This window comes from Rheinheimera tangshanensis (genome assembly GCF_014645135.1).
Classification (GTDB): domain Bacteria; phylum Pseudomonadota; class Gammaproteobacteria; order Enterobacterales; family Alteromonadaceae; genus Pararheinheimera; species Pararheinheimera tangshanensis.
On the sequence record NZ_BMLH01000010.1, the window covers coordinates 113,839 to 157,477 of the forward strand.

Here is a 43,639-nt window from a genome sequence, read left to right on the forward strand (position 1 = left end):
CGGCCCGGGATCCAGATCGAAATACTGCAAAAGTCTTCGCATGCGCCTTTTATTTCGCATCAACAGGAGTTTATTTCCCTATTACAGCCCCACTTATCCGCTTAAATCTTCATTTAATTAGATAATTCTGCATTTTGACGGCAAATAATTGCCGTCAAGCTTTCGTTTTGCTGAGAAATGGCTAATAATTATCCAGTTCAACAAAGGTGTTCAATTAGTCAACGAGGTCATGATGGAAATCAGTTCAGCCTTTACGAGCGGTTTTCAGGGCTTTCAGCGTGCATCTGACGCTGTGACTGAAGCGACCGTAAATATAAATCAGCAAACTGCTCGAAGCAGTAATCAACGTGCACTGGAAACTCCGGTTGAGCCAAGTACTAGCCCATCCATAGAGCAAAGTCTGGTGACGTTATCCAATGAACAAATAAACGCAGAAGCTAATCTGAAGTCAGTAAAAACTGCAGATGAGATGTTAGGTTCTATTATTGATTTAAGGGTGTAAATACGCTTTATGTTATTAACTTCGAATTACCCAAATGTGCCTTTGCACACTGGTAATCCGGCCCTGGATATGGCCCGGCGCGATAACTTGCGCCGTGAAGTTATTGAGCCTGTTGCAGCCATGGAAAGAGCGGCTGCTGAAAAAGGCCTGATGGCTGACGAAAAGAGCCGTAACGGCAGTAGCTCCACACCCTCCACTTATGAAGACGTCAAAACCAAAGGTTTGGAATATCGTCAGGCTGTGGTTGAAAAAGATCCACAATCTGGCTCTGAGCAAGAAAAACAAAGCTCTTCCGGCGAAGAAAAAGATGATCCTCAGCAACAAAAAGAAGAGCAAGCTGAACAAAAACGTATCGCTGAATTAAAGGCCCGAGATCAGGAAGTCAAAGTCCACGAACAAGCTCACTCTGCTATTGGCGGTCAGTATGCTGGTGCTCCAAGCTATGAATACGAAACAGGCCCTGATGGTCAGCAATATGCTGTAGGAGGGGAAGTTCAGATTGATATATCTGAAGTGCCAAATGACCCACGCGCTACCATTCAGAAGATGCAACAGGTCAAAGCCGCTGCTTTGGCGCCTGCTGAACCTTCCAGTGCAGATCGTGCCGTAGCTGCTCAGGCTAGTCGCACTTTGATGGAGGCTCAGGCTGAATTAGCTGCAGAAATTGGACAAATGGCCAGAGCTGGCTCAGAACAGCTAGCTGGAGGCTCCGCAACTGAATGGGAGCCTTTTGAAGCGTCGGTGAATAATGAAGCCAATGATTTTATTCCAGCGGATTTTCAATCGTTGCAGCGCGACCCTTTAATGTCGATGCGCTCTGAGGTGATTTCTGGTTTTTACGCCAAAGCAACTCAACCGGCAGAGCGGCCTCTGCTGCAAATGGCCTGAAAACCAAATCGCGGACACAGATAAAAAAGGCCGGAATGATCCGGCCTTGTTTTTAGGTAAATCAGAGTTACTTTTTAAACTTGGCAAAAGCCTGAGCGAAGGCATTGCCCATAGCGGCATTAGGGACTTCAGCTGTTTTGACTGGTTTAGCAGCTTTCGCTGAACGCGAAGCCTCTTTTCCAGCACTACCAGCACCTTTGGCCGCAGGTTGTTCGTCCATCCGCATGGTCAGTGCTATACGTTTACGATCCAGCTCTACTTCCAGTACCTTCACTTTGACTATATCGCCAGCTTTGACCACCTGATGTGGATCAGACACAAATTTGTCGGTTAGCGACGAGATATGCACTAAACCGTCCTGATGCACACCTATATCGACAAAAGCGCCAAAGTTGGTGACGTTAGTGACGACGCCTTCCAACAACATGCCTGGCTTTAAGTCGGCCATGGTTTCGACGCCTTCTTTAAAGGCCGCTGTTTTAAACTCAGGACGTGGGTCACGGCCCGGTTTATCCAGTTCTTTAATTACGTCTTCTACTGTAGGCAAACCAAAATGCTCATCAACAAAGTCAGCTGGATTCAGGCTTTTTAAGAAGGCGCTATTGCCTAGTAATTGTTCTATCGGTTGGCCAAATTTCGCCAGAATTTTTTCCACTAAAGGATAGGCTTCAGGGTGAACTGAAGACGAATCCAGCGGATCCAGGCCTTTGTTAATCCGCAGGAAACCAGCTGCCTGTTCGTAAGCTTTAGGGCCTAAACGCGCGACTTTCAGTAAGTCTTTACGCTGTTGGAAACGACCATGAGTGTCGCGATACACCACGATATTCTGCGCCAGGGTTTTGTTCAGGCCTGCTACGCGCGCCAATAAAGGCACGGACGCCATATTTAAATCCACACCTACAGCGTTTACGCAGTCTTCGACTACAGCGTCGAGTGACTTGGCCAGCAAACTTTGGTTAACGTCATGTTGGTACTGGCCCACACCTATAGCTTTAGGCTCAACTTTCACCAGTTCAGCCAACGGATCTTGTAAACGACGGCCTATAGATACAGCGCCCCGTAAGGATACATCCAGATCCGGGAATTCCTGTGAGGCCAGCTCAGAGGCTGAATACACCGAAGCTCCAGCTTCAGACACCATAATTTTGCTGATGTTTTGCTCTGGCAGCAGTTTAATCACATCGGCGGCTAACTTGTCGGTTTCGCGTGATGCGGTACCGTTCCCAATAGCTATCAACTCAATTTTATGTTGTTTAGCTAAAGCGGCTAAAGTGCGGACTGATTTGTCCCAGTGATTTTGTGGCGCATGCGGGAATATAGTGGTTTGATCCACCAGCTTGCCGGTTTCATCAATAGCCGTGACTTTCACCCCAGTGCGCAGGCCAGGGTCCAGCGCCAATGTGGCACGCATACCAGCAGGCGCTGCCATTAATAAGTCTTTTAAGTTACGGGCAAATACCTTGATGGCTTCTTCTTCGGCCTGTTCGCGGAGTTCGCCTAATAAATCGTTTTCTAAATGCAGGTGTAATTTCACCTTCCAGGTCCACTGCACCACAGTACGGAGAAAATCGTCGGCAGCGCGGCCTTGTTGGCGAATGTCAAAGTGATTAGCGATCATCTGCTCACAGACGGCGTGAGCTGAAGCATCGTCGGCGTCAGGTTGTAATTGCAGGTTTAAAATACCTTCGTTACGGCCACGAAACATCGCCAAAGCCCGGTGTGATGGTACAGTTTTAAAGGCTTCTTTGTGTTCAAAGTAATCGCGGAACTTAGCGCCTTCCTGCTCTTTGCCTGTGACCATAGTGCTTTTCAGCACAGCGTTCTGGCTTAAATGACGACGTAATTTCGCCAGCAAAGCTGCATCTTCTGCAAAACGCTCCATCAGAATATATTTCACGCCATCCAGTACAGCTTTGCTGTCAGCAAAACCCGCTTCTGCATTGAAGTAGCTGGTAGCTTGTTGTTCAGGCACTAAAGTTGGGTCGTTAAATAACGCGTCTGCTAAGGGTTCTAAACCTGCTTCAATCGCAATCTGGCCTTTGGTACGGCGTTTGGCCTTGTAAGGTAAATATAAATCTTCTAAACGGGTTTTATTGTCAGCAGCTAATAATTCCTGCTTTAACTCTGGTGTCAGTTTGCCTTGCTCATCTATGGTTTTGATAATGACCTGACGTCTGTCTTCCAGTTCCCGCAAATAAGTTAAGCGCAAATCTAAATTACGCAACTGGGTATCGTCCAGGCCACCTGTTACTTCTTTCCGGTAACGGGCGATAAAAGGCACAGTAGCGCCTTCATCCATCAACTGTATAGCTGCTGCAACCTGCTCTGGGCGTGCTGAAATTTCCAGAGCAATTTGTTTAATGATCATAGACATAACTTAAAGCTTCCTTAGCATCCGGCGACTTTGAGACAAGTAAAAACCAGATGGGTTCTTATCAACTGTGGCAATTGTCCACTGTTAAGGCCAAAAAATCCAATAGCAAAACGCTGAAGCGTCCGTACTCTGCACCGAATGGCTAGCTCAACCAGCCCAGCACTTTGCGTTTCCATTCTGCGTATGGAGCAAAACGTACAGGCGGTTCAGGCCAGAGTGGACGTTTTAATACAGACTTTAAATGGCTAAATTGTTCAAAGCCTGCTTTGCCTGAATACTGACCCATGCCGCTGGGTCCTACACCACCAAAGGGAAGTTCAGATACCGCCATAAACATCAGCACATCGTTGATACACTGACTGCCACTGCTGATCCGCTCCACCCATTGTTGTTGCTGTGAGCTGTTATTACTAAATAAATAGGCCGACAGCGGCTTATCACGTTGTTGCACAAAACGCACCGCCGCATCAAAGCCGCTGACTGTCAGTACAGGCAAAACAGGGCCAAAAATTTCCTCTGTCATCAGACTGCTATTAAGCGGCGGATCCAACACTAAGGTCGGACTGAAATACAGCTGGTCTATATCCACCGCGCCACCACAATAAACTTCAATGCCATCCAGATAACTTTGTACACGCTGCAGGTGGCGTTGGTTAATGATTCGGCCATAGTCAGGGCTGAGTTTTGGATCGCTGCCATACATCTGCAGCAACTGAGCATGAATTTCCTGTAACAGAGGTTCTGTGATGTCTTTATGCGCCAGAATATAATCTGGTGCTATACAGGTTTGTCCGGCATTCAGCCACTTACCCCAGGCAATACGCTGGGCTGTTAGTTTTAAGTCTGCGCTACTGTCGACATAAACCGGGCTTTTGCCACCCAGCTCTAAAGTGACAGGGGTTAAATGCTCTGCGGCGGCACGTAATACAATTTTGCCAACCTGACCATTGCCCGTGTACATAATATGATCAAAAGGCAACTTCAAAAGTTCTGTGGTCTCTGTTACGCCGCCTTCCACAATCACTACAGCCTCTTTATCCAGATACATAGGCAGCAAGCGGGCTATGATGGCCGAAGTCGCGGGTGCAAGCTCTGAGGGCTTCACCACTGCACAATTGCCAGCGGATAACACAGCCACTAAAGGCGCTAATGCCAACTGCAGCGGGTAGTTCCAGGCGCTAATAATAAGGACTGAACCGTATGGTTCTGGTTGAATAAAGGCCATAGAAGGGAAAGTGCGAAGCCCGGTACTGACTCTTCGAGGTCTGGTCCAACTCTTTAGCTTTTTCAGGCAATGCTTTATATCTGTATGCAGATAATTGATTTCACTCAGTAAAGCCTCAAAAGCAGGTTTTGCCAGATCTTGTTGTAAAGCCTGTAACAGCTCAGCTTCGTGTGTGGTCAGCAGCAGTTGTAGTTGCTTCAATTGCTGTTTACGCCAGCTCAGATTTTTAGTGATGCCGCTGGAAAAATACTGCTGTTGTTGACTCAAGACTTGCTGATACATGACGCTCCTTAACCTTGTTGTTGGGGATACCAGATTTTGTTGATCCACCATTCTTTGATGCCAGTGGGAGTTGGCACTTGCACTTCCTCATCTGCCTGTTTTTTGATTAAAGCCCGGGCCATAGGAGAATCAATAGAGATATAATCGTTGCGACCATAAATTTCATCAGGCCCTACGATACGAAAGGTCAGTTGTTCACCCTCGTCATTTTCAATCTCAACCCAAGCACCAAAAAACACCCGACCATTTTGCTCCGGGGAGTAATCCACAACTTTTATGACTTCCAAACGCTTGCGTAAGTACCTGATCCTTCTATCTATTTCACGTAAAAGCTTCTTGTTGTATTGATAGTCAGCATTTTCGCTGCGATCGCCCAGACTGGCCGCCCATGCTACTTTAGCTGTAGTATCGGGGCGTTTTTCCCGCCATAAATGGTTTAATTCCTGTTGCAAGGCTTCATAACCCTCGCGGGTGACTAACTCTGTTTTACTCATGCTGTCCGGTGATTGATAAAAAAGACGCTACTTTGGGCTGACTTTATAACTATTTCACAGCCAAGTGGAAAGAGACGCGGATTAATTTCAACAGCTAATACAAAATATCAATCAAACACCTTTCCTTCAGATGTAGGAAAATAACGAAATAAACTTATATTAATCATTTAGTTATATCGGTTTTTGAAAATTTTTTAAATTATTTCATCACTGTCATTTAGATGTAACAAAAATATGCTAGGCGATTTTGTTCGGGCCAACTATAGTGAAAATGTGCTCAACAAAGGAGGCCAACAATGAAAGCAAAATTAACAGGTCTGATAGTCCTTGCGATGGCTTTAGTGATGACAGGCTGTAGCTCTACAGCAGATTACGCTTATGTGATTGACCAGAAGACCTTAGAAAAACAGGAAAACTCCACCCGACTGAGTGCTCATACCGGTCATGTGGTGTGGATGAACCCACCACTGCGTAAAGTAGAGAAGGTGCAACCTGAACAACCTGAATAAAAAACTGACAAACTTTGTAACAACTGAACCCGGCGCATGCCCTCCATGCTCCGGGTTTTTCGTTTATAGTGGGCATCATTTGTGGAGGGATTGGTATGCTCGGACAAGAAACAACAAAAATTTTAGTCGTTGATGACGATATGAGATTACGTTCTTTATTAGAACGTTATCTGGTAGAACAAGGTTATATTGTCCGTACCTCTGCGAACTTTGAGCAGATGCAGCGTTTAATGGAACGTGAAAACTTCCATTTGGTGGTGCTGGATCTGATGTTACCGGGCGAAGATGGTTTATCCATTTGCCGTAAGTTGCGCCAACAGGAAAATGAAATTCCTATCATTATGCTCACTGCCAAAGGCGACGAAGTGGACCGTATTATTGGTCTGGAAATGGGTGCTGACGATTACCTGCCTAAACCTTTTAATCCGCGTGAATTACTAGCCCGCATTCGTGCTGTATTACGCCGTAAATCAAAAGAATTACCTGGTGCACCTGCAGTGGAAGAGAGTCAGGTGAAATTTGGTCCTTTTGTGTTTAACCTCGCCACCCGTGAAATGCGCAAAGGCGAAGAGCTGATGCCTTTAACCAGCGGTGAATTTGCCGTACTGAAAGTGCTGGTGACTCATGCCCGTGAGCCTTTGTCACGGGATAAGTTAATGAATATGGCCCGTGGCCGTGATTATTCGGCGATGGAGCGCAGCATAGATGTGCAGGTGTCCCGCTTGCGCCGTATGTTGGAGGACGACCCAACTAACCCACGTTATATTCAAACCGTCTGGGGTTTGGGTTATGTGTTTGTACCTGACGGTGCAGTCAGCTAAATGCGTTTGTTTCCGCGCAGTGCTTTTGGTCAGACCGTCTTTCTGATTGGTATTTTGTTGCTGATTAATCAGCTGGTGTCGTATCTGTCCGTAGTGTATTACGTGATTAAACCCAGCTATCAGCAAATTAACCATCTGATTGCCAAACAAATTAAAGTCGTTTTTATCGACGTAGAGCATAACGACGTGCTGCTGTCGGAAGAGCTGACCACAAGATTCCAGCAGGCGACGGGCATTGAGGTCTACACCGATGCCACTGCGCCTCTAAATGGTTTAAATGACGCCAGCTATTACCCTTACTTCTCTGACGAAATGTCCATTGAGCTGGGAGGGCCGGCCGAAGTGCGCATAGCGCAAAACAGTAGTTATGCCTTTTGGGTGAAGCCACCTCAGGCGCCACAGTATTGGGTCAAAGTACCTTTAACGGGTCTGGATGAGACCGATTTTTCACCGCTAAAAATTTATGTCTTTGTGATTGGTTTTTTAAGTGTGGCTGGGGGCTGGTTGTTTGCCCGTCAACTGAACAGGCCATTACAGGGATTACAGCAAGCTGCACTTAAAGTAGGGCGGGGTGAAATGCCAGAGCCTTTACCTGAGCATGGTTCTACCGAGATAGTAGCGGTGACTCAGGCTTTTAACCGTATGGCTAAAGGCATCAGTCAATTAGAAAAAGACCGGGCCTTGTTAATGGCCGGTGTGTCGCATGATTTGCGTACCCCTTTAACCCGTATTCGCCTGGCCAGTGAAATGGTGAGTGAGCAGGACAGTTGGATTAAAGAAGGTATTGTCAGTGATATTGAAGATATGAATGCCATTATCGATCAGTTTATTGACTACATTCGCCACCACAAAGAGGAAGCACTGCACGAAGACGATTTAAACCTGCTGGTGCAGGAGCAAATCAGCGCAGACCGACTGCAAAAACGCGAAATTAATGCCAGCTTGTACGAACCTTTACCTCTGGTACCGCTGCGCCGTATTGCGATTAAGCGAGTGCTGAACAACCTGATTGAAAATGCGCTGAAGTACTCAGATGGTGCTATTGAAGTCAGCACTGGTGTAGAGCGGGCGAGCCGTAAAGTCTATGTACAGGTGCGTGATCACGGCCCTGGTATTCCTGAGCATGAAATGCAGCGTATGTTTGAACCTTTTGCGCAGGGCGATACAGCCCGTGGTAGTGGGGGGTCAGGTTTAGGTTTGGCTATTATCAAGAAGATTGTCGATATGCACCATGGTCAAATCAGTATGCATAACCATGCTTATGGCGGATTAGTGGTGACTGTGTATTTGCCTTTGACCAAAACGGCATAAAAAAAGGCTCCGCAATGCGGAGCCTTTTTTAATCAAATCAAGGTCAAAAAAACATTAAGCTACTTTTGGACCTGCGTTGCGGATTGCATCAGATACATCGTATTTCTTAAAGTTGTTGGCAAACTCAGCCGCTAGTTTGTGGGCGTATTGATCATAAGCTGCTTTGTCTGCCCAGGTATCTCTTGGGTTCAGCAGATTACTATCCACACCTGTCACTTTTAACGGTACATTCAGATTTAACTCTGGTAAGTGCACAGTTTCAGCTGCCGCCAATTCACCTGAGACGATAGCGTCGATAATGCCACGAGTCGTCGGGATATCAAAACGCTTACCTACACCATGTGGACCACCGGTCCAGCCCGTGTTGACTAAATACACTTTGCTGCCGAATTCACGCACACGTTTGATCAGCAATTCTGCGTACACACCAGCTGGGCGTGGGAAAAATGGCGCACCAAAACAGGTAGAAAAAGTCGATTCAATAGCAGAAGTTGAACCAATTTCGGTTGAACCTACTTTGGCCGTATAACCACTTAAGAAGTGATAAGCAGCTGCTTCTTCTGACAGGATAGAAACCGGTGGTAAAACACCACTAACGTCACAGGTCAGGAACACCACAGCTTTAGGTTCACCAGCACGGTTTTCCAGTACACGTTTTTCGACGTGAGCTAATGGATAAGCGGCGCGGCTGTTTTGAGTCAGGCTGGCATCTTTATAATCTGGCGTACGGTTAGCATCTAACACCACGTTTTCCAAAATAGTACCGAAGCGGATCGCATCCCAAATCACAGGCTCGTTTTTCTTCGACAGGTCGATACATTTAGCGTAGCAACCACCTTCAATGTTAAACACTGAGTTAGGCGCCCAACCGTGTTCGTCATCACCAATCAGGAAACGCTTAGGGTCCGCAGACAAAGTGGTTTTACCTGTGCCTGACAAACCAAAGAATAAGGTGGTGTCGCCTGCTTCACCGACGTTAGCTGAGCAGTGCATAGGGAGTACACCTTTGGCTGGCAACAGGAAGTTTTGTACTGAGAACATGGCTTTTTTCATTTCGCCGGCATAACGCATGCCCGCTAATAACACTTTGCGTTCTGCAAAGTTGATCATCACAGTACCGTCACTGTTGGTGCCGTCACGCTCTGGATCGCATTCAAACGAAGGCACGTTCAGAATTTGCCAGGTTTCTTTGCCTGACTTGTTCCACTGTGATGGAGTGATAAAAAGATTTTTGGCAAAAATATGTTGCCAGGCGGTTTCCGTAGTCACCGTCATCGGAATGTAGTGTTCCGGGTCCGCACCTACTTCAAGGTGAGAAACAAAATGTTCTTTAGTCGCTATAAAGTCGCTGACACGAGCCCAAAGTGCAGAAAATTTGACCGGATCAAAAGGACGGTTGACGTTGCCCCATTGAATATCCTGTTCTGTACTGGCTTCTTTGACGATAAAACGATCGGTAGGTGAGCGACCAGTTCTATGACCGGTTTTAACCACCAAAGCGCCGTTGTCCGCTAATACACCTTCATTACGACGAATAGCGTGTTCAACTAAATCAGCCACTGTTAAATCGACATGGCGAGTGATTGTAGAGGTCATTGTAGGGTGACTCCTTGAGGTACGTAGGTCGGTAAATTTATGGTTTTTAATAGGGTTCGGACGGATTGTACTTCATTTAGGTGGTGCAAAACACCCTGCAAGAGCGGGTTTTGTTGGAAATTTAGATAAAAAATGAAAACTTACAAGGTGGGTTACAGTTTTGATTTGTTGGCTTCGGAGCCAGGGCTAGCCCAGCTCCGAGTAGCTGTTCAGACTAGAACTTATTCAATAATAAGGACAATTCAGCACTGTCAAAGTGGTAAGTGCTGTTGCAGTAGTCACAACTGATGTCCAGTTTACCTTCTGCTATGTGTTCTTCGATCACTGCTTTGCCCAAACTGATAATAGCGGCTTCGCATTTTTCGCGTGAGCAGCCACAAACAAAGCGGATTTGCTGTGGTGCAAACAGCTCCACTTCTTCGTCGTGATACAAGCGGTGCAGCATCTGTTCAGTTGGTAAATTCAGCAGTTCGTGACTTGTGATGGTATCTGTCACTATCACTAAATCATTAAAATCCTGTTTGGCTTTGTCAGGGTCAACCGGCAATACCTGTAACAATAAACCCGCAGCGCGGCTATTATTTTCGGTCAGATCGGTAAATAGATATAAACGGGTCGGCAATTGTTCCGACTGAGCAAAATATGCTTCTAAGGTTTCCGTCAAGCTGTCGCCCGTCAGTGGGATAATGCCTTGATAACGTTCGCCTTGTTTTGGCGTAATAGTGACCAGCATATAACCTTCACCAATCAGATCACGAAAACCTGTGGCGCCAATTTCCGCCTGCAGACGGGCTACACCACGAAACTCTTGCTCCGCTGTGCCATTGACAGCAGCAAAACGCACAGGCCCATCGCCTTGTAACTGCACCGCAATATCACCATCCAGTTTTAAAGTGGCGGTTAGCAAGCTGGTGGCCACCACCAGCTCGGCCAGTAATTGCTTCACCGGGTAAGGGTAGTCATGATTTTGCAGCATTTGTTGCAAACTGTCGGAGGCATAAGCGATTTCGCCTCGTACATCGCGTTGACTAAATAAAAAACGAACTAACAAATCTTGATTCATAACAGTACCTTAAGACTTAAGATTGCTGAGCTTTAATCAGCAGCAACTGGCGACGCATTTTTTTATCCGGTTTGGTTTCAGGGTGTGGTGCAAATAGTAAATTCATTTTGCGTAATTCAGCTCTTTCCTGTTTTAATTTTACGCTCTCCTCTGTTTCTTGATACAGAGCCTGAGCTAAAGGGGCTGCAAGTCTTTTTTCAGACAAAGCCAGAACTACCACAGTTCGTTCGTCCGTGCCTTGTGTCAGTTTAATGGTGGCACCAAGCTCGACCGTTTTGCTGGCTTTACAGCGCTGGCCATTATAATGAACTTTTCCACCTTCGATCATGTCTTTTGCCAGCGCTCTGGTTTTGTAAAAGCGACATGCCCAAAGCCATTTATCTAAACGTAATATAACTGTGGTAGGCTGGTTCACTGATTTATCCACGCCTGTTCTCCGCTGCAAGTGAACATAAAGTATAGTCCTTGACTCTGTCTAAAGTCAGAGGTATTGGAATTGTGATATGTAGGCTTGTTGAGGACAAAACAACTGGGTAAGATGCAATGAGTTTTGTAAAAGAATTATTAAAGAATGAATTGGCTTGCTTCCACCCGACCTGCAGTTGAATGGCTTACCCGTCTGCCGCAACAGCGCCTGAATCTCTGGCTGACCGGAGTTCTTGTGCTGCTGTTTTGTTGGCTATTGGCTAAATTAAGTTGGCAACTTCTGCCTGCGCCAACAGCTGAACCTATCAGTGCGGTTGTGAGTACTTCAGCCGCGGCTGCGCCGGATTTGAACTTATTACTGGCAGCCAGTTTATTTGGTAAAGCTGCAGAAAAAGCCGATGCTCCTCCTGTTGCTGTGCCATCTTCAGCCCCTAAAACGACGTTGAATGTCAAACTGACCGGTGTGGTGTCTGTGTCAGGTAAACCAGAGCAAGGTTCTGCCGTTATAGAAAGTCAGGGCAGTGAACAAACTTATGGTGTGGACGATAAAATAGAAGGCACCAGTGCCATCTTAAGTCAGGTGTTTGAAGACAGAGTATTGCTCAGAGTGTCGTCCCGCTTTGAAACTTTGATGCTCGACGGCATAGAGTATCAGCAAATGGCAGCGCAAAATGGCGGCTTGCAGGAAGTAGATTATCAGCCTCTACCCGAACCTATGATGGAAGGGCCTCAGCCAGCACTTGAAGAACTGGCTGATGTGCGTAAAGAAATGATGTCGGAGCCAATGAAGTTTTTTGACTATATTCGTGCTTCGCCTCAATACCGCAATGGTCAACTCTATGGTTATCGGGTGATGCCTGGAAAAGATCCTGAATTATTTGAACGCATGGGCTTAAAAGCCAATGATGTGGCTGTTGAAATTAACGGCACTGCGCTGAATGATATGCAGCAAGCCATGATGGTGATGAATGAATTACGTGAAGCAACTCAGGCTTCAATTAAAGTTGAACGTGACGGCCAGACCAGAGACATTGTCTTTAGTCTGTCACAATAATAATTAATTAAGATGGTTAAACTCTAATGAAGTCAGTGACATCTTCTCGTCTGCACATTTCCCGTTGGTTAGGTTTGAGTGCTATTGCGCTACTGAGTTTTTTTGCGACTGCAACTGAATATCAGCCGAACTTTAAGGGCACAGATATCAATGAATTTATCAACATTGTTGGTAAAAATCTGAACAAAACTATTATTGTTGATCCGCAAGTGCGGGGGCGCATTAACGTGCGCAGTTATGAAATGCTGAACGAAAAACAGTATTACCAGTTTTTTTTAAACGTACTGGAAGTCTATGACTTTTCAGTGGTTGAAATGAAAAGTGGTGTGCTCAAAGTGGTGCGGCAAAAAGATGCAAAAACCTCTAACATTCCCGTAGTCAGTGATAATGCCGGCGCTTTGGGCGATGAAATGGTCACCCGCGTGGTTCAGGTGAAAAACGTATCAGTGCGTGAACTGGCTCCTTTATTGCGCCAGTTTGTCGATCAGAGTGGTGGCGGCAGCGTGGTGAACTACGACCCGTCAAATGTCATTATGATGACGGGTCAGGCCGAGACGGTAAATCGACTGGTTGATATTATTTCCCGGGTCGACAAAGCCGGTGATCAGGATTTAGAAATCATCAAACTCAGTTACGCCTCTTCGGCTGAAGTGGTGCGTATTCTGGAGAATATTTATAAAAATCAGGGCAAGTCTGAGCAACCTGAGTTTTTAATCCCGAAAATTGTGGCCGATGAGCGCACCAACAGTGTGATTGTCAGTGGTGAGCGTCAGGCCCGTGAGCGTGTGGTTGCCTTAGTGCAGCGTTTAGATGCTGAGCTTGAAAATCAGGGCAATACTCGTGTCTATTACCTGAAGTACGCCAAAGCGGAAGACCTGGTCAAAGTATTACAAGGCGTCAGTGCTACTATAGCAGCCGAAACTCAGGGCGCAGCAACGCAGGCGCAAAGTGCCAGAACATCCGGTAAGGGCCGTGATGTCAGTATCGAAGCTCATGCTGAAAGCAACTCTTTAGTGATTACCGCTCAGCCAGATGTTTTGCGTTCACTGGAAGATGTGATCCGGCAAGTAGATATTCGCCGGGCTCAGGTACTGGTTGAAGCCATCATTGTAGAAGTTGCGGATAACTCAGGTGCCAATTTAGGGGTGCAGTGGATCAGTGCTCAAGGCGGCTTAACTCAATTTAATAACGGTGTTGTGCCTATCAGCCAGGTTGCCGCAGGTGCTGCGGCAGCGCGTGAAGTCAAAGGCACTACAGTGGTTAACGAAGAGACCGGCGTCACTACGGTGAACCCGGATCAGAATGGTGACTACACCCAATTGGGAGAGGCCTTAGGTGGTGTAACCGGTATGATGCTGGGCGTCGTGAAAAACGACTGGGGCGCTATTTTGCAGGCCGTCACCACGGACAGTAATTCTAATATCCTGGCGACTCCGTCTTTGACCACATTAGATAATCAGGAGTCTTCTTTTATTGTTGGTGAAGAGGTACCTATTAAGACCACCACCAGCCCAGGTTCAGGCGGCACCAATCCTTTTACTACTTTAGATCGGATTGAAGTCGGTATTAAGCTCAAAGTGACACCGCAGATTAACGAAGGTAATGCGGTGAAACTGACCATAGAGCAGGAAGTATCGGGCCGTAATGGTGATATTGAAGGCAACCCTATTATCGCCAAAAGAGAAATAAAAACCACAGTCCTGGCCGATAACGGTGCCACTGTAGTGCTGGGTGGTTTGATTGATGAAGATGTGCAACAAAGTGAATCCAAAGTACCACTGTTAGGTGATATCCCAGTGCTGGGTGCTTTATTTCGCTCCACCTCATCCAGCAAACGTAAGCGTAACCTGATGATTTTTATCAAACCAACTATCATGCGGGATGACGGCTTGCTCAGTGAAGTCAGTCAGCGTAAGTACAACTATGTGCGGGCGCAGCAGCTGGCTCAGGGCGAAAAAGGTATTAACCTGATGCCTGGTGCTGAAACACCAGCTATGCCGGAATTTGATGAGACCTTAATTATTCCGCCGACTTTTGATGAGTATTTACAGAAAAAACAGGCTCAGGACAAAGCCGTAGTTGAACCTGTAGAGCAGGGGAATAACTAATGTCTGCTGTTGATCTGAATGAGATGCAACCTGCTGCAGCCAAGGTGCGCTTACCTTTTGGTTTTGCTAAACGTTTTGGTGTGTTGTTGCAGGCTCAGGCGGACGGCTGGTTGTTGGTTGTTAATCCTCAAACCCCTCCAACCGCTTTACTTGAAGTACGACGTTTATTGTCTGCTCCTTTTAAAGTACAAAAGCTACAGCAAACTGAATTTGACGCTTTGCTGGAAGCGTCTTATCAAAGAGACTCATCCGAAGCTCAACAAATCATGCAGGATATCGGCAACGAGGTAGATTTAGCCTCGCTGGCCGATGAAATCCCGGAAACCGAAGACTTATTAGAAAACGAAGATGATGCGCCTATCATTAAATTGATCAACGCCATGCTTGGCGAAGCGATCAAGTTAGGCGCCTCAGATATTCATGTCGAAACTTTTGAGAAAAATCTGGTGGTTCGTTTCCGGGTCGATGGGGTGTTACGGGAAGTGTTGAAACCTAACCGTAAGTTATCCAGCTTGCTGGTCTCCCGTATTAAAGTGATGGCCAAGCTGGACATTGCTGAAAAGCGTGTGCCGCAAGATGGCCGTATCAGTTTACGTATAGCCGGTCGTGCCGTAGACGTGCGTGTATCTACTATGCCCTCCAGTCACGGTGAGCGGGTGGTATTACGTTTACTGGATAAAAATAACTCCCATCTGGATCTGAACAAGCTCGGCATGACAGCTGCGGTGCAGCAAAGTTTTTCGCAGCAAATTTTAAAGCCACACGGCATTATTCTGGTTACAGGCCCTACAGGTTCAGGTAAAAGTACCACCTTGTATGCGGGGCTGACCGAAATCAACACCAAAGACCGCAATATTCTGACGGTGGAAGACCCTATTGAATATGAGTTAGAAGGCATAGGCCAGACGCAGGTCAACACCAAGGTCAACATGACTTTTGCCCGTGGTTTGCGTGCTATTTTACGTCAAGACCCTGATGTGGTGATGGTCGGAGAAATCCGCGATTTAGAAACTGCCCAAATTGCAGTACAGGCCAGTTTAACAGGCCACCTGGTATTGAGCACACTACACACCAATACCGCAGCTGGTGCTATCACTCGTCTGGAAGACATGGGGGTTGAACCTTTTTTACTCTCCTCCAGTTTATTGGGTGTATTGGCTCAGCGTCTGGTGCGTACTTTATGTCCGCACTGTAAACAAGCCCATGAACCAGATAAAGAAGAACGAGCTCTGCTTGGCGTGACAAAAAAAGACGGCACCCTGATTTACCGTGCTGTAGGTTGTGAACATTGTAATCAAACCGGCTATCGCGGCCGTACTGGTATTCATGAGCTTTTGGTGGTGGATGAACATACCCGTGAGCTTATCCATAACGGTAAAGGTGAGCAGGCTATTGAAAAATATATTCGCACTCAAAGCCCTAGTATCCGTCAGGACGGTTTCAGCAAAGTGTTAACGGGTGAAACCACACTGGAAGAAGTGTTGCGTGTGACCCGAGAGGATCTGTAGTGCCAGCTTTTGAATACCAGGCCATGGACGCCAAAGGGCGTCGCAGTAAAGGGGTATTGGAGGCCGATAATGCCCGTCAGGCTCGTCAGTTATTGCGTGAGCAAAAACTAACGCCACTGAGTTTAGACTTGGCTTCCCGACAGGAAAAGCTGCTGGCGTCTGGTAAGAAGTGGTTCCAATCCGGCATCAAGGCCAGTGAACTGGCGTTGATCACCCGCCAAATGTCGACCTTGATTGAAGCTGGTTTACCCATAGAAAACGCGCTGCTTGCGGTGTCTGAGCAATGTGACAAAGCCCGTTTGCGCAGCATGATGATGTCTGTTCGTTCTAAAGTAGTCGAAGGTTACAGCCTGGCTGAAGGTCTGGCGGAATTTCCTTATGTGTTTGATCACTTGTTCACATCTATGGTGGCGGCAGGCGAAAAGTCAGGCCATCTGGATGCAGTATTAAACCGGCTAGCGGATTACACTGAACAGCGTCAGCACATGCGCAGTCAAATTATGCAGGCCTTGTTGTATCCGGCTATTTTGACTTTTTTTGCCATCGCAGTGATCAGTATTTTGTTGGCTGCTGTGGTGCCGCAGATTGTCGGTCAGTTTGAGCATATGGGACAAAGCTTGCCCGGTTCTACTTTGTTTTTAATAGCCGCCAGTGACTTTTTACGTTCCTACGGCCTTTTGGTGGTATTGGCAGTTTTTCTGGCGTTGGCCGCCTTTAAAAGGGCAATGCAAAAGCCTGCCTTTAAATTGAAGATGGACACAAGGCAGTTAAAGTTGGGCTTGATTGGGAAAGTCAGCCGGGGTTTAAACACTGCCCGTTTTGCCCGGACTTTAAGTATTCTGAACGCCAGTGCCGTGCCTTTACTCGAAGCTATGCGTATTAGTGCGGATGTGCTGGATAACAGTTACATGCGCCAGTCTATAGCTGAAGCGACCTTAAAAGTACGTGAGGGCTCTTCGCTGAAAAATGCGCTGGAGCAAACCAAATTATTCCCACCTATGATGCTGCATATGATTGCCTCTGGCGAAAAAAGTGGTCAGCTCGATGGCATGTTGGAGCGTGCTGCTAATACACAGGACAGGGAATTTGAAACTCTGGTGACTGTTTCATTGAAAGTATTTGAACCTGTTTTAGTTGCCGTGATGGCTGGCATAGTTTTATTTATTGTAATGGCGATTCTGCAGCCTATTTTGGCGTTAAACAATTTAGTCGGAGGTTAGAAAATGCAACAACAAAAGGGTTTTACCCTGCTGGAAGTGATGGTGGTTATTGTTATTTTGGGTGTGATCGCCAGTATGGTCGTACCTAACTTAATGGGTAATCAGGAAAAAGCAGCCAGACAAAAAGTGGTGGTGGATATTCAACAGCTGGAGAATGCTCTGGATTTGTACAAGCTGGACAATGGTTTTTATCCAACCACAGAACAAGGATTGCAGGCCTTAGTCACCCAGGCGACTTCAGAACCAGTGCCCCGCTCTTTCCCTGAAGGTGGTTTTATCAAACGTTTGCAAAAAGATCCGTGGGACAACGATTATCTGTTAGTCAGTCCGGGTGAGATGGGCCGTATTGACGTGTATTCAATGGGGCCAGATCGTGTTGCCGGCACAGATGACGATATAGGTAACTGGAATCTGGATGCGCCGGAAGAGCAGCAAAACTAGAAATGAAACACCACCGTGGTTTTACATTGCTGGAAATCATGTTAGTGATGCTGTTGCTTGGCTTAATGGCATCCTACGTGGTGGTGAATTTTGTTAGTGAATCCAGACCTTCACGTATTCAAAAAGAAACGGACAGGTTACAGCAATTGGTGCAGGTACTGTCTGAGACCGCTATTTTAAAGCAGCAGGATTTTGGCCTGATGCTGAACGACAAAGGCTATCAGTTTTTGGTCCACAACGGTCAAAAGTGGCTGGAAGTGGCTGAGCCTAAATTTATGCAATTCCACCCCTGGCCTGAAACCATAAGGGCAGAGCTGGAGCTGGACGGCTTAAGCTGGGCTGAAGACAGTATTTTAGGGCAGGAAGAGTTCCGTAAACTGCAGGAAGAATTGCTCGAGCAGCAAGAAGAAGCAGCTGAAGAGAACGATAAAAAAACTGACCAGGACGACAAGGCCAAAGGTCCGTTAAAAGCCCGTGAGAAACCTTTGTTACCCAACATCTATATTTTATCCTCCGGCGACATCAGCCCTTTTCAGTTGGTATTGGCGGATGAAACTGAGCGCCCTTTTTGGTATCAGGCGCTCAAAGGTGAATACAGTATTCCGCTGGTTAAATCTGCAGTGGAAAACGACAGACCATGAAAAGCAAAGGCTTTACCCTGATAGAGTTGCTGATCGCGATGGCCGTGTTTGCCACAGCGGGGGCTGCGGTGATGAAAGCCGCCTCTGAGCATATGAATTCTATTTCTCATCTGGAGAATATGACTTTTGCTGCTTATGTCGCCGAAAATCAATTAAATGCAGTATTTCTGGAGAAAACCTGGCCGCTGAAGAACACACAAAAAACTGTGGAATTTGCTAACCGCAGCTGGTTATGGCAACAGGAGATTCAAAAAACTGCAGATGCTAATTTCAGCGCTGTGATAGTGAAGGTCAGTCTGGCTGATAACCCTGAAAAAGTGGTGTATCAGTTGCAAACCTTCGTAGGTAAAGCCGATGCTGAACGTTAATACTGGGCGTGGTTTTACCTTTATTGAAATGTTGCTGGCAATGGCCATTTTCGCTTTGGTAGGGTTGGCTTCAGCGAGCGTGTTGTCGAGTGTGACAGAGTCTGATGCCGCATCGCAAAAAGCGGCAGAGCGCCTGGCACAGATACAGCGCTTTTTCCTGATTTTAGAGCGCGATTTAGCGCAAATCAGCGCACGGCAGATCAGGGTAGAAGGCGAAGAACCCGTCAAATCTCCTTTGCTGGGTGACAAACTGATGCTGGAAAGCGAAGAGGGTGGTTTTGCTTTTGTGCACAATGGCTGGCGTAACCCCGGCATGGTGCTGCCGCGCAGCGAAATTCAGGCCGTTGGGTATCGTTTTCGTGAAGGCAAAATTGAACGACTGTTTAGTTTATTTCCTGATGCAGTCACAGGAACTGAGCCCAAAGTACAGCCTTTGCTGGACAGAGTCACAGGTTTTAAAGTGGAATTCTTAAAAGACGAAGAATGGCTGGAAACCTGGAATGAGGAGAAATTGCCCAAAGCAATGCGCTTGACTATTACCCATGAGCAACTGGGCGAAATGCAGCGTTTTTATACCCTGATGAACGGATTAACCTGATGCGCCGTCAGTCTGGTGTGGCGTTAGTGGTGGTGATGATGATTGTCGCTTTAGTTGTCGTCATCGCTGTGGGCATGAGTGGCCGTTTGCAGTTGCAGTTGCAGCGACAACTGAATTTACAGCAACAGCAACAGGCTTATTGGTATGGTATAGCGGCAGAGCAGGCCAGTATCCGCTTGCTGAAAAGCACGGTAGCGGGTAAAGAGACAGTCAACTTATCGCAGGACTGGGCTCAACTTGGCGCGACCTTTCCAGTCGATAACGGCACTATCACTGGCAAGCTGATTGATTTACAAAGCTGCTTTAACTTAAATAATTTACAGCGACCCGCCGATCAGCAGCAGGTGGGTGCGGGTCAAACGGCTAGCCAAAAAGCCTTTCAGCGATTGCTTGAATTAAAGGCGACGGATTTGTCGATGCCAGCTGAATATTTAACAGCTCGCATCAGTGACTGGCTGGATGCAGACAGTTTATTGCAAATTGCAGGCGGTGCTGAGCAGGACGACTATGCAGGTTTGCAGATGCCGTTTTATACCGCCAATAGTTTAATGGGGTCGGTTTCTGAATTACGGGTGATGCTGGATTTAACGCCGGCAGATTACGAGCTGGTGCGGCCCTGGGTTTGTGTGATCCCTAAAGTCAGTAGTAGCAAGCTGAATCTCAACACGCTGACAGCGGAAAACGCTGCTTTGTTATCGGCTTATATTCCTGAACTGGATGAAAGTGCTGCCTCGGATTTGATCGGCAGCAGACCGGAAGAAGGATTTGCCAGTTTGGACGAAGTTTGGGCCAGTCCGCAGTTTGCCAGTATCAGTGTCACGGACGAGGTCAAAGCCATGATGGCAATAAATTCGAATTATTTTTTGCTCGAAACTACAGTGACTTACATGGATACCGTGTTTAATCTGGCATCTGTACTGGTGATTGATGAGCAACAAAAGGTAAAAGTGATAGCGCGGCGGTTTGGAGGCCAGTGGTGAACGAACAATTAATAATAAGACTGGGCAGTCAGCCACAGCAGCCAATCAGCTGGTTGGTTTGGTCCGCCGTCAATAAAGAGATTATCGCATCGGGGCAACTGGCTTGCGCTGATGAGCTATCTGCTTTGTCCGAGCGTTTAGGCCGTCGTCCCGTGGTGGCTTTAGTGCCAGCCGCTGATGTGGTGTTAAGTGAGGTTTTGCTGCCTGCAAAACCTAACCGGCAAATTATTCAGGCCTTACCATACATGCTCGAAGAAGAGCATGCTGAGGATATAGAGCAGCTGTATCTGGCCTTAGGTCAATGCCAGCAGCGTGGTAAAGAATATTGGCAGCAAGTGGCTCTGTGTAAAAAAGTGCAACTGGAACAGTGGGTCGGTTCTTTAGTGGTTGCAGGTTTTCAGCCTATGCAGCTGTTGCCTGATGCGTTGTTATTGCCTTTGCATCAGGATGGCGCTTCCGCTATAGAGCTGGCGGGGCAATGGTTGTTACGTCAGGGCCCATGGCAAGCGTCTAGTATTGAACCTGGTTGGTGGCCAGACTTTTTAAGCCTGGCGAACATTGACTTGATTCACAGCTACAGCCCCTGGCCAGCAGAGCTACTGCAAAATGTGCAGGCGGCAGAGCCTGAATTGCCTTTAGCTTTGCTGGCGCAGCAATTGCCGGAACAAAAATTTAGCCTGTTACAAGGGCAGTACGCGCCCAAAAAAGCCGGGAATAAAGTCTGGTCATTGTGGCAAAGTTCTATTGTGCTGGGTACATCTTGTCTGGCGTTGTATCTGCTCACTTTAGCCTTTGGGGTCTGGCAGCAAGGGCAACTGCTGCAGCAACAAAGGGCAGAATTAGTGACTTTGTATAAAAGTCGCTTTCCAGCCGAGTCGACCCGTGATATTTCCCGTCAACTGGCACGTAAATTACAAGGCGCCGGTGCTGTTCAGGACAGCAGTTTATTTAGTCTGCTGAATGATTTACAGCAGGAACTGGCGGCAACAACCAATGTGCGTTTAGATAATTTAAAGTACGACCAAAAAAACAGCGAACTGCGGTTTCAGGCTGAAGCAGACAGCTTCCAGCGCTTTGACAACTTAAAAACCCGACTGGAACAAAAAGGCTTTGAAGTGAAACAAGGGGCTTTAAGTAACGAAGGTGGCAAAGTCCAGGGCACAGTAGCGATGAAGGTGAAAACATGAGTCAAATACAACAACTACACAGCTGGTGGCTGTCGCTGCAAAAACGTGAACAACAGTTGCTGCTTGGTGCGGGTGTGACTTTAGTGATAGCCGCTTTTTATTGGTTGGTGTGGGCTCCTTTGCACCAGAGTTATCAGACCCAGCAGCAACAGTTGCAACAGATCAGTCAGCAGTTATTACAGGTCCGTAGTTACCCTGCGGTCTCAGCACAGACTAAGGTTCAGGGCAGTCTGACGGATCTGATTAGTTCCAGTGCCCGCACCCATAAAATTCAGGTCAGCCGGATGCAGCCACAAAATGATCAGATGCAGGTGATGCTGAATGATATTAGTTTTGACCAACTACTGGCCTGGTTGCATGAATTACAGTATCAGCACAATGTCAGCATAGTGCAGCTGGATTTAGCTGTAGCCGATGCGCCTGGTATGGTGCGTGTTCGTCGTTTATTGGTCGAGTCGTAAATGAACTATAAAAAAATAATCCCGGTCGCTCTTGGTTTGTATCTGGTGTTTTTAGTGATCCTGGCACCTGCTGCCTGGTGGTTAAAGCTGGTGCCTTTGCCTTCACAAATTCAGTTAGGGCCAGTCAGTGGTACTTTGTGGCAAGGTCAGATCCAAGCAGTATCACTGAATGGTTATGTACTGCAGCAGCTGAATTGGCAGCTAAAGCCCTGGGCTTTATTGACAGGAAAACTGGCGTTATCGCTCGGTATTGGCCAAATTCGTCAAACCACTCTGCCTTATGCCAAAGCTCAGCTGGCTTATGGTTTCTCTGGACTGCAACTGGAATCAAGCCAGTTACGTTTGCCGGTTGAGCCTATCATCCCTTTACTGAAATTGCGTTTGCCGTTTCAGGTCGCTGCCAGCGGTACTATGCTAGTGAATATTCAGCAGTTCAGTATGGGACAACCCTGGTGCGAGCAATTGGCAGGTAAAGCCAGCTGGCTGGACGCCAAGTTTCAGGCGCCATCAGGATGGATTGATTTAAAAGCTATAGATGCGACTTTAAGCTGTGAGCAGGGCCAGCTGCAAATGGTGACTGAACCTGGCAATCCACTGGCGTTGAATGTAACGGCGTTGATTGGCGAGCAGGGTAACTATCAGCTCAATGGCACGCTCAAACCAGACGCCAGCATGCCAAAAGAAGTGCATCAGGCGATGCAATTTGTCGGGCAGCCTGATGCAGAGGGGCGGTTTACTCTGAAATTACAGAGCCGCTAGTCTCCCCGTCTTACTTGAAGGCGCAACTTTGTTGACAGTGTTCTCTCGTCCCAATCACATAGTGGCCTATGTTCATGGGGACTCATTCACTGGTCGCCTCGTTGCAACTTCAATTAATTAGAGGATGTTGCCTGAATATCCGCCAGTAACACCGAATAATCCTCTATAGCCGGAAACTCAGTGATAGCTCTGCTGGGTTTTTGGCTATCCGGGTTGGCGACTGCCAATAAATGACCTATGCCAAAACGTTGCGCTGATTGCAGTATTGGCAGACTGTCGTCGACAAATAAAGTACGCTTTGGGTCGAAACCAAAACGTTGTTGCAGTCTTTGCCATAACTCTTGTTGTTCTTTAGTGACACCAAATTCATGAGTCGATACCAAAGTATCTATGTAACTGGCCAGAGTAGTGCGCTCAATTTTTAACGACAAAGAATCAGGATGAGCATTGGTGACCAAAATGACCTTGCGGCCGGACTGTTTTAATGCCGTTAAAAAAGCCGGTGTATCGGCACGCATCTGAATTTTATCCATCACTTCACGCTTTAGTTCTGTGATGGGCAATGACAGTCTTTTCGTCCAGTAATCCAGACAATACCACTCTATTTTGCCGTTCAGTTCATGGTATTCTGCTTCGAGTTGCTGTTTGGCATCACTCACACTAATACCGCTAAGCTCAGCCCAACGTTTGGGTAAATGCTCCAGCCAAAAGTAGTTGTCAAAGTGTAAATCCAGCAAAGTACCGTCCATATCCAACAACACGGTATCAATTTGTCTCCAGTCCAGCATAGGTTTTTCCGGCTAATCCATTTATAGTAAGGCGATGGCCCATTGTAGCAGAGGCAGTTTTATGGCGCAGCGCGACCGCGACAAAGAAAAACCGCAAATTTTAGAGCAAAAACTAGTGGCTGAAAGCCGGCTGTTTAAAATTGAACAGCTGGATCTGCAATTCAGCAACGGTGAACAACGCACCTACGAGCGAATGAAAGGGGGAAGCCGCGGAGCTGTGATGGTGGTGGCCTGCCCTGAACCTGGTAGTTTTTACTTAATACGAGAATACTGCGCTGGTACTCATGATTATCAGCTGGGTTTCCCCAAGGGGTTAATCGATCCGGGTGAAACAGTCGTAGAAGCGGCAAATCGGGAATTACAGGAAGAAATAGGTTTTAAGGCAGGACGGTTAATTCCTTTAAAAACCGTGGCCTTAGCTCCGGGATACTTTAGTGCTACAATGCATATCGTATTAGCGTTGGATTTAACGGCTTCCAGTTTGCCAGGGGATGAACCTGAACCTTTAGAACTGGTGCCATGGCAGTGGCAACAGCAATTTGAACTGTTAGACCAAAGCGATTTCACTGAGGCGCGCAGTGTAGCGGCCTTATTCTTAGCCCGAGATTATCTGGATAAGCATCAGGATGTTTTTAAGTAGGTTATTAGAACCTGTTAAAGAAGCAGCTCGAGCCGCTGGAGATACCTTATGGTCTATCTACCAGAGTGGCGACTATGAAGCCAAACACAAAGCAGATGAAAGCCCTGTCACCAGTGCTGATTTGGCTGCGAATGCGCTGATTTTGCATGCGTTAACTGAGCTGGCTCCTGATATTCCTATCGTTTCCGAAGAAATGCATTTGCTGCCGCTGCGCCAGCGCCAGGACTGGCCACGTTACTGGCTGATTGATCCTATGGACGGCACACAAGAGTTTATTGCCCGTAGTGGTGATTTTGCCGTAAGCATCGCTCTGGTAGAGCATGGCTGGCCTGTACTTGGGGTCATTTATTGGCCCAAAGAACAAATCTGGTATTACGCCACCCGGGGGCACGGGGCTTTTAAGCAGCAGCAACATTTGATCAACCGTATTCAGGTGAATCAGCACCAATCCGGTGAGTTACTTAAAATTGCGGTCAGTCGACGCCAGCCGATAGAGCATATTCATCAGTTGTTAAACAAACCTGCCTGCTCAGAATTTATAGCACTTGGCAGTTGCTCATTAAAAAGCTGTTTGGTGGCGGAAGGCGGTGCCGACTGTTACCTGCGTTTGGGTCCTACCGGCGAGTGGGATACGGCTGCTGTGCATGTCATAGTCGAAGAAGCGGGTGGTAAAATTCTTGATAGTCAGTTTGCACCTTTAAGCTATAACCAACGTGAAACCTTGTCGAACCCCGATTTTATGGTGATAGGCCGCTCTGAAGTGCCATGGACTGAACTGATCCGCGCCCACAGCGCCACAAGAAACTTAGACTAACTTCAAAACTGGTCGCTCTCAATCTCACCTTGTTTCACCAGTTGTCGCCATTGTTGTTTGGTGATGATGTCGACACTTTCATGTAACTCAGAATATAAAATCACCAGTTGATTAGCTTCCAGCTGACTTTTCACCTGAGCTACTTTCACGCCCAGACTAATGTCCTGCTCGCCATATTCAGTGCCTTCACGTAGTACAAAAGCTTCAATCAGAGCGTCCAGCGTGTCGGAGGATAATTGTTCATGGGGGATCAATAACATCAGTGTTGTCCTAAAAACTGTGCAAGGTAAGGTGGTAACTGTTGCTCTAACCAATATTCCGCTTTAAAAGGTGTGTTGCCTGTGACAAAACCGACATGACCGCCATGGCGGGATAGTATCAACTGCACAAAAGGCGGTATTTCATCGGCTTTGGGTAACACTGCCGGAGATAAAAATGGATCATCTTTGGCATGCACCAATAACAGCGGAATACGTACTTGTTTTAAAAAAGCTTTACCGCTGGATTTTTGATAATAATCGTCAGCATTGTGAAAGCCATGCAGTGGCGCCGTCAGTAAGTCATCAAATTCACGAATAGTTTTTAACGCCAGAATTTGCGCTTTGCTGACCGGTAGAGGGAAGTCTTTGTGCCTGTCCAGCTTACGCATCATCGTGGCTTTGAGCCGCCCCAAAAGATACTGCTGATACACTTTGCTGCCACCCTGATTAATGCGCTCTGCGCTTGGAGCTAAAGCCAGAGGCGCAGATACAGCCACAGCTGCCTTTAATACACAGTGTGCACCTTGTTCGCCACAATACTTCACCAGTACATTGCCGCCCAAGGAAAAACCAATAGCGGCCAGTGAGCGACCTGGATAACGCAACTGAATTTGTGCTATTAAAAAAGCCAAATCGGCGGTATCACCTGAATGGTAAGCTCGAGGTAACCTGTTAGCGACACCGTTACAGCCGCGAAAATGCATCAGTACTGCTATAAAACCCTGGTGTTGCAAAGCCTGCAACATGCCAGCTGCATAGTGACTATGGATATTCCCTTCCAGACCGTGTAATACCACTACTATGGGTTTAGCTGTGGCTTGATCTGGCATTTCTGTCCAGTTCAGCTGGATATGATCGCCATCCGGCAACGCCAGCATTTCTGCGTCAGTAACCAAAGCGTGACGTGGGGCCAGATACTTAGCCGCTATAGTTTGCAGATGGCAGTTACGCAGCCACCATGCCGGTTTAAAAGCTGAGGGAAGTTTTACCATTTCAGGGGCTTGCAAAATCAACAATCCTACTTAACAATCAAGGTCACTTTTTCTGGCCGGACCACTACAAGAATGAACAGACGCCAGTTTATTTTCCGCTCTCTTGCGCTGACCTTAGCCGCCAGCACAGGCTACGCAGTATACCAGCATCAAAGTCTGCAAGGCAGCGACAATGCGGCTGTTCTGGTATTGGATGCGTTATTGCCTGCTGTCTTAATGGGGGCGTTACCTGCTGATATGGCGGCACAACAGTTATCCTTAGCGCAGACAAGGGATGACGTGCTGCAATTTCTTGCTTATTTGCCGCACAGTCAGCAGCAACAACTTCAGCAACTGTTTGAGCTACTGCAGCAAGATTTGGCCCGTCTGGCGTTGACGGGACAGTGGTTGCAACTGGCAGATCTGCCGTTGCCAGCTCGTCTGGATTTGCTATTTAGCTGGCGTGACAGTTATTTTTCTTTATTACAGCAAGCCTTTAGTGGTTTACGTGAATTGATCTACGCTGCTTTTTATGGCCAGCCACAGCATTGGTTGTCTCTGCAGTACAGCGCGCCGGAGTTTAACCTATGAAAAATCTGATTGCCGACGGCGTCTCAGCGGGCTGGTCTTATCTGGATGCGTCCACTTTAACGGCCGACAAACACTTTGAAGCTGATGTGGTGATAGTAGGTTCTGGTGCTGGCGGAGCAATGGCCGCTGAACAATTAAGTCTTGCCGGATTCAAAGTAATATTACTGGAAATGGGGGCTTTGTACGAAGGCAAAGATTTTAAACAGCAGGAGCGCTGGGCGTACCCTGCGTTGTATCAGGATGGAGCTGGCCGGAAAACTCTTGATCAGAGTATAGGCATATTACAGGGACGCACTGTGGGTGGTTCGACGACAGTGAATTGGACTACCTCTATCCGTACTCCTGAAAACACTCTGGATTACTGGCGTGCTGAATTTGGCTCCGATTTTACCTCAGAGAATTTGGCCCCTTATTTTCAGCAAGCAGAGCAGCGCTTGAATATTCATCCCTGGCCGGTACCACCAAATAGCAATAATGATAAATTGCGACAAGGCTGCGAGGCGTTAGGCTGGCAATACACGGTGATCAACCGTAATGTCAGCGGCTGTGCGAACCTTGGATATTGTGGTATGGGCTGTCCCATCAATGCGAAGCAGTCGATGCTGGTCAGCACTATTCCAGCCGCTATGCAAGCTGGCGCTATGTTAATCAGCCGGGTGTCGGCGCGAGAACTAAAATGGCAGCATGGACAAGTACAGTCTCTGGTGGCTGTGCCTGTAGACTCGTATTTTCATGCTGATTTCAAAATAAAGCTCAGCTTCAAAGCCAAACATTACATAGTGGCTGCAGGTGCTATAGGCTCACCAGCTTTACTGCTGCGTTCTAAAGTACCGAATCCTTCCGGGCGTTTAGGCAAGCATACCTACTTGCACCCCAGTGTCATTTCCGGGGCCTTATTTGAGGAGACGATAGCTGGCCACAGTGGGGCACCTCAATCTATTTATTCTGATCAGTTTGTTTGGCCGTCGAATGGGCAGGCTGGATTTAAATTAGAAGTGCCACCATTACACCCAGTGTTAATGGCGACTAAACTGACGGGACTGGCACAATCTCATGCAGCGTTGATGCAGCAGTTTAATCAGTTACAGGTGGTGATTGCATTGCTGCGGGATGGCTTTCATCCGGATAGTCAGGGCGGGACTGTGTTGTTATCCGACAATGGCGAACCCGTAGTGGATTACCCTATATCCGATTATTTATGGCAGGGCGTGCAAACTGCTTATCTGGCTATGGCTGAGCTACAATTTGCAGCCGGTGCAAAGTCGGTTTTACCCATTCATCAGGATGCAGAGTTATATCGCAGCTGGCAGCACGCCCGACAGGCGATCCAGGCTCTGCCTCTGCAAAGGTATCGTGCTACTCTGGCATCTGCCCATGTGATGGGGGGCTGCAATATGAGCGCTGATCCGGCGAAGGGAGTCGTCAATTTGTCAGGCCGTCATCATCAATTAGAGAATTTGTCGGTATTTGATGGCTCGGTACTGCCGACAAGTTTAGGTGCGAATCCGCAGTTAACTATTTATGCTTTGGTGTCTGTATTTACTGATCGATTACGAACCTTATTATCTGCTTAAGCCATACAGTGTGGACAGTGCCCAGGCTGTCCACAAATCTGTACTATTTTAAAGTCAGCTATCCTAAGTTTTTCCTCTCTGAACTAGAAAAATACAAAATTTTTGGTTTAATTCATTGTTGTAATTATTTTGTTAACCATGTGTTTTATTTGTGAGTTCCTTAGGCGGTGCAAATAAAATACCTAGTTGCTGAGCGACATGGAGTGATATGTCTGGCTGTATCAGCTGGTCGCAATCTGATATCAGATTGCTAAACTTAGTCAGTCTCCAGGAGAGATACCATGCGTGAATTAACTTCAGAACAAGTTGAGCAAGTTAGTGGTGGAGCTATGCCAGAAAGTGCGGCCGCATTTGGGTTGGCGTTAGTTATTGGCAATGCCAGTTTTGGTTCAGGATTTGGCTTGGTTAGTGCAGGTTTAGCTTTTGCATCTGCACCACTTGCAGTAAGTGCTATGCTTGGATTGGCATTTTATTCAGGTTACAGATTATTTAAGTACTAAAATTAAAAGGTGGGGCATTAATGCTCCACCTTTTAGGAGCATAGCTATGACTTCTGAATATTGCAATCTATTGATAGTGCTGGTTTTAGTCGGATATCTCTTTTATATGAGTTTTACGTCAGAGATAAATGATCAGAAGCATCTTGAAAAAATTAAGCATGAAATGCTTGAGGACTCAGAGCAATATTTTGCAGAGTCTGCAAATCTATACAGAGCATTCAACAAGAACAGAAACAAAACCATCATAGAATACTGGCGCACACATTCTATAAGTCTGCGTTGTGCTGAAATTGTTGTTTTAGAAAGGGTCAATACTTTTAAGCATTCAGCCGAGCATTAGTGCTTGGCTGAATTTGGGGGCACATTTACATCACTCTGCATGTGAAGTTTTATATAAGAAATAACCAGCATAAAACAAACACAACCCAATCACTAAAGCCAAGCCTGTAAAAGAGATAAAGATCACTGGATCTTTCAAAAATTCTTGCCATATATTCATGATCGTATCCTCGCTATTGACTGATGCTTTGAGTGTAGAAGCATTAGTTTTAGCAAAGCCTGATGTAGATCAAAGTTGGACTTTAGAGTCCTTCTAGCTGTTGGCTTTGTTGATACAGATCAAGAATTTCAGCGTCCAGTTGTTCAGCCGGTGCTTTTATTAGCACTAAATAGTGGTCAAGTAGCTGACTATGAGGCAGTAAATCGTCACTGTGGCTTAATTGATTAAACTGCTGCACCAATAACTGCTGTTCCAATTTCTCAGCGGCCAGTTCAGTACTCAGCAATTGCTGGCGCAGAGCTTGTTGCATCTCTGATTCTAACCAAGGCGATGGCAAAGTACGGCGCAAAGAGCGGATAGATTGGGTCACTTCAGTGCTGAAATGTTTTAACAAATCTTCTAACTGCTTCAGTTGGGTTTCATCGAGGCTTTGCTGCTGTTTATCCAGATACAACAAAAACAGCAGCAAATTAATATTGACGCCAAAGTTGTCCTGCCATTGCAGACATAGCTCCTTTACAGCAGGGTACAGACTCAGGCTGTACTGCCAGAATGATTCAGGGTTAAGCGTTTTTTTGCCAGAATTCTGCACTTTGTTGCTCCCATGCTTCCTGAGCTTCGAACCATTGTTCTTCCACTTCAGCTAGTTCCTTTTGGACTTTTTGTTGCTCTGCCAATGTTTTGGTTAATTCGGCTTTACGAACGGCATCATAAATCCCGACATCAGCTAAAGCGCTTTCAATTTGTTGTTGTTGCTGGTGTAGTTTTTCTTGCTGCTGTTCCAGCTTTTCAATTTTCTGCTTTAACGGTCGTTGTAAAGCACGTAATTCTGCTTCTAAGCGTTTTTGGTCTTTACGATTTTGTGCACTATGTGCAGTCACTATTTCGTCAGAGATTGAGGCTTGGTTACTGGCGCGTTGGTCTTGCTGCAACCACTGATAATAGTCGGCCAAATCACCATCAAAAGGTGCGACTTTGCCGTGAGCCACCAGATAAAACTCATCTGTAGTGCTACTGAGCAAATGTCTGTCGTGTGACACCACTACAATAGCACCTTCGAAGCTTTGCAAGGCCATGACAATGGCTTCCCGCATATCCAGATCTAAGTGGTTGGTGGGCTCGTCTAATAATAATAGGTTAGGTCGTTGATAGACCAATAAAGCTAATACCAAACGGGCTTTTTCACCACCGGAAAAAGGTGCACAGGGAGATAAGGCTTTATCGCCATGAAAACCGAAGCCGCCAATATAATCGCGCAGCTGCTGTTCTGTTGCATCCGGCGCAAGGCGGACTAAATGCTGTAAAGGTGAATCCTGTGGCCTTAACGTTTCCAGCTGGTGCTGAGCGAAATAACCAATACTGACGCCATTGGCGTACCAGATTTCACCAGCTTGTGGGGTTAAAGAGCCAGATAACAGTTTAATCAGCGTCGATTTACCTGCGCCGTTACGACCTAATAAGCCAATGCGGCTGCCTGGCAGTAGCTGAAAATTAATCTGCTGTAAAATAGCGGTGTCGCCATAACCTGCTTTGACGTTTTCCATTTTTAACAATGGGTTAGGTAAAGAGCGCGGATCTAAAAACTCAAACTGAAAAGGTGAATCCGCGTGCGCCGGTGCCAGCAACGTCATACGTTCCAGTGCTTTGATCCTGCTTTGCGCTTGTTTGGCTTTCGTCGCCTGAGCACGGAAACGGTCAATATACTTTTGCAGGTGTGCCACCTGACGTTGTTGTTTTTCAAACATCGACTGATGTTGTGCCAAATGTTCGGCGCGCTGACGTTCGAACTGGCTGTAATTGCCTTTGTATAAAGTTAAAGTCTGATTATCTATATGCGCCGTATTGTCTATCACAGCGTCGAGGAAATCACGGTCGTGACTGATCAACAGTAAAGTGCCGCTAAATGAAGCCAGGTATTTCTCCAGCCACAATACGGCATCTAAGTCTAAGTGGTTGGTTGGTTCGTCCAACAACAACAATTCAGCAGGTTGCATTAACGCTTTGGCCAGGTTTAAACGCATACGCCAGCCACCGGAAAAGGACTTCACACTCTGTTGTTGCGCCGCACCGCTGAAGCCAAGACCATCCAGCAAAACACCAGCTTTGGCTTCTGCTCTGTAGCCGTCTAAAGCATCAATCTGATGATGCACAGCGGCTAAATCGACACTGCCATCGGTAATTTTTAACTGTTGTAGTAATGGGTAGAGTTTTTCGTCACCTTGCAACACATAGTCCATGGCCGAAATCTCAAGGGCTGGAGTTTCCTGCGCTACGGTCGAAATAGTCCAGCTGGATGGAATGGATACTGAACCAGCGTCAGGTTGTAGCTTTTGTTGCAGTAACGCAAAAAGGCTGGATTTGCCGCAGCCGTTGGCGCCAATAATTCCGACCTTTTGCCCCGGAAATACGGTAAGATCAGCACGTTGCAATAAGCAATTGATACCGCGTCGCAGCTCGACGTTTTGCAGTTGGATCATGGTGTTTTAGCCCAGACGAAAATTGGTTGCTACTCTAATCGCAAAGTGGCGACAAACCAAGAGCGCAAGCGGTTTTTTACCCAAAGTAATTGGGGTTGCAGTGCTACGGCAAGGGTGAGAGACCCCCATTCGCATAGCTCACTGTGAATGGGGGAGTAAACGCAGCCAACAATGCTGCAGCGTCAAGTTCGCTGGGGCTTGATGCGATAAAAGCCAGATTTGGAGAGTAAAAATATGACAGACAGAAAGAAAAAGCGTTTTATTGCCGGTGCAACTTGCCCACAGTGTAAGGCTGTCGACACCCTGATGTTGTTTATTGAAAATAATGTGGAAAAAGTGGAGTGTGTGCAATGTGGCCATCATATGGCACAACCTGAACAGCAGGTAGCAAAAGCTTCGCGTGCTGCTGAACAGGTGATAGGTGTGTTTAAACCCGAGTAAACCGGGTCACAGAATAAGTATTAATAATGCGGTGGCGGCGGCTCTTCGTCGAGACGTAATATGCCACTGTCGTTACCCTGACTAATTTTTTCCGCCAGCAGCATCACCTGGCGCTGCAGCTTTTCAATACTTTTCTGGTGTTCATGCAACTCGTCGTTCAGGCTTTGCACCACATCTTCCTGAAATGCCAGTTTGCTCTCTAAATCAATAAGTTGCTGTTGTAGCTCAACCACTTGTTCTGTCATTGTTTAATCTCCCATACTTCGGCTACACCACTGGAACTTTCACTGATAATCTGAGTGTCATTCAAAAAAGCCACCGCATGGATCACAGCGCTGGCTGGTCTGCTATTAAGAATAGCTCTGACTTGCCATTGTTGTATTTTTTTCCCCGTTGCCACATCCCATAAAATTAAAGCTCTGGATGGAGAACCAGTCACCAGCCATTTGCCATTCGGACTAAAGCGGGCTGCGGTAATAATTTGTGCTCTGGATAACTCCAGCTGACTAATTTGCTTGCCTGTTTTTAAGTCCCAGATAAAAGCCTGTAATTCACTGCCTGCACTAAAGGCATAACGACCTTGCTGATCCAGTGCCACTTTAGTAACCCGGTTTGGGTGTGGAAAACTATAAATGATTTGTGCCGTTTCGGTATCCCACAGATAGGCAAAATGGTCATTAGAGCCTGTCAAAGCAAAACGACCGTTAGCGGACAGGTCGACTGAGTTCACATTTTCGGTATGGCCCAGAAATTCGATACGGCGACCGGAACTTAAGGTAATGTGCTGCACTTTACCGTCACTTTGGCCCACCAGCATATGGCGGCCAAAATCTGAGACGGCTAAGTCGCGGATAGTCGCGTCTTTAACCGACCAAAAACCTATGTTGCGACCATCTTCCATTTGCCACAACGCAAAGTCTTTGCTGTCACCTGTTAGCAAATGACTGCCGCTTGGGCTCAAAGACAAAGATAAAATTTGATTGTCACTTTTTTTCTGATGACCCAGCGAATACAAAGCAGTATCGTTTTTCAGGTCCCAGACGGTCACACCCTGATCCAAAGCTGAGACTGCAACCCGCGTTGATTGGTCATTTATGGCTGCGCCATAAGAAGGCGTTTCACTGTGTTGCACTTGCCGCACAGATTTTGGTTGAACTTCTGAGCAGGCAAAGAGACAAAATGCCAGAAAAATCGTCAGATATTTACAGCTATGGGTTAACGTCATTAGCACAAACCGTTAGTATAGGGACGTTGAATAAAACCTTTAAACTTATTAAAACACAATTTTGCAGCCAAACCTGCTTATTTATCGGAGAAATACATGCGTTTATTAACCAAGGTGTCGCTGATTGCGGCTACCGTTTTAACTTTGTCTGCTTGTAACAAAGAAGCTGAGCAGCCAAAACCTTTAGTTTTAGATACTGATGCTGCAAAACAATCCTATAGTTTAGGTGTATCAGCTGGTCGTTTTATCGACACCACTATCAAAGAGCACGAGAAGTTAGGATTACCTTTAGCTTCAGACACTATAGTGCGTGGTATTCAAGACCAGTTAGCTGGCAAATCTCAGCTGACTGAAGAAGAAGTTCAGAAAGTGATGATGGCGCTGGAACAAACGGCGCGTGAGAAACAAGTGGAAGTGGCAAAAGCACAGGCTGAGCAAAATATTGCTGCTGGTAAAGCTTATTTAGAAACTAACGCAAAGAAAGAAGGCGTGAAAGTAACTGAGTCAGGCTTGCAGTACGAAGTCATTCAGGCTGCCGATGGTCCAAAACCAGCTGCAACTGACGTAGTTCGTGTGCACTACACTGGTACTTTAGTGGATGGCACTGAATTTGACAGTTCAAAAGAACGTGGTCCAGCTCAGTTCCCGTTAAACCAGGTGATCAAAGGCTGGACTGAGGGCGTTCAATTGATGAACGTAGGTTCTAAGTTCAAATTCACTATTCCAGCTGAATTAGCTTATGGTGAGCGTGATATGGGTACTATCCCTGCGAACAGCGTTTTAGTATTCGATGTTGAACTGTTAGGTATTGGCGAAGAAGCTCCTGCTGCAGAAGAAGCTGCGGCTGAGAAGAAGTAATTTTTCACCCAATAAAAAAGCGACCTGATGGTCGCTTTTTTGTACTGCAGAGATCAAACTCAGGCCGAGACGGCTTTAGAATGTTTATTATGTAAGGTTTGGATCAGTTCGTCCTCAAAATCAAAACGTTCTACCAAAGCCTGTCCTAACATCGACAAATCCCGGTCAAAGTTCTTCGATAAAGTGCTGCTTTCTGCTTCTGCGTATTTATCGTTAAATTCCAAGGCCATATCTGTTGAATGCGCTATTTTTGGGTATAAAGAATCTGCCAGCTGACGGCTATCCTGACCATTCACGGCACATTGCGATACAATTTGTTCATAGACTTCAAAATGACCTGCGGATAAATAATCCATCAGCAGTTGGCAAAAGTGCTGGATATCAGCCAAATCAGGCAAAGAGTTTCCACTTTTTTTGTCAAAAGGAGGCAATGACGCCAGCTCACAATAGCGAACAATCAAGCGCTGCCTCTCATCCAGCCAATTATCGATAGCTGTCAGGCTGCCACCCCATTTCTGCTGTGCTGACTCTAAACGGGTGTACATATACTTCCCCTTACTCAAGTGACTTACTGCTTCGAACCTCTAATTAAAAGAATTCTCGGATAAAGATCAACTACTTTTTTATTGGTCAGCTCAGTCTTTGGCTCTATCATACGCCTGTTCGCACAAATAAGTGGTGGAGTAAAACAAAAATGATTAAGCACAATGTGACTGCAACAGCCGACCTGTTTGGTCACTGGTTTATTGTCAGCCAGGGCAAAATCTGGCTGAATTCGGTTGATGCTGCACCACCTCTGTGTCGTTATGACCAATTACCACAATTTCTTGATGGTTCCGAGCCTTTGTGTTTGCTTGGTGCTATCGAGGGGGTTGATTGCTATTTGCTGAATTATACCGACAGACCTGAAGCTGAAGAGCAGTGGCATTCTGCCCGGGCTTTATTACAGCAATCTGCCGCTATTTTTGAGCATGCCGCCAGAGCTTGTCAGGTCGCGTTATTTTTTCAAACTCATAGATACTGTGGTCAGTGTGGTAGTTCTATGCATTTGGTCAACTGGGAGCTTGCTGCGCTATGTCACAAATGTGGTCATCGCTGCTATCCCCGAATTAACCCTTGTGTGTTGATCGCCGTTGTTAATGACAAAAATCAGCTGTTGTTAGCGCGCTCGACCCGACATAAAACAGGTTTCTTTTCGATACTTGCTGGTTTTGTCGAGTCTGCAGAAACTCTGGAGCAAGCTGCGGTAAGGGAAGTCAAAGAAGAGGTGGGTATTGATATCTGCAATTTACGTTATATGGGGAGCCAGCCCTGGCCTTTTCCCCATTCATTGATGACCGCTTTTATCGCGGACTATAAGTCAGGCGAGCTGGTCTGTCAGCCGGATGAAATTGAAGAAGCACACTGGTTTGATTTGGATCAGCTGCCGGAAGTACCAATGGTGGCAACCTTATCAGGTCAGGTGATTCAGTATATTGCCCGAGGCGGTCGGTAGTGGCAGCTAGCAGGATGAATTTAAAGCAAGGCACTAATGAATTACAGGCAAATAAAAAGCCACTACCGTGGCTTAAATGAGGTGTAACTTACGTTACCAGGACTCGTTAAAACGAGTTTCTTTATTCTTGTTCTTTACTAGCGCAGGTAGTTTATAACAGATGTATTTTTGCAGAGCAATAGCTTTTTTCAGTTGGTAAAAAAATTGCCTTTGGTAAAAAATAGTGACTGATCAGACATCAGTGATAAACTAATGATAAATCAAAAGATGGCAGATGATAGATGCAATTAAAAAATGATCGTTACTTAAGGGCTTTGATGAAACAACCTGTTGATCGCACTCCAATCTGGATGATGCGTCAAGCGGGTCGTTACCTTCCGGAGTACAGAGCAACACGAGCCATAGCCGGCGATTTTATGTCGTTGTGTAAAAACCCTGAGTTGGCCTGTGAAGTCACTTTGCAGCCGTTAAAACGTTATCCTTTAGATGCAGCTATTTTATTCAGCGATATTTTAACTATCCCCGACGCTATGGGGATGGGACTTTACTTTGGTGAAGGTGAAGGACCACGCTTTACCAAACAACTGACCGACTTTATGGATGTGATGCAGCTGCCTGTGCCTGATCCTGAAGTTGAGTTGCGTTACGTGATGGACGCTGTGCGTACTATTCGCCGTGAATTGAATGGCGAAGTACCGTTAATTGGTTTTTCTGGTAGCCCTTGGACTCTTGCCACTTATATGTTTGAAGGCGGCAGCAGTAAAACTTTCTCAAAAATCAAAAAGCTGATGTACACAGAACCTGAAGTGGTGCATATCCTGCTGGATAAGCTGACGCAAAGTGTCATCTTGTATTTGAACGCGCAAATTGCAGCTGGTGCTCAGTCTGTGATGATTTTTGATACCTGGGGCGGCGTATTAACCCCACACGATTATCGTGAGTATTCATTAAGCTATATGCAGCAAATCGTCTCTGGTTTAACCCGTTTTGCTGATGGGCGTCCTGTGCCTGTGACTTTGTTTACTAAAAACGGTGGTTTATGGTTGGAAGAAATCGCAGCAACGGGATGTGACGGCGTAGGTTTAGACTGGACCATTGATATTCGTCATGCCCGGGCTCGTATCGGCGATAAAGTTGCGTTGCAGGGCAATATGGACCCGTCCATTTTGTTGGGTACTCCAGAGCGTATTCGTCAGGAAGTTCAGGCTATTCTGGATGGTTACGGTATGGGATCAGGTCATGTCTTTAACCTGGGTCATGGTATTACTCCTGATGTTGATCCGGAAAAAGCGGGTGTCTTTATTGATGCTGTGCAGTCTTTCAGTCGTACTTATCATATGAATACTGAAATTGCAGAAGACGAAGAATAAACTTTTTCGTCGATCCTCCTATAAAAACGCCAGCTTCAAGCTGGCGTTTTTATAGGTAAAGCTCAAAACAAACGATTTAAGCCATTTAAAGCTGCGACCCGGTAAGCTTCAGCCATAGTGGGGTAGTTAAAGGTGGTGTGAACGAAATACTCTATGGTGTTGCCGCCATTTTTTTGCATCATAATGGCTTGTCCTATATGCACAATTTCGGCAGCTCTTTCGCCAAAGCAGTGAATGCCCAGAATCTCTTTGGTATCACGGTGAAACAGTAGTTTCAGGCTACCGACACTGGTATTGGCGATTTGAGCGCGAGCCAGATGTTTAAACTGAGCCCGGCCTACCTCGTAAGGCACTCGAGCTGCAGTTAATTCTTGCTCGTTTTTGCCGACTGAACTCATCTCTGGTATGGTGTAAATACCAACCGGAATATCGTCAATCAGATAGGTGCTGCAGTTGCCATGGATAATAGAGTTGGCTGCGATACGGCCCTGATCATAAGCGGCGCTGGCAAGACTCGGGTAACCAATCACATCGCCCACAGCGTACACACTAGGGATTTCAGTCTGGTAGTTGTCATTGACCTTGAGCTGGCCACGGCTATCTGCCTTTAAGCCTATAGCATTCAGGTTTAGCTTATCGGTGTTGCCGGTGCGGCCATTAGCAAACAGGATACAGTCGGCTTTCATTTTTTTGCCGGATTGCAGATGTAAAATCACGCCGTCAGCGCAGCCTTCAATCCGATCAAACTCTTCACCATGGCGGATAGTTACACCCGAATTCCAGAAGTGATAACTCAAAGCATCAGAGATTTCAGTATCCATAAAAGACAACAGGCGATCCCTGGTATTGACTAAATCGACCCGTACCCCTAAACCACGGAAAATCGACGCATATTCGCAGCCAATTACGCCAGCACCAAAAATGATGATATGGCGTACATCGTCTTTTAAAGACAAAATAGTGTCGCTGTCAAAAATACGGCTGTGTGTGAAGTCGACATTTTGTGGTCGATAAGGGCGAGAGCCTGTGGCCAGAATGATATGTTCGGCGGAGATGATTTGATCCGGGGAACCATTCTGCTCAATGCGAATTTGGTGCGCGTCAACAAAAGAGGCATTGCCCTGAAAGACTTTGACTCTGTTGCGCTCATAAAAACTGCTGCGCAGTTGCACCTGTTTACGAATCACGCCTGCAGCGTGTTTTAATATATGCGGGAAGGTCAGGTTGGACGATTGATCATCCATTTGAAACAAAGGGTTTTCTTTGTATTCAATATAACGGCTGACCGAATGACGTAAAGCTTTGGAAGGAATAGTGCCCCAGTGTGTGCAACCGCCGCCAACTTGCTGATGGCGCTCAATCACTGCCACAGTTTTGCCACTTTTCGCCAGATTCATCGCGGCACCTTCGCCGCCAGGTCCTGTGCCTATAATAATTGCATCAAAATCGTATGCTTTGCTTTGAGTTGCTTTACCCACCGGGTTATTCCTTCGCTGACTGCACTTATTATATTTAATCAGAAATCCTGAATGAAAGGCGATAAAAAAGGCGGCAAATGCCACCTTTTGTAAGTTTTTATCAAATGCTTAGGCAAATTGTGCGGTTAACTGCTGCCAGCGTTTTTGCTGTAGTTGCAGATTTTGTCTGACTTCCAGCAGTTGATGCTTTAAATCAAATTCATTGTACTGTTGCATCAGCTGTTGTTTCTTCTGTTGTAACAGTGCTTTTTTCACATCGTAATAGGCATGCATTTTTTCCATCAGCAACTCATATTCGTGCTCAAGGCGTTGCATCACCAGTTCAGCATCAGGCAGGTGAGATACCTTGGCTTGCGCACGTTTAAGTTGCATCTGCACTTTGGCTTTCTCAATACGATCAGGAGGACAGACTTTTAAATTACGGGTTAGTCCTAACCAGGAACAGCTTTTAATCAGCCATTTGGTTGGATCAAACTGCCACCATTTGATGCCGTTGCGGTAATCGTATTCAAAAATATGGTGGAAGTTGTGGTAACCCTCGCCATAAGTTAAAAACGCTAAGATGCCGTTATCCCGCGCACTGTTTTGATCGGTATAAGGTTGGTTACCCCAGATATGTGCTAAGGAGTTAATAAAAAACGTAAAATGGTGGCTCAGCACTAACCGCAAAACTCCCACGCTTAATAACATACCGATATAACTATCAGTTAACCAACCTAAAAACAGAGGGATACCAAAGTTGGTTGCTACAGTCAGCAGCAGATAGTTTTTGTGTTGCCACATCACTATTTTGTTGTTCTGTAAGTCGCGGGCATTGCTGTAATCTGCATAGGTATTGCTTTGGTATTCACGTAACATCCAACCTATATGGCTGAACCAAAAACCGCGCTTAGCTGAGTAGGGGTCTTTATCGTTTTGATCAACAAATTTATGGTGAACACGATGATCGGACGACCAATGTAAGGCGCTGTTTTGCAGCGCAAAAGCACCACCTATGGCATAAAACCACTGCAAAGCAGGATGGGAGTCATAAGTTTTATGGGCCCAAAGTCTATGGTAACCGGCCGTGATCGACATGCCGCAATAGCCTAGACATAAAATAGTGGCAATAATCTCTGTCCAGGTAAAACCAACTGCTACGGCATACCAGGGCACCAGAATAGCAGCGACAAGAAAAGTGGACGCAAACAGGATGACGTTGGTCCAGATGATAGGGGGTTTATTCATTTTAGGAACTTTAAGCTTACAACTGTAAGCTAATTTAGCCGTGCAAACTGACAGGGTCAAGCGTTAAAATGAACCAGAAGCAAAAAGGAGTGAGCCGTGACCCGCGCCCAACAAAAAGAAAAAACCAGACGCGCCATTATAGACGCAGCTTTCCAGCAGTTGAGTGCCGATAAAGGTTATTCAAGTTTAAGCTTACGTGAGGTAACGCGCGAAGCTGGTATAGCACCAACGTCCTTCTATCGCCATTTTACTGATATGGATGAATTAGGTTTAACCCTGGTGGACGAGGCTGGGTTGATGCTTCGTCAGTTATTGCGTCAGGCCCGCCACCGTATCGAAGCCAATGGCAGTGTGATCCGCACCTCGATTGAAACCTTTATGGAGTTTGTCACTGGCCACAGCAACGTGTTTCGGTTGCTGCTGCGGGAGCGCTCAGGCACATCGGCAGCTTTTCGTAGCGCGGTCGCCCGGGAGATTTATCATTTTGGTGCTGAGCTGGCGGATTATCTGCGTAAAGAAACAGATTGTCCGGCGGAGTTTGCTCAGATGCAGGCCGAAGCTATGGTGATTTTAGTTTTTCATGCCGGAGCCGATGCGCTGGATGCTACAGCGGAGCAACGCAAACAAATCACCCAGCGTACTATCATGCAGTTACGCTGGATGGCTCATGGTGCCGCCAGCTATGGTCGCAAACCTAAAGATTAAGTTTGCGTAACCAGACACCCGATTCAATATGATGGGTGTAGGGGAACTGATCAAATAAAGCAAAAGCTTTGATTTCGTGAGTTTTGCTCAGCTGCTGTAAGTTCTGCTCTAAAGTCACAGGGTTACAGGAGATATAAATAATATCGTTAAACTGGCTGACAAAAGCTTCGGTGGCCGGATCTAAACCAGCCCGTGGAGGGTCAACCAGAATAGTATCCAGCTGCAGCTCTGATAAATCCAAAGTCTTTAACTGCTTGCCTGTTGCCATGGCTGCGCTAACGTCTTCAGCTGACATCTGCAGCACCTGCAAATTCGTCACCTGGTTCATTTCTATATTCAGCTGCGCTGATTTAATCGAGCTGCGGGCAATCTCTGTAGCAACCACCTGACGGAAATAAGGCGTCAGGGCCAGCGAGAAGTTGCCGTTACCACAATAAAGCTCCAGCAAGTCACCTTTGAGTTGGCTTGAAATATCACAAGCCCACTCCAGCATCTGCTGATTCACTTTGGCGTTAGGCTGGGTAAAGCTGTTTTCAATTTGCTGGTAACTTAAAGTACGATCTTTTACCTTCAACTTTTCAATAATATGGTCGCGATGCACCAACACTTTTTGTTTGCGCGAACGGCCAATAAAGTCCAGCGGCCATTGTTCCGCCAGGTCGGCTTTTAATAAAGCAGCTTGTTCGGCCCAATCGTTACTTAATGGCTTCTTATAAATAAGAGAAACCAACAGTTCGCCACTTAAGCCACTCAGGTAATCAATCTGGTATAACTTGTTCCGCAGCGCCGGACGCTTTTTCAGCTCTTCCAGCAGTACAGGCATAAAATCGGCTATTTGTTTGCAGGCAACAGGGAAGTAATCAATGCGCTGTTTTTGCTTGGTTTCAGAGTCAAACATAATATGGAACAAATCGTCCCCTTCATGCCAGACCCGAAATTCAGCACGTTGACGATAATGGCTGGGTTCGGAGCGGAACAACTCTAACTTTGGCAGAGTATAAGAGGCAAACAGCTGCTCTATACCAGCTTGCTTTTCTGCCAGTTGAGTTTCATATAAATCCGGAAATACTTGCCCTAAAGCCATTGCCTGTCACCTGTTGTCGAAAAAGCGGCCTATTCTAAGGGCTTTTGCCTGAATGTCTATCAGCAAAAGCAAGCTGCAGATAAAAGTAGCAGAGCAACTGCCTTAGCGAGCGAATGTCTGGCAAAATAGCGCCAGAGCTTTTAAGGCGGTTTTTCAGAAGATATGGCATGCGTATAGGTTTTATCGACAGTGGCGTGGGTGGTCTTTCTATATTAGAGGCGGTGCGTGTTTTAGTGCCTGCGGATTACTTCTACATGATGGATAACAGGTACCTGCCTTATGGCACTAAGTCGGAGTTATTTATCCGCCAACGCTTAAAGCAGCTGACCGAGCATCTGCTGACTCATCAGGTCGATCTGATTGTGATCGCCTGCAATACAGCTACGACTCAGGCCGTTGATTGGTTACGCCAGCAGTTTGACTTGCCTTTTGTTGGTGTAGTACCGGCCATTAAACCTGCTGCTTTATATTGCGCTGGCGAAAAAATGGCGTTGCTGGCCACTCCTGCCACAGTCAAAGGCTACTATATACAGAAGCTGGTCGCTGACTATGCAGGTCAGAGTCAGGTGCAATTGGTTGGTAGTAGTGAATTGGTGATGCTGGCGGAGCAAAAAGTTTGGGAAGGTGCTGATGTGAAAGCCGAAGTGGCTGAAGTGATCAGAGAGAGTGGCTTAAATGAGTTTGCGCCTAAAGCTATTATCCTGGGCTGCACCCATTTTCCTTTTTTAGCTCAAGAGATCCGTTTGGCATTTACGAAAGCACCAAAGCTGTTTGATACAGCCGATGCGATAGCCAGACGAGTACAACATTTAGCCGCAGCGATCATTTCTCCATATAAAGAGAAGAAGCAGGATTGTTTTATTGCAACACAAGAACTTACAGAACAGCAAAAATTAAGAGTCAAACAGATGGGATTTGGCCAGCAGAGCTGCTGGCCAGATTTATATCAGGACTAACTTATTCGTCGTTATCGTCACCGTCTTGGCGTTCTTTGGCTTCACGCACTTTTAAAGTACGCTCCTGAAACGCAAAGTCGTTTAACTTTTGGATCATCTTATTGGCATCTTTCGCTGCCACTTCCACAAAACCAAAACCACGACGACGACCTGTCTGGCGATCTTTCATCAAACGTACGTTGACGACTACACCAAATTTTTGAAACAACTCACGCACAGCATCTTCATTGGCACGGTAAGGTAAATTACCTACATATAAAGTAGCAGTTTCGCCGTCGTAGTTTGTTTTGGTTGCTGCAGGGGCACCAGTGCTACTAAGAGTGGCACCTTTTACTTCAACCAGAATAGGCACCAATACACCACCCAGCACTACACCTACTGTCACTAATACAGAAGCGCTTAAAGCAATATCAGGGGTTAACATTAAAACCAGATATACGATGATGGCTAACGCCAGGGTAAAAGGTAAGGATCGTTGTAAATTAGCTAACATAAAGATTTCCTAAGTAATAAAGATGAAAGAGTCAGAGTAAATACATATAAATACTTAAAGCTCTTTCATATTAGCGACTAGTTCTTAAGCAGCCAACTATTAAATGCATAGTTACTGATATTGTTTTTGGAGCTATTTTGCCCATATTGCCGGTTTAACCAGCAAACGATCGCCAAAGGCTCAAAAAACTAAGATTTGCTGTTGCACGCTGCCAAAAACTCCCTATAATGCGCGCCATGCCAACGGGGTAGTGCGAAAGCAGCTCTGGGGTGGTTTTGAAATGAAGTGAAAAATGATGCAAAACATCGCTTGACACGAGATTGAAAATCACTAAAATGGCCGCCTCGCAACGCGGTGGAGTCGAAAGGTTCAAAAGT

50 protein-coding genes (1 of these 50 cut by a window edge) are annotated in these 43,639 nt (G+C 46.4%); 30 read left to right on the forward strand and 20 right to left on the reverse strand.

The window, feature by feature from the left end; all coding sequences use genetic code 11:
* The 3 genes from bioH to IEW88_RS16185 form a co-directional block, all read left to right on the forward strand.
* Positions 1-105: the end of a pimeloyl-ACP methyl ester esterase BioH gene (bioH, locus tag IEW88_RS16175; protein WP_229670562.1), read on the forward strand. 651 nt of this gene lie to the left of the window's left edge; only the last 105 of its 756 coding nucleotides appear in the window; its start codon lies beyond the left edge, outside the window; it ends in the stop codon at positions 103-105.
* Positions 106-232: 127 nt separating this feature from the next.
* Positions 233-502, forward strand: a complete 270-nt coding sequence (locus IEW88_RS16180; RefSeq protein WP_053423413.1) for a hypothetical protein — start codon at positions 233-235, stop codon at positions 500-502.
* Positions 503-511: 9 nt separating this feature from the next.
* Positions 512-1,390: a putative metalloprotease CJM1_0395 family protein gene (locus tag IEW88_RS16185; RefSeq protein WP_147905051.1), complete on the forward strand. Its 879-nt coding sequence runs from the start codon at positions 512-514 to the stop codon at positions 1,388-1,390.
* Positions 1,391-1,457: 67 nt separating this feature from the next.
* Here the strand turns inward: IEW88_RS16185 and IEW88_RS16190 are convergent, their stop codons facing one another.
* The 3 genes from IEW88_RS16190 to greB form a co-directional block, all read right to left on the reverse strand.
* Positions 1,458-3,764: a Tex family protein gene (locus IEW88_RS16190; RefSeq protein ID WP_147905052.1), complete on the reverse strand. Its 2,307-nt coding sequence runs from the start codon at positions 3,762-3,764 to the stop codon at positions 1,458-1,460.
* Positions 3,765-3,906: 142 nt separating this feature from the next.
* Positions 3,907-5,271, reverse strand: a complete 1,365-nt coding sequence (locus tag IEW88_RS16195; RefSeq protein ID WP_147905053.1) for an aldehyde dehydrogenase family protein — start codon at positions 5,269-5,271, stop codon at positions 3,907-3,909.
* A gap of 8 nt (positions 5,272-5,279) precedes the next feature.
* On the reverse strand, positions 5,280-5,765 hold the full coding sequence (gene greB, locus IEW88_RS16200; protein ID WP_147905054.1) for a transcription elongation factor GreB: 486 nt from the start codon (positions 5,763-5,765) through the stop codon (positions 5,280-5,282).
* 296 nt (positions 5,766-6,061) lie between these two features.
* On the opposite strand from greB, the gene IEW88_RS16205 reads away from it, so the two are divergent.
* From IEW88_RS16205 to envZ, 3 genes are all read left to right on the forward strand, one after another.
* Entirely contained in the window at positions 6,062-6,274 is a 213-nt protein-coding gene (locus IEW88_RS16205) for a hypothetical protein (RefSeq protein ID WP_053423317.1), read from the forward strand.
* 95 nt (positions 6,275-6,369) lie between these two features.
* Positions 6,370-7,095: an osmolarity response regulator transcription factor OmpR gene (gene ompR, locus IEW88_RS16210; RefSeq protein WP_053423316.1), complete on the forward strand. Its 726-nt coding sequence runs from the start codon at positions 6,370-6,372 to the stop codon at positions 7,093-7,095.
* Positions 7,096-8,406 carry a two-component system sensor histidine kinase EnvZ gene (envZ, locus tag IEW88_RS16215; RefSeq protein WP_147905055.1) on the forward strand — a complete coding sequence of 437 codons (1,311 nt, stop codon included), beginning with the start codon at positions 7,096-7,098 and terminating at the stop codon, positions 8,404-8,406.
* A gap of 54 nt (positions 8,407-8,460) precedes the next feature.
* Here envZ and IEW88_RS16220 read toward each other — a convergent pair whose 3' ends face one another.
* The 3 genes from IEW88_RS16220 to hslR form a co-directional block, all read right to left on the reverse strand.
* Positions 8,461-10,002 (reverse strand): phosphoenolpyruvate carboxykinase, encoded by a 1,542-nt coding sequence (locus IEW88_RS16220; RefSeq protein ID WP_147905056.1) that lies wholly within the window; start codon positions 10,000-10,002, stop codon positions 8,461-8,463.
* 214 nt (positions 10,003-10,216) lie between these two features.
* Positions 10,217-11,065, reverse strand: a complete 849-nt coding sequence (gene hslO / locus IEW88_RS16225; protein ID WP_053423313.1) for an Hsp33 family molecular chaperone HslO — start codon at positions 11,063-11,065, stop codon at positions 10,217-10,219.
* Between the two features lie 16 nt (positions 11,066-11,081).
* Positions 11,082-11,492: a ribosome-associated heat shock protein Hsp15 gene (gene hslR, locus IEW88_RS16230; RefSeq protein WP_147905057.1), complete on the reverse strand. Its 411-nt coding sequence runs from the start codon at positions 11,490-11,492 to the stop codon at positions 11,082-11,084.
* Between the two features lie 144 nt (positions 11,493-11,636).
* On the opposite strand from hslR, the gene gspC reads away from it, so the two are divergent.
* From gspC to IEW88_RS16290, 12 genes are read left to right on the forward strand one after another with little or no spacing between them, the layout of a single operon-like run.
* Complete coding sequence (gspC, locus tag IEW88_RS16235; RefSeq protein WP_147905058.1) at positions 11,637-12,545, forward strand: type II secretion system protein GspC; 909 nt, start codon at positions 11,637-11,639, stop codon at positions 12,543-12,545.
* A gap of 26 nt (positions 12,546-12,571) precedes the next feature.
* Positions 12,572-14,653, forward strand: a complete 2,082-nt coding sequence (gspD, locus tag IEW88_RS16240) for a type II secretion system secretin GspD (RefSeq protein WP_053423310.1) — start codon at positions 12,572-12,574, stop codon at positions 14,651-14,653.
* Positions 14,653-16,161, forward strand: coding sequence for a type II secretion system ATPase GspE (gspE, locus tag IEW88_RS16245; RefSeq protein ID WP_147905059.1), 1,509 nt, complete (start codon positions 14,653-14,655; stop codon positions 16,159-16,161). Before gspD ends, gspE begins: the two co-directional genes overlap by 1 nt.
* Positions 16,161-17,381, forward strand: a complete 1,221-nt coding sequence (gene gspF / locus IEW88_RS16250; protein WP_147905060.1) for a type II secretion system inner membrane protein GspF — start codon at positions 16,161-16,163, stop codon at positions 17,379-17,381. Before gspE ends, gspF begins: the two co-directional genes overlap by 1 nt.
* 3 nt (positions 17,382-17,384) lie before the next feature.
* The gene (gene gspG / locus IEW88_RS16255) at positions 17,385-17,822 is read left to right on the forward strand and encodes a type II secretion system major pseudopilin GspG (RefSeq protein ID WP_053423307.1); all 438 of its coding nucleotides are present in this window, start codon (positions 17,385-17,387) and stop codon (positions 17,820-17,822) included.
* 2 nt (positions 17,823-17,824) lie between these two features.
* Complete coding sequence (gene gspH, locus IEW88_RS16260; protein WP_053423306.1) at positions 17,825-18,463, forward strand: type II secretion system minor pseudopilin GspH; 639 nt, start codon at positions 17,825-17,827, stop codon at positions 18,461-18,463.
* A complete protein-coding gene (gspI, locus tag IEW88_RS16265; protein ID WP_147905061.1) occupies positions 18,460-18,831 on the forward strand; it encodes a type II secretion system minor pseudopilin GspI in 372 nt (123 codons plus the stop codon). The genes gspH and gspI overlap by 4 nt, the downstream gene beginning before the upstream one ends.
* Positions 18,818-19,429, forward strand: a complete 612-nt coding sequence (gspJ, locus tag IEW88_RS16270) for a type II secretion system minor pseudopilin GspJ (RefSeq protein WP_147905062.1) — start codon at positions 18,818-18,820, stop codon at positions 19,427-19,429. The genes gspI and gspJ overlap by 14 nt, the downstream gene beginning before the upstream one ends.
* Entirely contained in the window at positions 19,429-20,409 is a 981-nt protein-coding gene (gene gspK / locus IEW88_RS16275) for a type II secretion system minor pseudopilin GspK (protein WP_147905063.1), read from the forward strand. The genes gspJ and gspK overlap by 1 nt, the downstream gene beginning before the upstream one ends.
* Positions 20,406-21,596, forward strand: a complete 1,191-nt coding sequence (gene gspL / locus IEW88_RS16280) for a type II secretion system protein GspL (protein WP_147905064.1) — start codon at positions 20,406-20,408, stop codon at positions 21,594-21,596. Before gspK ends, gspL begins: the two co-directional genes overlap by 4 nt.
* Positions 21,593-22,057, forward strand: a complete 465-nt coding sequence (locus IEW88_RS16285; RefSeq protein ID WP_053423301.1) for a type II secretion system protein M — start codon at positions 21,593-21,595, stop codon at positions 22,055-22,057. Before gspL ends, IEW88_RS16285 begins: the two co-directional genes overlap by 4 nt.
* A complete protein-coding gene (locus tag IEW88_RS16290) occupies positions 22,058-22,816 on the forward strand; it encodes a type II secretion system protein N (protein WP_147905065.1) in 759 nt (252 codons plus the stop codon).
* A gap of 113 nt (positions 22,817-22,929) precedes the next feature.
* Here the strand turns inward: IEW88_RS16290 and yrfG are convergent, their stop codons facing one another.
* A complete protein-coding gene (gene yrfG / locus IEW88_RS16295) occupies positions 22,930-23,604 on the reverse strand; it encodes a GMP/IMP nucleotidase (protein ID WP_147905066.1) in 675 nt (224 codons plus the stop codon).
* Between the two features lie 61 nt (positions 23,605-23,665).
* Here yrfG and nudE point away from each other — a divergent pair, with 61 nt between their 5' ends.
* The gene (nudE, locus tag IEW88_RS16300; protein WP_147905067.1) at positions 23,666-24,244 is read left to right on the forward strand and encodes an ADP compounds hydrolase NudE; all 579 of its coding nucleotides are present in this window, start codon (positions 23,666-23,668) and stop codon (positions 24,242-24,244) included.
* Positions 24,231-25,058, forward strand: a complete 828-nt coding sequence (cysQ, locus tag IEW88_RS16305) for a 3'(2'),5'-bisphosphate nucleotidase CysQ (RefSeq protein ID WP_053423297.1) — start codon at positions 24,231-24,233, stop codon at positions 25,056-25,058. Before nudE ends, cysQ begins: the two co-directional genes overlap by 14 nt.
* Before the next feature lie 2 nt (positions 25,059-25,060).
* Here cysQ and IEW88_RS16310 read toward each other — a convergent pair whose 3' ends face one another.
* Complete coding sequence (locus tag IEW88_RS16310) at positions 25,061-25,318, reverse strand: YheU family protein (RefSeq protein ID WP_053423296.1); 258 nt, start codon at positions 25,316-25,318, stop codon at positions 25,061-25,063.
* Complete coding sequence (locus tag IEW88_RS16315) at positions 25,318-26,310, reverse strand: hydrolase (protein ID WP_147905068.1); 993 nt, start codon at positions 26,308-26,310, stop codon at positions 25,318-25,320. The genes IEW88_RS16310 and IEW88_RS16315 overlap by 1 nt, the downstream gene beginning before the upstream one ends.
* 72 nt (positions 26,311-26,382) lie before the next feature.
* On the opposite strand from IEW88_RS16315, the gene IEW88_RS16320 reads away from it, so the two are divergent.
* The 4 genes from IEW88_RS16320 to IEW88_RS16335 all read left to right on the forward strand — a co-directional run bounded on the left by IEW88_RS16320 (position 26,383) and on the right by IEW88_RS16335 (position 29,294).
* A complete protein-coding gene (locus IEW88_RS16320; protein WP_147905069.1) occupies positions 26,383-26,880 on the forward strand; it encodes a hypothetical protein in 498 nt (165 codons plus the stop codon).
* Positions 26,877-28,454, forward strand: a complete 1,578-nt coding sequence (locus IEW88_RS16325; protein ID WP_147905070.1) for a GMC family oxidoreductase — start codon at positions 26,877-26,879, stop codon at positions 28,452-28,454. Before IEW88_RS16320 ends, IEW88_RS16325 begins: the two co-directional genes overlap by 4 nt.
* 281 nt (positions 28,455-28,735) lie before the next feature.
* Positions 28,736-28,954 (forward strand): hypothetical protein, encoded by a 219-nt coding sequence (locus IEW88_RS16330; RefSeq protein ID WP_147905071.1) that lies wholly within the window; start codon positions 28,736-28,738, stop codon positions 28,952-28,954.
* Positions 28,955-29,000: 46 nt separating this feature from the next.
* Positions 29,001-29,294 (forward strand): hypothetical protein, encoded by a 294-nt coding sequence (locus tag IEW88_RS16335; protein ID WP_147905072.1) that lies wholly within the window; start codon positions 29,001-29,003, stop codon positions 29,292-29,294.
* Between the two features lie 30 nt (positions 29,295-29,324).
* Here the strand turns inward: IEW88_RS16335 and IEW88_RS16340 are convergent, their stop codons facing one another.
* The 3 genes from IEW88_RS16340 to IEW88_RS16350 form a co-directional block, all read right to left on the reverse strand.
* Positions 29,325-29,453 carry a DUF3149 domain-containing protein gene (locus IEW88_RS16340; protein ID WP_082101828.1) on the reverse strand — a complete coding sequence of 43 codons (129 nt, stop codon included), beginning with the start codon at positions 29,451-29,453 and terminating at the stop codon, positions 29,325-29,327.
* Between the two features lie 82 nt (positions 29,454-29,535).
* Complete coding sequence (locus IEW88_RS16345) at positions 29,536-30,045, reverse strand: TIGR02444 family protein (protein ID WP_053423292.1); 510 nt, start codon at positions 30,043-30,045, stop codon at positions 29,536-29,538.
* Entirely contained in the window at positions 30,017-31,930 is a 1,914-nt protein-coding gene (locus tag IEW88_RS16350; protein ID WP_147905073.1) for an ABC transporter ATP-binding protein, read from the reverse strand. Before IEW88_RS16350 ends, IEW88_RS16345 begins: the two co-directional genes overlap by 29 nt.
* A gap of 234 nt (positions 31,931-32,164) precedes the next feature.
* Between IEW88_RS16350 and IEW88_RS16355 the strand changes: the two genes are divergently transcribed.
* The gene (locus tag IEW88_RS16355; protein ID WP_053423290.1) at positions 32,165-32,371 is read left to right on the forward strand and encodes a YheV family putative zinc ribbon protein; all 207 of its coding nucleotides are present in this window, start codon (positions 32,165-32,167) and stop codon (positions 32,369-32,371) included.
* 20 nt (positions 32,372-32,391) lie between these two features.
* Here IEW88_RS16355 and IEW88_RS16360 read toward each other — a convergent pair whose 3' ends face one another.
* Both IEW88_RS16360 and IEW88_RS16365 read right to left on the reverse strand, forming a co-directional pair.
* Positions 32,392-32,616, reverse strand: coding sequence for a SlyX family protein (locus tag IEW88_RS16360; protein WP_046519834.1), 225 nt, complete (start codon positions 32,614-32,616; stop codon positions 32,392-32,394).
* Positions 32,613-33,596: a WD40 repeat domain-containing protein gene (locus tag IEW88_RS16365; protein ID WP_147905074.1), complete on the reverse strand. Its 984-nt coding sequence runs from the start codon at positions 33,594-33,596 to the stop codon at positions 32,613-32,615. The genes IEW88_RS16360 and IEW88_RS16365 overlap by 4 nt, the downstream gene beginning before the upstream one ends.
* 96 nt (positions 33,597-33,692) lie before the next feature.
* Between IEW88_RS16365 and fkpA the strand changes: the two genes are divergently transcribed.
* Positions 33,693-34,454: an FKBP-type peptidyl-prolyl cis-trans isomerase gene (gene fkpA, locus IEW88_RS16370; RefSeq protein WP_053423288.1), complete on the forward strand. Its 762-nt coding sequence runs from the start codon at positions 33,693-33,695 to the stop codon at positions 34,452-34,454.
* A 59-nt stretch (positions 34,455-34,513) separates the two neighbouring features.
* Here fkpA and IEW88_RS16375 read toward each other — a convergent pair whose 3' ends face one another.
* Complete coding sequence (locus tag IEW88_RS16375) at positions 34,514-34,999, reverse strand: Rsd/AlgQ family anti-sigma factor (RefSeq protein WP_053423287.1); 486 nt, start codon at positions 34,997-34,999, stop codon at positions 34,514-34,516.
* A 149-nt stretch (positions 35,000-35,148) separates the two neighbouring features.
* Here IEW88_RS16375 and nudC point away from each other — a divergent pair, with 149 nt between their 5' ends.
* Entirely contained in the window at positions 35,149-35,949 is an 801-nt protein-coding gene (gene nudC / locus IEW88_RS16380; protein WP_147905075.1) for an NAD(+) diphosphatase, read from the forward strand.
* A 281-nt stretch (positions 35,950-36,230) separates the two neighbouring features.
* A complete protein-coding gene (gene hemE, locus IEW88_RS16385) occupies positions 36,231-37,319 on the forward strand; it encodes a uroporphyrinogen decarboxylase (protein WP_053423285.1) in 1,089 nt (362 codons plus the stop codon).
* Between the two features lie 62 nt (positions 37,320-37,381).
* Here hemE and sthA read toward each other — a convergent pair whose 3' ends face one another.
* Entirely contained in the window at positions 37,382-38,797 is a 1,416-nt protein-coding gene (sthA, locus tag IEW88_RS16390) for a Si-specific NAD(P)(+) transhydrogenase (protein ID WP_147905076.1), read from the reverse strand.
* A 108-nt stretch (positions 38,798-38,905) separates the two neighbouring features.
* Complete coding sequence (locus tag IEW88_RS16395) at positions 38,906-40,024, reverse strand: acyl-CoA desaturase (RefSeq protein WP_147905077.1); 1,119 nt, start codon at positions 40,022-40,024, stop codon at positions 38,906-38,908.
* Positions 40,025-40,120: 96 nt separating this feature from the next.
* Between IEW88_RS16395 and fabR the strand changes: the two genes are divergently transcribed.
* A complete protein-coding gene (fabR, locus tag IEW88_RS16400) occupies positions 40,121-40,729 on the forward strand; it encodes an HTH-type transcriptional repressor FabR (RefSeq protein ID WP_147905078.1) in 609 nt (202 codons plus the stop codon).
* On the opposite strand, the gene trmA is transcribed toward fabR, so the two are convergent.
* A complete protein-coding gene (trmA, locus tag IEW88_RS16405) occupies positions 40,719-41,813 on the reverse strand; it encodes a tRNA (uridine(54)-C5)-methyltransferase TrmA (RefSeq protein WP_147905079.1) in 1,095 nt (364 codons plus the stop codon). The two genes, fabR and trmA, sit on opposite strands and share 11 nt — an antisense overlap.
* 113 nt (positions 41,814-41,926) lie before the next feature.
* On the opposite strand from trmA, the gene murI reads away from it, so the two are divergent.
* A complete protein-coding gene (murI, locus tag IEW88_RS16410; protein WP_147905080.1) occupies positions 41,927-42,769 on the forward strand; it encodes a glutamate racemase in 843 nt (280 codons plus the stop codon).
* 1 nt (position 42,770) lies between these two features.
* Here murI and IEW88_RS16415 read toward each other — a convergent pair whose 3' ends face one another.
* Both IEW88_RS16415 and IEW88_RS18720 read right to left on the reverse strand, forming a co-directional pair.
* Positions 42,771-43,262 (reverse strand): RNA recognition motif domain-containing protein, encoded by a 492-nt coding sequence (locus tag IEW88_RS16415; protein WP_147905081.1) that lies wholly within the window; start codon positions 43,260-43,262, stop codon positions 42,771-42,773.
* A 154-nt stretch (positions 43,263-43,416) separates the two neighbouring features.
* A partial coding sequence (locus tag IEW88_RS18720; protein ID WP_229670565.1) for a hypothetical protein occupies positions 43,417-43,639 on the reverse strand: 223 nt, incomplete at its 5' end.

Coding starts and splice junctions, on each gene's coding strand:
- gspI (WP_147905061.1), top strand. CDS start 18,460: ATGAAAAGCAAAGGCTTTACCCTGATAGAGTTGCTGATCGCGATGGCC.
- IEW88_RS16330 (WP_147905071.1), top strand. CDS start 28,736: ATGCGTGAATTAACTTCAGAACAAGTTGAGCAAGTTAGTGGTGGAGCT.
- IEW88_RS16350 (WP_147905073.1), bottom strand. CDS start 31,930: ATGATCCAACTGCAAAACGTCGAGCTGCGACGCGGTATCAATTGCTTA.
- gspE (WP_147905059.1), top strand. CDS start 14,653: ATGTCTGCTGTTGATCTGAATGAGATGCAACCTGCTGCAGCCAAGGTG.
- gspH (WP_053423306.1), top strand. CDS start 17,825: ATGAAACACCACCGTGGTTTTACATTGCTGGAAATCATGTTAGTGATG.
- IEW88_RS16195 (WP_147905053.1), bottom strand. CDS start 5,271: ATGTATCAGCAAGTCTTGAGTCAACAACAGCAGTATTTTTCCAGCGGC.
- nudC (WP_147905075.1), top strand. CDS start 35,149: ATGATTAAGCACAATGTGACTGCAACAGCCGACCTGTTTGGTCACTGG.
- IEW88_RS16375 (WP_053423287.1), bottom strand. CDS start 34,999: ATGTACACCCGTTTAGAGTCAGCACAGCAGAAATGGGGTGGCAGCCTG.
- trmA (WP_147905079.1), bottom strand. CDS start 41,813: ATGGCTTTAGGGCAAGTATTTCCGGATTTATATGAAACTCAACTGGCA.
- IEW88_RS16220 (WP_147905056.1), bottom strand. CDS start 10,002: ATGACCTCTACAATCACTCGCCATGTCGATTTAACAGTGGCTGATTTA.
- IEW88_RS16290 (WP_147905065.1), top strand. CDS start 22,058: ATGAACTATAAAAAAATAATCCCGGTCGCTCTTGGTTTGTATCTGGTG.
- IEW88_RS16325 (WP_147905070.1), top strand. CDS start 26,877: ATGAAAAATCTGATTGCCGACGGCGTCTCAGCGGGCTGGTCTTATCTG.
- hslO (WP_053423313.1), bottom strand. CDS start 11,065: ATGAATCAAGATTTGTTAGTTCGTTTTTTATTTAGTCAACGCGATGTA.
- IEW88_RS16415 (WP_147905081.1), bottom strand. CDS start 43,262: ATGTTAGCTAATTTACAACGATCCTTACCTTTTACCCTGGCGTTAGCC.
- cysQ (WP_053423297.1), top strand. CDS start 24,231: ATGTTTTTAAGTAGGTTATTAGAACCTGTTAAAGAAGCAGCTCGAGCC.
- gspJ (WP_147905062.1), top strand. CDS start 18,818: ATGCTGAACGTTAATACTGGGCGTGGTTTTACCTTTATTGAAATGTTG.
- greB (WP_147905054.1), bottom strand. CDS start 5,765: ATGAGTAAAACAGAGTTAGTCACCCGCGAGGGTTATGAAGCCTTGCAA.
- IEW88_RS16310 (WP_053423296.1), bottom strand. CDS start 25,318: ATGTTATTGATCCCCCATGAACAATTATCCTCCGACACGCTGGACGCT.
- IEW88_RS16185 (WP_147905051.1), top strand. CDS start 512: ATGTTATTAACTTCGAATTACCCAAATGTGCCTTTGCACACTGGTAAT.
- yrfG (WP_147905066.1), bottom strand. CDS start 23,604: ATGCTGGACTGGAGACAAATTGATACCGTGTTGTTGGATATGGACGGT.
- IEW88_RS16320 (WP_147905069.1), top strand. CDS start 26,383: ATGAACAGACGCCAGTTTATTTTCCGCTCTCTTGCGCTGACCTTAGCC.
- IEW88_RS16395 (WP_147905077.1), bottom strand. CDS start 40,024: ATGAATAAACCCCCTATCATCTGGACCAACGTCATCCTGTTTGCGTCC.
- IEW88_RS16365 (WP_147905074.1), bottom strand. CDS start 33,596: ATGACGTTAACCCATAGCTGTAAATATCTGACGATTTTTCTGGCATTT.
- gspC (WP_147905058.1), top strand. CDS start 11,637: ATGAATTGGCTTGCTTCCACCCGACCTGCAGTTGAATGGCTTACCCGT.
- IEW88_RS16285 (WP_053423301.1), top strand. CDS start 21,593: ATGAGTCAAATACAACAACTACACAGCTGGTGGCTGTCGCTGCAAAAA.
- IEW88_RS16355 (WP_053423290.1), top strand. CDS start 32,165: ATGACAGACAGAAAGAAAAAGCGTTTTATTGCCGGTGCAACTTGCCCA.
- IEW88_RS16205 (WP_053423317.1), top strand. CDS start 6,062: ATGAAAGCAAAATTAACAGGTCTGATAGTCCTTGCGATGGCTTTAGTG.
- gspD (WP_053423310.1), top strand. CDS start 12,572: ATGAAGTCAGTGACATCTTCTCGTCTGCACATTTCCCGTTGGTTAGGT.
- murI (WP_147905080.1), top strand. CDS start 41,927: ATGTCTGGCAAAATAGCGCCAGAGCTTTTAAGGCGGTTTTTCAGAAGA.
- IEW88_RS16315 (WP_147905068.1), bottom strand. CDS start 26,310: ATGGTAAAACTTCCCTCAGCTTTTAAACCGGCATGGTGGCTGCGTAAC.
- IEW88_RS16180 (WP_053423413.1), top strand. CDS start 233: ATGGAAATCAGTTCAGCCTTTACGAGCGGTTTTCAGGGCTTTCAGCGT.
- IEW88_RS16360 (WP_046519834.1), bottom strand. CDS start 32,616: ATGACAGAACAAGTGGTTGAGCTACAACAGCAACTTATTGATTTAGAG.
- gspG (WP_053423307.1), top strand. CDS start 17,385: ATGCAACAACAAAAGGGTTTTACCCTGCTGGAAGTGATGGTGGTTATT.
- IEW88_RS16190 (WP_147905052.1), bottom strand. CDS start 3,764: ATGTCTATGATCATTAAACAAATTGCTCTGGAAATTTCAGCACGCCCA.
- nudE (WP_147905067.1), top strand. CDS start 23,666: ATGGCGCAGCGCGACCGCGACAAAGAAAAACCGCAAATTTTAGAGCAA.
- gspK (WP_147905063.1), top strand. CDS start 19,429: ATGCGCCGTCAGTCTGGTGTGGCGTTAGTGGTGGTGATGATGATTGTC.
- IEW88_RS16340 (WP_082101828.1), bottom strand. CDS start 29,453: ATGAATATATGGCAAGAATTTTTGAAAGATCCAGTGATCTTTATCTCT.
- hemE (WP_053423285.1), top strand. CDS start 36,231: ATGCAATTAAAAAATGATCGTTACTTAAGGGCTTTGATGAAACAACCT.
- ompR (WP_053423316.1), top strand. CDS start 6,370: ATGCTCGGACAAGAAACAACAAAAATTTTAGTCGTTGATGACGATATG.
- envZ (WP_147905055.1), top strand. CDS start 7,096: ATGCGTTTGTTTCCGCGCAGTGCTTTTGGTCAGACCGTCTTTCTGATT.
- fkpA (WP_053423288.1), top strand. CDS start 33,693: ATGCGTTTATTAACCAAGGTGTCGCTGATTGCGGCTACCGTTTTAACT.
- IEW88_RS16335 (WP_147905072.1), top strand. CDS start 29,001: ATGACTTCTGAATATTGCAATCTATTGATAGTGCTGGTTTTAGTCGGA.